At 73.1% G+C, this 52,269-nt stretch carries 43 protein-coding genes and 1 pseudogene; 26 read left to right on the top strand and 18 right to left on the bottom strand.

Translation table 11 applies throughout. The annotated features are described in order from the left end of the window. Positions 1 to 467: pseudogene (locus AB0B63_RS17475) on the top strand (sulfate adenylyltransferase); the annotation flags it as partial. Between the two features lie 308 nt (positions 468 to 775). Here AB0B63_RS17475 and galK read toward each other — a convergent pair. Both galK and galE read right to left on the bottom strand, forming a co-directional pair. Beyond that, the gene (gene galK / locus AB0B63_RS17480) at positions 776 to 1,942 is read right to left on the bottom strand and encodes a galactokinase (protein ID WP_208568655.1); all 1,167 of its coding nucleotides are present in this window, start codon (positions 1,940 to 1,942) and stop codon (positions 776 to 778) included. Beyond that, a complete protein-coding gene (gene galE / locus AB0B63_RS17485) occupies positions 1,939 to 2,868 on the bottom strand; it encodes a UDP-glucose 4-epimerase GalE (protein ID WP_357019943.1) in 930 nt (309 codons plus the stop codon). Before galE ends, galK begins: the two co-directional genes overlap by 4 nt. A 228-nt stretch (positions 2,869 to 3,096) precedes the next feature. On the opposite strand from galE, the gene AB0B63_RS17490 reads away from it, so the two are divergent. The 6 genes from AB0B63_RS17490 (at position 3,097) to AB0B63_RS17515 (ending at position 7,782) form a co-directional block, all read left to right on the top strand. Continuing rightward, positions 3,097 to 4,161, top strand: coding sequence for a hemolysin family protein (locus AB0B63_RS17490; protein ID WP_208568653.1), 1,065 nt, complete (start codon positions 3,097 to 3,099; stop codon positions 4,159 to 4,161). Between the two features lie 33 nt (positions 4,162 to 4,194). After that, entirely contained in the window at positions 4,195 to 5,220 is a 1,026-nt protein-coding gene (gene trpS / locus AB0B63_RS17495) for a tryptophan--tRNA ligase (RefSeq protein WP_208568652.1), read from the top strand. 32 nt (positions 5,221 to 5,252) lie between these two features. Next, a complete protein-coding gene (locus tag AB0B63_RS17500) occupies positions 5,253 to 5,822 on the top strand; it encodes a 2'-5' RNA ligase family protein (RefSeq protein WP_244252842.1) in 570 nt (189 codons plus the stop codon). Positions 5,823 to 5,977: 155 nt separating this feature from the next. Further along, entirely contained in the window at positions 5,978 to 6,889 is a 912-nt protein-coding gene (locus AB0B63_RS17505) for a YhjD/YihY/BrkB family envelope integrity protein (RefSeq protein WP_357019947.1), read from the top strand. Further along, positions 6,889 to 7,248: a GntR family transcriptional regulator gene (locus tag AB0B63_RS17510; RefSeq protein ID WP_208568650.1), complete on the top strand. Its 360-nt coding sequence runs from the start codon at positions 6,889 to 6,891 to the stop codon at positions 7,246 to 7,248. Before AB0B63_RS17505 ends, AB0B63_RS17510 begins: the two co-directional genes overlap by 1 nt. A gap of 96 nt (positions 7,249 to 7,344) precedes the next feature. Then, a complete protein-coding gene (locus AB0B63_RS17515; protein ID WP_208568649.1) occupies positions 7,345 to 7,782 on the top strand; it encodes a hypothetical protein in 438 nt (145 codons plus the stop codon). Between the two features lie 261 nt (positions 7,783 to 8,043). Here the strand turns inward: AB0B63_RS17515 and AB0B63_RS17520 are convergent, their stop codons facing one another. Together AB0B63_RS17520 and AB0B63_RS17525 are read right to left on the bottom strand one after the other, a co-directional pair. Further along, positions 8,044 to 9,678: a glycoside hydrolase family 13 protein gene (locus tag AB0B63_RS17520; RefSeq protein WP_357019623.1), complete on the bottom strand. Its 1,635-nt coding sequence runs from the start codon at positions 9,676 to 9,678 to the stop codon at positions 8,044 to 8,046. Positions 9,679 to 10,054: 376 nt separating this feature from the next. Further along, on the bottom strand, positions 10,055 to 11,119 hold the full coding sequence (locus tag AB0B63_RS17525) for a LacI family DNA-binding transcriptional regulator (RefSeq protein WP_208568647.1): 1,065 nt from the start codon (positions 11,117 to 11,119) through the stop codon (positions 10,055 to 10,057). 205 nt (positions 11,120 to 11,324) lie between these two features. Here AB0B63_RS17525 and AB0B63_RS17530 point away from each other — a divergent pair, with 205 nt between their 5' ends. From AB0B63_RS17530 to AB0B63_RS17585, 12 genes are all read left to right on the top strand, one after another. Next, a complete protein-coding gene (locus AB0B63_RS17530) occupies positions 11,325 to 12,578 on the top strand; it encodes a maltose ABC transporter substrate-binding protein (protein WP_219466940.1) in 1,254 nt (417 codons plus the stop codon). Further along, positions 12,578 to 14,215, top strand: coding sequence for an ABC transporter permease subunit (locus AB0B63_RS17535; RefSeq protein ID WP_357019628.1), 1,638 nt, complete (start codon positions 12,578 to 12,580; stop codon positions 14,213 to 14,215). Before AB0B63_RS17530 ends, AB0B63_RS17535 begins: the two co-directional genes overlap by 1 nt. A 149-nt stretch (positions 14,216 to 14,364) precedes the next feature. After that, a complete protein-coding gene (locus AB0B63_RS17540) occupies positions 14,365 to 15,174 on the top strand; it encodes a sugar ABC transporter permease (RefSeq protein WP_208568673.1) in 810 nt (269 codons plus the stop codon). A 16-nt stretch (positions 15,175 to 15,190) separates the two neighbouring features. Continuing rightward, complete coding sequence (locus AB0B63_RS17545) at positions 15,191 to 17,128, top strand: glycoside hydrolase family 13 protein (protein WP_357019631.1); 1,938 nt, start codon at positions 15,191 to 15,193, stop codon at positions 17,126 to 17,128. A 399-nt stretch (positions 17,129 to 17,527) separates the two neighbouring features. Further along, positions 17,528 to 17,869: a hypothetical protein gene (locus tag AB0B63_RS17550; RefSeq protein ID WP_091252785.1), complete on the top strand. Its 342-nt coding sequence runs from the start codon at positions 17,528 to 17,530 to the stop codon at positions 17,867 to 17,869. A 272-nt stretch (positions 17,870 to 18,141) separates the two neighbouring features. Further along, positions 18,142 to 19,212: a BMP family ABC transporter substrate-binding protein gene (locus tag AB0B63_RS17555; RefSeq protein ID WP_208568672.1), complete on the top strand. Its 1,071-nt coding sequence runs from the start codon at positions 18,142 to 18,144 to the stop codon at positions 19,210 to 19,212. 257 nt (positions 19,213 to 19,469) lie between these two features. After that, complete coding sequence (locus tag AB0B63_RS17560) at positions 19,470 to 21,020, top strand: ABC transporter ATP-binding protein (protein WP_357019952.1); 1,551 nt, start codon at positions 19,470 to 19,472, stop codon at positions 21,018 to 21,020. 76 nt (positions 21,021 to 21,096) lie between these two features. Beyond that, the gene (locus tag AB0B63_RS17565; RefSeq protein ID WP_357019635.1) at positions 21,097 to 22,422 is read left to right on the top strand and encodes an ABC transporter permease; all 1,326 of its coding nucleotides are present in this window, start codon (positions 21,097 to 21,099) and stop codon (positions 22,420 to 22,422) included. A 3-nt stretch (positions 22,423 to 22,425) separates the two neighbouring features. Further along, a complete protein-coding gene (locus AB0B63_RS17570; protein ID WP_357019638.1) occupies positions 22,426 to 23,706 on the top strand; it encodes an ABC transporter permease in 1,281 nt (426 codons plus the stop codon). Between the two features lie 149 nt (positions 23,707 to 23,855). After that, positions 23,856 to 24,566 (top strand): cytidine deaminase, encoded by a 711-nt coding sequence (locus AB0B63_RS17575; RefSeq protein WP_357019641.1) that lies wholly within the window; start codon positions 23,856 to 23,858, stop codon positions 24,564 to 24,566. A gap of 52 nt (positions 24,567 to 24,618) precedes the next feature. Then, the gene (locus tag AB0B63_RS17580; RefSeq protein WP_357019644.1) at positions 24,619 to 25,899 is read left to right on the top strand and encodes a thymidine phosphorylase; all 1,281 of its coding nucleotides are present in this window, start codon (positions 24,619 to 24,621) and stop codon (positions 25,897 to 25,899) included. 136 nt (positions 25,900 to 26,035) lie between these two features. Next, on the top strand, positions 26,036 to 26,716 hold the full coding sequence (locus AB0B63_RS17585) for a DUF4272 domain-containing protein (protein WP_208568640.1): 681 nt from the start codon (positions 26,036 to 26,038) through the stop codon (positions 26,714 to 26,716). A 128-nt stretch (positions 26,717 to 26,844) separates the two neighbouring features. Here AB0B63_RS17585 and AB0B63_RS17590 read toward each other — a convergent pair whose 3' ends face one another. Beyond that, positions 26,845 to 27,906 (bottom strand): putative RNA methyltransferase, encoded by a 1,062-nt coding sequence (locus AB0B63_RS17590; RefSeq protein ID WP_357019955.1) that lies wholly within the window; start codon positions 27,904 to 27,906, stop codon positions 26,845 to 26,847. 212 nt (positions 27,907 to 28,118) lie between these two features. Here AB0B63_RS17590 and AB0B63_RS17595 point away from each other — a divergent pair, with 212 nt between their 5' ends. Beyond that, entirely contained in the window at positions 28,119 to 29,195 is a 1,077-nt protein-coding gene (locus AB0B63_RS17595) for an adenosine deaminase (RefSeq protein WP_208568638.1), read from the top strand. A gap of 1 nt (position 29,196) precedes the next feature. On the opposite strand, the gene AB0B63_RS17600 is transcribed toward AB0B63_RS17595, so the two are convergent. Further along, complete coding sequence (locus tag AB0B63_RS17600) at positions 29,197 to 29,607, bottom strand: uridine kinase (RefSeq protein WP_244252785.1); 411 nt, start codon at positions 29,605 to 29,607, stop codon at positions 29,197 to 29,199. A 385-nt stretch (positions 29,608 to 29,992) separates the two neighbouring features. Between AB0B63_RS17600 and AB0B63_RS17605 the strand changes: the two genes are divergently transcribed. The 4 genes from AB0B63_RS17605 (at position 29,993) to AB0B63_RS17620 (ending at position 35,149) form a co-directional block, all read left to right on the top strand. Further along, the gene (locus AB0B63_RS17605) at positions 29,993 to 33,679 is read left to right on the top strand and encodes a nitrate- and nitrite sensing domain-containing protein (RefSeq protein WP_357019649.1); all 3,687 of its coding nucleotides are present in this window, start codon (positions 29,993 to 29,995) and stop codon (positions 33,677 to 33,679) included. Further along, the gene (locus tag AB0B63_RS17610; RefSeq protein ID WP_067304724.1) at positions 33,676 to 34,080 is read left to right on the top strand and encodes a roadblock/LC7 domain-containing protein; all 405 of its coding nucleotides are present in this window, start codon (positions 33,676 to 33,678) and stop codon (positions 34,078 to 34,080) included. Before AB0B63_RS17605 ends, AB0B63_RS17610 begins: the two co-directional genes overlap by 4 nt. A 96-nt stretch (positions 34,081 to 34,176) precedes the next feature. After that, the gene (locus AB0B63_RS17615) at positions 34,177 to 34,554 is read left to right on the top strand and encodes a DUF742 domain-containing protein (protein ID WP_088643989.1); all 378 of its coding nucleotides are present in this window, start codon (positions 34,177 to 34,179) and stop codon (positions 34,552 to 34,554) included. A 1-nt stretch (position 34,555) separates the two neighbouring features. Next, positions 34,556 to 35,149 (top strand): ATP/GTP-binding protein, encoded by a 594-nt coding sequence (locus AB0B63_RS17620; protein WP_088643912.1) that lies wholly within the window; start codon positions 34,556 to 34,558, stop codon positions 35,147 to 35,149. A 221-nt stretch (positions 35,150 to 35,370) separates the two neighbouring features. Here AB0B63_RS17620 and AB0B63_RS17625 read toward each other — a convergent pair whose 3' ends face one another. Together AB0B63_RS17625 and AB0B63_RS17630 are read right to left on the bottom strand one after the other, a co-directional pair. After that, the gene (locus tag AB0B63_RS17625; RefSeq protein ID WP_357019958.1) at positions 35,371 to 38,028 is read right to left on the bottom strand and encodes a transposase; all 2,658 of its coding nucleotides are present in this window, start codon (positions 38,026 to 38,028) and stop codon (positions 35,371 to 35,373) included. A 65-nt stretch (positions 38,029 to 38,093) separates the two neighbouring features. Further along, positions 38,094 to 39,092 carry a DNA primase gene (locus AB0B63_RS17630; protein ID WP_357019654.1) on the bottom strand — a complete coding sequence of 333 codons (999 nt, stop codon included), beginning with the start codon at positions 39,090 to 39,092 and terminating at the stop codon, positions 38,094 to 38,096. Between the two features lie 139 nt (positions 39,093 to 39,231). Between AB0B63_RS17630 and AB0B63_RS17635 the strand changes: the two genes are divergently transcribed. Further along, the gene (locus AB0B63_RS17635; RefSeq protein ID WP_357019657.1) at positions 39,232 to 39,573 is read left to right on the top strand and encodes a helix-turn-helix transcriptional regulator; all 342 of its coding nucleotides are present in this window, start codon (positions 39,232 to 39,234) and stop codon (positions 39,571 to 39,573) included. A 10-nt stretch (positions 39,574 to 39,583) separates the two neighbouring features. Here AB0B63_RS17635 and AB0B63_RS17640 read toward each other — a convergent pair whose 3' ends face one another. The 10 genes from AB0B63_RS17640 to deoC all read right to left on the bottom strand — a co-directional run bounded on the left by AB0B63_RS17640 (position 39,584) and on the right by deoC (position 51,368). After that, positions 39,584 to 40,252: a permease prefix domain 1-containing protein gene (locus AB0B63_RS17640; RefSeq protein ID WP_357019660.1), complete on the bottom strand. Its 669-nt coding sequence runs from the start codon at positions 40,250 to 40,252 to the stop codon at positions 39,584 to 39,586. A gap of 102 nt (positions 40,253 to 40,354) precedes the next feature. Then, complete coding sequence (gene cydC / locus AB0B63_RS17645) at positions 40,355 to 42,217, bottom strand: thiol reductant ABC exporter subunit CydC (RefSeq protein WP_357019663.1); 1,863 nt, start codon at positions 42,215 to 42,217, stop codon at positions 40,355 to 40,357. A gap of 64 nt (positions 42,218 to 42,281) precedes the next feature. Further along, a complete protein-coding gene (gene cydD / locus AB0B63_RS17650) occupies positions 42,282 to 44,003 on the bottom strand; it encodes a thiol reductant ABC exporter subunit CydD (protein ID WP_357019667.1) in 1,722 nt (573 codons plus the stop codon). Next, on the bottom strand, positions 44,000 to 45,007 hold the full coding sequence (locus AB0B63_RS17655; protein WP_357019670.1) for a cytochrome d ubiquinol oxidase subunit II: 1,008 nt from the start codon (positions 45,005 to 45,007) through the stop codon (positions 44,000 to 44,002). Before AB0B63_RS17655 ends, cydD begins: the two co-directional genes overlap by 4 nt. 10 nt (positions 45,008 to 45,017) lie before the next feature. Next, a complete protein-coding gene (locus AB0B63_RS17660; protein ID WP_357019673.1) occupies positions 45,018 to 46,271 on the bottom strand; it encodes a cytochrome ubiquinol oxidase subunit I in 1,254 nt (417 codons plus the stop codon). A 290-nt stretch (positions 46,272 to 46,561) separates the two neighbouring features. Continuing rightward, complete coding sequence (locus tag AB0B63_RS17665) at positions 46,562 to 47,467, bottom strand: M56 family metallopeptidase (RefSeq protein ID WP_208568627.1); 906 nt, start codon at positions 47,465 to 47,467, stop codon at positions 46,562 to 46,564. Between the two features lie 10 nt (positions 47,468 to 47,477). Next, positions 47,478 to 48,002 carry a BlaI/MecI/CopY family transcriptional regulator gene (locus AB0B63_RS17670; protein ID WP_357019676.1) on the bottom strand — a complete coding sequence of 175 codons (525 nt, stop codon included), beginning with the start codon at positions 48,000 to 48,002 and terminating at the stop codon, positions 47,478 to 47,480. 159 nt (positions 48,003 to 48,161) lie between these two features. Beyond that, positions 48,162 to 48,986 carry an aldehyde dehydrogenase family protein gene (locus AB0B63_RS17675; protein WP_357019679.1) on the bottom strand — a complete coding sequence of 275 codons (825 nt, stop codon included), beginning with the start codon at positions 48,984 to 48,986 and terminating at the stop codon, positions 48,162 to 48,164. Continuing rightward, positions 48,979 to 50,403: an aldehyde dehydrogenase family protein gene (locus AB0B63_RS17680; RefSeq protein WP_357019961.1), complete on the bottom strand. Its 1,425-nt coding sequence runs from the start codon at positions 50,401 to 50,403 to the stop codon at positions 48,979 to 48,981. The genes AB0B63_RS17675 and AB0B63_RS17680 overlap by 8 nt, the downstream gene beginning before the upstream one ends. 5 nt (positions 50,404 to 50,408) lie before the next feature. After that, complete coding sequence (gene deoC / locus AB0B63_RS17685; protein WP_208568624.1) at positions 50,409 to 51,368, bottom strand: deoxyribose-phosphate aldolase; 960 nt, start codon at positions 51,366 to 51,368, stop codon at positions 50,409 to 50,411. A 218-nt stretch (positions 51,369 to 51,586) separates the two neighbouring features. Here deoC and upp point away from each other — a divergent pair, with 218 nt between their 5' ends. Continuing rightward, positions 51,587 to 52,219, top strand: a complete 633-nt coding sequence (gene upp, locus AB0B63_RS17690; RefSeq protein WP_208568623.1) for a uracil phosphoribosyltransferase — start codon at positions 51,587 to 51,589, stop codon at positions 52,217 to 52,219. The last annotated feature ends 50 nt before the right edge of the window (positions 52,220 to 52,269 follow it).

Below are 52,269 nucleotides of genomic sequence, written 5' to 3' on the forward strand. Positions count from 1 at the left end.
CCAGCCGGATCGCCTCGATCGACACCGCCGACGGCCCGGTCGACGAGGCGTTCCCCCCGATGTCGGTCACCGTCCGCCTCGACGACGAGATCGACATCTCGCGCGGGGACATGATCTGCCGGCCGAACAACGCCCCGACCGTCTCGCAGGACATCGAGGCGATGGTCTGCTGGATGGACGAGACCCGCCCGCTCCAGGTCGGCGGGAAGTACACGATCAAGCACACCACCCGGACGGCGCGGACGATCGTGCGTGGCCTGTACTACCGCCTCGACGTCAACACCCTGCACCGCGACGAGACCGCCAGTGAGCTGCGACTCAACGAGATCGGCCGGGTCCGGTTGCGCACCACCGTCCCGCTGCTGGCCGACGAGTACCGCCGCAACCGCACCACCGGCGGCTTCATCATCATCGACGAGGCCACCAACCGCACCGTAGCCTCCGGCATGATCGTCGACACCGCCTGACCCACCCCCAGCGCCCCGCCCCGTCCCACCTCACCGGCTCTCGGTGATCAAGAGCTTTGCGTCAGTTTCCGCCCAGCAGACGACGCAAACCTCTTGATCACCGAGCCCCACCGCGCCCCACCGCGCCTTTCCGCGCCTTTCCGCGCCCTGCCCCGCCCTCATGTCCGGCTGCCCGTCTCGCCCCGGTGATCAAGAGCTTTGCGTCAGATTTTGCTGGTGGGTTGACGTAAACCTCTTGATCAACGGGGCGAAGGCAGGCGCGGGCGGGGGCGGAGGAGGGCGGGGCGAGGGCGGGGGTGGGGGTGGGGTTAGGGGAGGGGGGTGGTGCCGGGGGCGGGGTGGGCGGTGAGGGTGGTGGGGGTGGAGAAGCCGCGTTCGGCGTAGGCGGTACGGACGGCCGCCGCCACCGGTTCCGCAGCCGCCGCTTCGACCAGGGCGAGGACGCAGCCGCCGAAGCCGCCGCCGGTCATCCGGGCACCCAGCGCGCCGGCCGCGAGTGCCGCCTCGACGGCGGTGTCGACCTCGGGGACGGTGATCTCGAAGTCGTCCCGCATGGAGGCGTGCGAGGCGGTCAGCAGCGGCCCGATCTCGGGCACCCGGCCGGCGCGCAGCAGGGCGACGGTGTCGAGCACCCGCTGGTTCTCGGTGACCACGTGCCGGACCCGGCGTCGGGTCTCGTCGTCGGGCAGCCGGGCCAGGGCGTCGTCGAGGCCGGCGGCCGGCACGTCGCGCAGCGCGGGCACCCCGAGCAGGGCGGCGGCCCGTTCGCAGGCGGCGCGGCGGGAGGCGTACTCGCCGTCGGCGTGCCGGTGCGGGGCGCGGCTGTCTATCACCAGGATGGCCAGGTCGGCGGCGTCCAGGTCGAACGGGATGTGTTCGACTGACTCGTCCCGGCAGTCGAGGAAGAGGGCGTGGCCGGCGCGGCAGCGGAGCACCGCCGACTGGTCCATGATGCCGGTCGGCGCACCGACGTAGCCGTTCTCGGCGCGCTGGGCCAGCCGGGGGCGGTGCTCGTCGGGCAGGTCCAACCCGCCCAGGTCGACCAGGGCGGTGAGTACCGCCGCTTCCAGGGCCGCCGAGGAGGAGAGCCCGGAGCCGAGCGGTACGTCCGAGGCGATGGCCAGCCGGGCACCGGGGACGGCGTACCCGGCTTCGCGCAGGGCCCAGACCACGCCGGCGACGTACCCACCCCAGCCGGTGACCCGTCCCGGGGTGTCGGCCTCGGTGGCGCCGAAGTCGACCGGCCGGTCGGCGATCTCCGACCGGACCGTCCAGCGTTCGCCGGGCTGCGGGCCGGCGGCGACCACGGTACGCAGCGGAAGGGCGAAGGGCAGCACGAATCCGTCGTTGTAGTCGGTGTGCTCGCCGATCAGGTTGACCCGTCCGGGTGCCGCCCAGCGTCCGGCGGGCGTCGCGTCGTACCCGGAGGAGAAGCCGGCGGTGGCGCGGTCGGCGACGTCGGGTCGGCCCGTCACGACTGCTCCAGCACGTGCGAGCGGTAGAACGCCCAGGCGTCGCCCACCATGTCGGTCAGGGTCGGTTTCTCGGGCACCCAGCCCAACTCCTGGCGGGCCAGTGCCGAGGAGGCGACGAGTTCGGCCGGGTCGCCCTCGCGGCGGGGAGCGGTCTCGACGGGCACCGGATGGCCGGTGACCTCACGGACCACGTCGACTACCTGCCGGTTGGTGAAGCCGTTGCCGTTGCCGAGGTTGTAGATGCGGTGCCGGCCGGGCACGGCGGCGGTGAGCGCCAGCAGGTGGGCGCGGGCCAGGTCCTCGACGTGGATGTAGTCGCGCACGCAGGTGCCGTCGACGGTGGGGTAGTCGTCGCCGAAGAGTTGGAGTTTCTCCCGGCGGCCGGCGGCGACGTCGAGGGCGATGGGGATGAGGTGGGTCTCCGGGTCGTGCCGTTCGCCGATGGCGAGGCCGTCGCGCAGGTAGGCGCCGGCGACGTTGAAGTAGCGCAGCGACACGGCGGCGAGGTCGTGTGCGGTCGCCTCGGAGGTGAGCACCAGGTCGACGGCGAGTTTGGTGGCTCCGTAGGTGTTGGTGGGGGCCTTGACGGCGGTCTCCGGGATGGGCAGTTCGACCGGGTTGCCGTAGACGGCGGCGGTGGAGGAGAAGACCAGGCGCGGCACCCGGGCGGCCCGGACGGCGTCGACCAACGCGATGGAGCTGACCGTGTTGGCGTGCCAGTACCGCTCGGGGTGGACCATCGACTCGCCGGCGGCGATCAGCGCGGCGAAGTGCAGCACCCCGTCGTAGCCGGCGTCGGGGGTGAGGACCCGGGCGGCCTCGTGCACGGGCAGGTCGACGTGGGTGGCGTCGGGGGCCAGTGCGGCCCGGTGGCCGGTGCGCAGGTCGTCCAGGACGGTCACCTGGTGGCCGGCGTCGAGCAGCATCCGGGTCACCACGCTGCCGATGAACCCGGCGCCGCCGGTGACGAGCAGTTTCACGTCGGTCCTCCTGCCTGGCCGCGCCCGCTGCGGCCGTTCGTGATCACCCTACGGGCGGGTGCTGTCGTCGCGCTGTGCGTCGCGGGGTCGGCGCTATTCCATCACGAACCTTCATAGTTGAACAGATCCGCACATCGTCCACCGTTCGTGGTTGGCGGCCCTACCATCACTTCCATGCGGGAAGCGGGCGGTCCCGGGCCCCGCAGACGCGCGCCGGGGCGGACCAGACGCGCACCCGGGCCGGTGGCCCGCGGTGTCGCCCGGCTGGTCGTCCGGGCCGCCGACGGCGCCACCCGGCTCGTCACCGACCTGCTCGGCGCCAGCCCCGCCGCCGGTCGGGAACGGATCAGTGAGCACGAACTGCGTGACCTGGTCGCCGCGAACACCGTGCTCGACCCCGACGAACGGCGGATCATCGACGAGGTGCTGGTCGCCGGGGCCAGCCTGGTCCGCGAGGTGATGATGCCCCGCACCGAGGTGGTCTTCCTCGCCGCCGGGCTGACCCTCGCCGAGGCCGAACGTCTGGTCCGGGCCGAGCCGCACACCCGCTACCCGGTGGTCGACGGCACCCACGACGACGTGGTCGGCTTCGTCCACCTTCGCGACGTGCTGCTGCGCCCCGACCTGGACCGGGCGACCACGGTGGGCCGGGTGAGCCGGGAGGTGAAGCGGTTGCCCGGCAGCAAGCGGGTGCTCGCCGCGCTGACCGAGATGCGCCGGGAGGGCCACCACCTCGCCGTGGTGGTCGACGAGTACGGCGGCACCGCCGGCATCGTCACCTGCGAGGACCTGATCGAGGAGTTGGTCGGGGAGATCCACGACGAGCACGCAGGCCCACCCGAACCGGTGTCGGCCGGTCTGCCGGCGGTGGTGGACGGCCGGCTCAACCTGGCCGACTTCGCCGAACGGACCGGGGTGCCGCTGCCCACCGGCCCCTACGAGACGGTCGGTGGGTACGTGATGGCGGCGCTCGGCCGGCTCCCGGTGGCCGGGGACGAGGTCCCGGTCACCGCGTCGGACGATCCGTCGGCGACGGACCCGGCCGACGGGTGGCTGCTGCGGGTGCTCACCCTCGACGGGCGTCGGGTGTCCCGGGTCGCGGTCTCCGCCGCCCGCCTGCCCGAGCCGCGCCGGGAGGCCGCCGCTGCCGCGGCACCGGCCGACGTCGCGCGGGCGTCGGTACGGGAGGTCACCGCCGCGGCGGAACCGGCGGCGAGTCGACCCGCCGGCCCGTCATGACGTACGCCGGAGGTTGCTGACAGAATTGCCGGCATGTCCGACGTTCCCGCCCGCCCCCGCGTCTTCTCCGGCATCCAGCCGACGGCCGACTCGTTCCACCTCGGCAACTACCTGGGCGCGGTGCGGCACTGGGTGGCGTTGCAGGACACCCACGAGGCGTTCTACTGCGTGGTCGACCTGCACGCGATCACCGCCGGGCACGATCCGGCGGTGCTGCGCCAGCGCACCCGGGTGGCCGCCGCGCAGCTCTTCGCGGTCGGTATCGATCCGGAGCGCAGCGCCCTGTTCGTCCAGTCGCAGGTGCCCGAGCACGCGCAGTTGGCCTGGGTGCTGGGCTGCATCACCGGTTTCGGTGAGGCGAGCCGGATGACCCAGTTCAAGGACAAGTCGCAGAAGCAGGGCAGCGACCGGTCCAGCGTCGGCCTGTTCACGTACCCGATCCTCCAGGCCGCCGACATCCTGCTCTACCAGGCCGACGCGGTGCCGGTCGGCGAGGACCAGCGGCAGCACCTGGAGCTGTCCCGGGATCTGGCCCAGCGGTTCAACTCGCTGTTCGGGCCGACCTTCACGGTGCCCGCCCCGCACATCGTCAAGGACACTGCCAAGATCACCGATCTGCAGGAGCCGACGGCGAAGATGTCGAAGTCGTCGTCCTCACCGACCGGCATCATCGACCTGTTGGAGGATCCGGCCCGCTCGGCCAAGAAGATCCGCTCGGCGGTGACCGACACCGGCCGGGAGATCGTCTTCGACACCGAGACCAAGCCCGGGGTGTCCAACCTGCTCACCATCCACTCCGCGCTCTCCGGCCGGAGCATCGACGACCTGGTGGCCGCGTACGCGGGCCGGGGGTACGGCGATCTCAAGAAGGAGCTGGGCGAGGTGGTCCGCGAGTTCGTCACCCCGATCCAGGAACGCACCCGGGGGTACCTCGACGATCCCGCCCAGCTCGACAAGCTGCTCGCCGCCGGTGCGGAGAAGGCCCGCGAGGTCACCGTGCCGACGCTGCGCACAGCGTACGAGCGGGTCGGGTTCCTGGCGCCGGTCCGCTTCGAGTAGTCATGGGCGGGGCGGCGGTACGGGTCGAGACGATGGCCGGAGGGGTGGCGCGGAGCGTGGATCGCAGGGACGAGGTTCCGGTGGCCGGCGACACCATCCAGATCGGGATCGCGGTGGACATCCCGGAGCCGTGGGGTGAGCTGCTCACCCGACGGCGGGTGCAGACGGGTGACCCGCAGGTCGTCCCGGCGCACGTGACACTGCTCGGTCCGACCGAGATCCCGGTGGCCGCGTTGGGGGCGGTCGAGGCGCATCTGGCCGAGGTGGCCGCCACCCATCTGCCGTTCACCCTGCATCTGCGGGGCACCGGCACGTTCCGGCCGGTGACCCAGGTGGTCTTCGTCGCGGTGGCGGCCGGGATCAGCGAGTGCGAGTTGCTCGCCGCCGCCATCAACGCCGCGCCCCAGCTGCACCGGGAGCTGCGCTTCCCGTACCACCCGCACGTCACCGTGGCGCAGGACGTCGCCCCCGAGGCGCTGGACCGGGCCTACGAGGACCTGGCGGACTTCTCGGCGATGTTCGAGGTGGAGGCGTTCACCCTGTTCTCGCACAGCGGTCAGACCCGGTGGCAGCCGCGCCGGGACTTCCGGCTCGGCGGCTGACCCGCCCGCCGGTGTCCGGTCGCAGCGCCAGCACGGGCGGCACCCCCGTCCACCGGTGGCCGGCACCCCTTCCGCCGGCAGCCGGTTGGCGGGCCCGGTGACGACAGATCGGCGAGGATGACGTGGTGGATGCGTGGGGCCGGTGGACGGCCGGCATGGACCGCCGGTTCGCCGTGGCCCGGGGCCGGTGGCCGCGGCTCGACCATGTCTGGCGGGCGGTGGACCTCTACGGGGAGGTGCTGGGCGGACGGTTGGCCGCCGCCATCGCCTACTACGGCTTCTTCGCGGTCTTCGCCCTCGCCCTGGTGGCGTACTCGGTCTTCGGGGCGATCCTGGAGGACAACGACGAGGTCTCCGACGCGGTGGCGGCGTTCCTGCGGGACAACCTGCCCTTCCTCGACCCGCAGCAGATCGCCGAGAGTAGCAACGCGGTCGGGGTGGTGGGCCTGGTCATCCTGGTCTTCACCGGGATCGGCTGGGTGGAGGCGATCCGGTCGTCGCAGCGGCTGATGTACGGCTTCAACCAGCAGCCGGGCAACCTGTTGGTCCGCCCGCTGGTGGACCTGGGCGTGCTGCTGCTGGTCTTCGTCATGCTCGGCGTCTCGGTGGCGGCCGTGGACGCGTTGGAGTCGGTACTGCGGTTCCTGCTGCGGGCCACCGGCTCGGTGGGGCTGACCACCATCAGCGCGGTGCTCAGCGTGCTGGTCAACGCGGTGCTCGCGACGGCGCTGCTGGTGGTGGTGCCCCGGCTGCGGATGAGCCGGCGACGGCTGCGGCCGGTGGTGCTGCTGGTGGCGGTCGGGATCACCCTGCTCAACACGGTCGGCCGGTTCTACATCGTGCGGACCGAGCGGAACCCGGCGTACGCGGTGGTGGCCGGTGCGGTGGCCGTGCTGCTCTACCTCTACCTGCTCAACCAGCTGGTGCTCTTCGGTGCCGCGCTCGCCGCCACCAGCCGGCACGGCCGGGTCGTCGACCTCTCCGAGGGCGCGGTGATGCGGCAGGTCAACGTCGAGGCCGACGTCGAGACCGAGACCGATCCGGGTACGCCGGGAGGGGCGGGCTGATGCTGATCGAGATCGACCCGGGCTCGGCGGTGCCCCCGTACGAGCAGGTGCGGGCGCAGCTCGCCGCGATGATCGGCGACGGCCGGTTGGCGGTGGGCACCCGGCTGGCTCCGGTGCGGCAGTTCGCGGCCGAGCTGGGGCTGGCGGTGAACACGGTGGCCCGCGCCTACCGGGAGCTGGAGTCGGCCGGGCTGGTGCAGACCCGGGGCCGGCACGGCAGCTTCGTCGCCCCGGGCCGGGACGACGCGGTCGACCGGTTGCAGCGGGCGGCCACCCGGTACGCCGAGGAGGCGGCCCGGCTGGGGGTGTCGTCCGACCGGGCGCTGGCCCTGGTCCGCGCCGCCCTGGACAGCGCCTGACGACGGTTCCCGGTAGCGGGAGCCCGACAGTCGTCGAAAAAGATGAAAGGGGCAAATGCCGCGCTGAGTGCCGCCCGGACCGGCCATGATGAGCCGGTGGGCGCACTTGTGACGCTGGACCTGCCGGACGACTCGCCGATGCTCGGCCTGCCGTGGATCATCACGGTCGGCCCGCTCGGCGACCCGGCGGAGTGGGAGCCTGTTGTCTGCGGCCCGTACGAGCGCCCGCACGCGTTGGCCCTGGCCGAGGCGGTGGTGGCCGACGAGCAGTTGCTGGCGGTGGTCGAGCCGCTGTTGCCGGCGCTGTCGGCCGAGGAGATCCGGGGCGAGATCACCGCATCGCAGCTCGCCGCCGAGGACGAGGAGGCCCGGATCGAGGCCGCCGACCTCTACGGCGACTTCGACGACGTGCTCGACGAGCAGGAGGAGCCGGCGGTCGACGGGGCGGACCGGCCGGAGCCGCCGCCCGTACCGACCGTGGCGCAGGTGCGGGCGGGCTTCGGTCGGATCGCCGGGCTGCTGCGCGGGCGGTGACGCCTACACCCGCCGAGAGCCTGCCAGCCCTCGTCGACCGGGCCGGACACCCGCACCACCCTGCAACTGTCGGACGCCGGCCGGCAGCGCCGGCGCAGACCCAGGGGGCGTGCCCGGTACGGGATGGAGCTCCGGCCTCCCGGGGAGCGGACTCCCCGGGAGGCCGGTGCCACCTCACCCCCCACCACAAGGGGTCGGCAGCCCAGTCGCCCGTCGGCGCGGGGCACAACGGACGACCAGGTCAAAGGCGGGTTACCCGGCTCAGCGCCGTTCGAACCACGCAGCTGCGTCCACCGGCAGGACGTGTCCGGTGTCCTGCTCGGTGAGGTCGGCGCTGGCCACCAGGGGACGGCCGTACCCGTCGATCCGGACCGGGGCGCCGCTGAGGTTGACCACGCAGGTCAGCCGGGCGTCGTCGGCGGCCCGGTGGAACGCCAGCACGCCGGGCCCGGTCTCCAACCAGACCACCGGGCCGGCGGTGGCGGCCAACGCCGGGTGCTCGTGCCGCGCCCGCAGCGCCGCCCGGTACAGCTCCAGCGTCGAGCCGGGCGTCCCGGTCTGGGCGGCCACCGAGAGGGCCCGCCAGGTCGCCGGGGCCGGCAGCCAGCTCAGCGCGCTGCCCTGCGGACCGAAGCCGTACGGGGCCAGCTCGCCACTCCACGGGATGGGCACCCGGCAGCCGTCGCGGCTCTCCCCGGTACGCAGGAACGCCGGGTCCTGGCGGAGCGCGTCGGGCAGGTCCAGCACCTCGGGAAGGCCGAGTTCCTCACCCTGGTAGAGGTAGGTGGAGCCGGGCAGGGCCAGCATCAGCAGGGCGGCGGCGCGGGCCCGGCGCAGGCCGATCTCGCCGTCGCCGTACCGGGTGACGTGCCGCTGCCGGTCGTGGTTGGACAGTACCCAGGTGGTCGGCGCACCGACGATCGTCGACTCGGCCAGCGCGGTGTCGATCACCTTGCGGAACGAGTCCGCCGACCAGGTGGCGTCGAGGAAGTCGAAGCTGAACGCCTGGTGCAGCTCGTCCGGGCCGATGTAGCGGGCCAGTCGCTGCGGGGTCTCCGCCCACGCCTCGGCCACCGCCATCCGGCCACCGGGGTAGCTGTCCAGGATCGGCCGCCAGGCCCGGTAGATGTCGTGCACCTCGTCCTGGTCGAAGTAGGGCAGCCGGCCCTTGCCGAGCAGTTCCGACTGGCGGCGGCCGGTGGTCATCGAGTTGAAGCCGACGTCCGGTAGCCCCTCCGCCTTGATCATGCCGTGGGCGACGTCGATGCGGAACCCGTCGACGCCCCGGTCGAGCCAGAACCGCAACACGTCTTCGAACTCGGCGCGCACCTGCGGGTGCCGCCAGTTCAAATCGGGCTGGGCGGGGTCGAACAGGTGCAGGTACCACTGGCCGTCGGGCAGCCGGGTCCAGGCGGGGCCGCCGAAGATGCTCTCCCAGTCGTTCGGCGGCAGCTCACCGTGCGCGCCCTGACCGTCGGCGAACAGATAACGCTCCCGCTCCGGGGAGCCGGGGCCGGCGGCGAGGGCGGCGGTGAACCACGGGTGCGCGCTGGAGGTGTGGTTGGGCACCAGGTCCACGATGATCCGCAGGCCCAGCGCGTGCGCGTCGGCGATCATGGCGTCGAAGTCGGCGAGACTGCCGAAGAGCGGGTCGACGTCGCGGTAGTCGGCCACGTCGTAGCCGGCGTCGATCTGCGGCGAGGTGTAGAACGGGGTGAGCCAGAGCGCGTCCACGCCGAGGTCACGCAGGTAGGGCAGCCGCTGCCGGATGCCACCGAGGTCGCCGACGCCGTCGCCGTCGGAGTCGGCGAAGCTGCGGACGTACACCTGGTAGACGACCGCGGCACGCCACCAGTCGTCGGAGGTCTGCGGCGTGGGGTCGGTGGCGGCGGTCATCGGCGGAGCTCCCCGTTCTGTGGCGGGACGGCGGCACCCGCGCGGTGGTGGGTGACGGACGCGGGTGTGGAGAGAATGCCGGCCGGATGCTGCAAGAGTCAAGCAGGGCTTGCGCAAGAAATGACGCCCGTCACCCGCGGCCAGGGTGGGGCCGGCCCGCCCCCGTCCCAGCAGCCGGGAGGTGGGCCCGGCGACGGAGCGCCGCATCCGCCCGGTCCGGCGTCGGCTCGCCGCCGGACCGGGCGGGCTGGCGGATCAGGTGGAATGGCGGATCAGGTGGGGCGGGCTGGCAGGTCGGGCGGGCTCACGGCCTGGGTGCAGACGCGGGCTCCGCAGCTCAGGCGGAGGCGGAGCGGCAGTGGAACTGGAGCGTGGCTCAGGCGGGGACGGCGAGGGCGGTGGGTGCCGGGCGGGGTCGGCCCGGGCCGGCCTGGCCGGCCACCGCGGTCGATCCGCGTACCACCAGCTCCGGGCGGAACAGGTATTCCGAGTGCGGGGCGGCGTGCCCGTTGATCTCGTCGACCAGGGCCCGGACCGCCGCCACCGCCATCGCGGCCACCGGCTGCCGCATGGTGGTCAGCGGCGGGTCGGTGAAGGCCATCAGCGGTGAGTCGTCGTAGCCGACCACCGACAGCTCGCCGGGGACGGACAGGCCGCGCTGCCGGCCGGCCCGGACCGCGCCCAACGCCATCAGGTCGGAGCCGCAGACGATCCCGGTGACCCCGCGTTCGATCAGTCGCCCGGCGGCGGCCTCGCCACCCTCGACGCCGAACAGCGACAGCTCGGCGAGCGCGTCCAGCTCGCTGCCGGTGGAGCCGAGCCGGGTCATCGCGGCCCGGAAGCCGGCCACCCGGCGCTGCACCGGCACGAACCGGTCCGGCCCGGTGATCAGGCCGATCCGCCGGTGCCCGAGCGCGACCAGGTGCGCCACGGCCAGCTCGGTGGCCTCCCGGTCGTCGCAGGAGACGAAGGGTGCGGCGATGCCGGGGGCGTACCCGTTGATCATGACGACCGGCAGCGGCCGGGCGATCAGCGCGCGGTACCGGTCGTGGTTGGCCGCCGTGTCGGCGTGCAGGCCGGAGACGAAGACGATGCCGGAGACCTGCCGGTCGAGCAGCATCTCCACGTACTCGTCCTCGGTGACCCCGCCCGGGGTCTGGGTGCACAGCACCGGGGTGAACCCGCTCTGCGCCAGGGTCGACTCGATCACCTGGGCGAACGCCGGGAAGATCGGATTCTCCAGCTCCGGCACCACCAGCCCGACCAGCCCGGCGCTGCGCTTGCGCAGCCGGGCCGGGCGCTCGTAGCCGAGCACGTCGAGGGCGGTCAGGACGGCCTGCCGGGTCTCCGGGGCCACGCCGGGGCGGTCGTTGAGCACCCGCGACACCGTGGCCTCGCTGACTTCGGCCTGTTGGGCGATGTCGGACAGTCGAGCGCGCATGGCGGAACTTTAACCCAAGGGCAAGTTCTTGCGTACGTCTCTGCAAGCCCTTCCATAATATGCAACCTCTTGCTAACGTCCCGGCAACACGCGACAGCAGCGGCGCGGCCTGCCCGGCGCCGGTCAGCAAGAACTTTCAGTGTTTCCCACGACGAGGCCGCCCTTCCCCCCGGTGGTCGGCTTCGCCATGACGACAGGAGTACCGATGCGCATCCGTACCGCGGGTGTGGTCACCGTTCTCGGCCTGGCGCTCGCCGCGTCGGGCTGCGGCGGCGACAACAGCAACGACGAACCGGCCACCAAGGCCACCTCCCAGGCGGCGGGCGGCAAGCTCGTCATCTGGGCGGACGACAAGCGCACCGCGGCCCTCAAGCCGTTCGCCGAGAAGTTCGGCCAGGACAACGGCGTCACCGTCGAGGTGCAGGCCGTCTCCAAGGACCTCCAGACGAACTTCGTCACCGCCTCCCAGCAGGGCAGCGGCCCGGACGTGGTGGTCGGCGCGCACGACTGGATCGGCAACCTGGTGCAGAACGGGGCCATCGACCCGGTGCAGCTCGCCGCCGAGCAGAAGTCCGGCTTCAACGAGACCGCGATCAAGGCGGTGACGTTCAACGGTCAGCTCTACGGCGTCCCCTACGCCACCGAGAACGTCGCGCTGATCCGCAACACCGCGCTGGCCCCCGAGGCGCCCAAGACGATCGAGGACCTCGTCGCCACCGGCAAGAAGCTCAAGGCCGACAAGAAGGCCAGCGAGATCCTCTGTCTCCAGTCCGGACAGAACGGCGACGCCTACCACATCTACCCGCTGTACACCTCGGCCGGCGGGTACCTCTTCGGCACCGCCGCCAACGGCGACTACGACCCCAAGGACCTCGGCGTGGGCAAGCCGGAGTCGATCGCGGCCTTCCAGAAGATCGCGAAGCTCGGTGAGAAGGGCGACGGCGCGCTCAAACGCTCCATCACCGGCGAGAACTCGATCGCCACCTTCACCGGCAAGAAGTGCGCCTTCCTGGTCTCCGGCCCGTGGGCGATCGCCGACGCCAAGAAGGCAGGCATCTCCTACGACATCTCCCCGGTCCCCGGCTTCGCCGGTGGCAAGCAGGCCCAGCCGTTCGTCGGCGTCCAGGCGTTCTACGTCGCCGCCAAGGGCAAGAACAAGGCGCTGGCCCAGGAGTTCGTCACCAACTATGTGACCACGCCCGAGCTGGCCGTGGCGCTCTACCAGGCCGAGCCGCGCCCGCCGGCGTTGACCGCCGCGTTCGACCAGGTCAAGGGTGCCGACCCGGACCTGGCCAAGTTCTCCGAGGCGGGCAAGGGCGGGCAGGTGCTGCCGGCGATCCCGGCCATGGCCGCGATCTGGGACCCGTTCGGCAAGGCGGAAGCGGCAGTCATCGGTGGGGCCGACCCGGCGAAGACCGTCACCGCCGCCGGCAAGACGATCTCGGGTCAGATCAAGTAATGAGCACGCTGTCCGGCCCGGGACCTGCCCCGCAGGCCCCGGGCCGGGGGCCTGCGCGTTCCGGGCCCCCGGAAACCTCCCGTACCGCGCGCTCCCACGCGCCGATCACCGCGACCGGTCTCGTCGTCAAGGTGGTCCTGCTCGGCCTGGTGGCCGGGATCGCGATCTGGGCGGCCTTCCCGCTCATCGCCGCCCGGCTCTGGGTCGGTCTCGCCATCCTGGTGGCCACCACCGCCGGCCTGGGCTACCTCTACCTCACCCGCCGGCACATCCCGGCCAAGTACCTGGTGCCAGGAACGATCTTCCTGATCGCCTTCCAGGTCTTCCCGGTGCTCTACACCGCGAGCACCGCGTTCACCAACTTCGGCGACGGCCACCGGGGCTCCAAGGACGACGCGATCGTCGCCATCGAGACCTCCTCGGTCAAGCAGGTCCCCGGCTCCGCCGAGTACGCCCTCGCCATCGCCACCACCGGCGACCCGGCCACCGGACCGCTGATCTTCCTGCTCACCGACCCGGCGACCGGCCGGGTCTCCGCCGGGAACGCCGACGGGCTGCGCCCGCTGGACGCCGCCGACGTGACCGTCGCCGGCAGCGGCAGGGTCACCGCCGCCAAGGGCTACACCGTGCTCAACGTCGGCCAGGCAAGCGTCCGCAGCGAGGAGATCACCGCCCTGGTGGTGCCGACCTCCGGGGGCGCGGTGCGCTCCAACGGCCTGTCCCGCGCCTACGAGGGCAGGGCCGTCCGGGCGTACGACCGGGGCTGCGACTGCGTCACCGACGGCGAGACCGGCAGGACCTGGACGGCCGACCCGGACACCGGTGCCTTCGTCGCCGCCGACGGCGAGCGGCTCGCCCAGGGCTGGCAGGTCGGGGTGGGGTTCAAGAACTTCGCCCGGGTGCTCACCGACCCGGACATCTCCGGCCCGTTCTTCGGCACCCTGCTGTGGAACTTCGCCTTCGCGGTCGGCTCCACCGGGTTCACCTTCGGACTCGGCATGGCGATCGCGCTGGCCCTGCACTCGCCCCGGATGCGGGGCACCAACCTCTACCGGGTCTTCCTGATCCTGCCGTACGCGATGCCGTCGTTCGCGATGCTGCTGGTCTGGCGGGACATGTTCAACACCGACTTCGGCCTGGTCAACAACCTGTTCGGGCTCGGTGTCGACTGGTTCGGCGAGGCCTGGTCGGCCCGGCTGGCGGTGTTGCTGGTGCAGCTCTGGCTCGGGTACCCGTACATGTTCCTGGTGACCACGGGCGCGCTCCAGGCGATCCCCAAGGAGTTGACCGAGGCCACCTCGGTCGACGGCGCGTCGCCCTGGCAGTCGTTCCGGGCGGTCACCCTGCCGCTGCTGCTGGTCGCGCTCTCGCCGCTGCTGATCGCGTCGTTCGCCTACAACTTCAACAACATCAACGCGATCTGGTTGACCACCGAGGGTGGCCCGTTCGCGCCGGACAACCCGACCAACGGGGCCACCGACCTGCTGATCACGTACACCTACCGGCTGGCCTTCGGCGCGCAGGGCGCCGAGTTCGGCCTGGCCGCCGCGGTGTCGATCTTCATCTTCGCGATCGTGGCCACGGTCTCGGCGGTCAGCTTCCGGCGCACCCGCCAGCAGGAGGAGGTCTACTCGTGACGACCCGTCCCCACACCGCCGGGCCGGCGACCCCCGCCGCACCCGTCGTCGGATCGGATGCCGCCGGCCCGCGTGCCGGTCGGCCGGGTGCCGCGGTACGCGGTGGCCGACGGCCGGGCCGGTGGTTCACCCAGGTCGGCTGGCGGCACGTGGTCGGCGTGCTGGCGGTGGCGTTCAGCCTCTTCCCGATCCTGTTCGTGCTCTCCGCCGCGCTCAACCCGCTCGGCACCCTCTCGTCGACCGAGCTGCTGCCCACCGGGGCGTCGCTGGCGAACTTCGGCGACCTGTTCGAGCGGACGGAGTTCGGCCGCTGGTTCCTCAACTCGCTGCTCATCGCGGGCGGGGCGAGCTTCGCGTCGATCTTCCTGTCCGCGCTGGCGGCGTACGCGTTCTCCCGGATGCGCTTCGCCGGGCGGCGGGTCGGGCTGCTGACCCTGCTGCTGATCCAGATGTTCCCGCAGTTCCTGGCGATCGTGGCGATCTTCCTGATCTTCACCCGGGTCACCGACCTGTGGCCGTCGATCGGCTTCAACACCCCGTGGGGACTGTTCCTGCTCTACATGGGCGGCGCGCTGGGCATGAACACCTGGCTGATGAAGGGGTTCTTCGACACCCTGCCCCGCGAGCTGGACGAGTCGGCCACGATGGACGGCGCCAGCCACGCGCAGGTCTTCTTCCGGATCATGCTGCCGCTGGTGGCGCCGATCCTGGCGGTGACCGCGCTGCTGTCGTTCATCGGCACGATCAACGAATTCATGATCGCCAACGTGTTCCTCACCGACACCGGCTCCAAGACCCTCGCGGTCGGCATGTTCGGCCTGGTGGCGGGGGAGCGGAACAACAACTTCGGGATCTTCGCGGCGGGCACCCTGCTCACCGCGATCCCCACCGTGCTGGTCTTCCAGCTCCTCCAGCGCTACATCGTCTCCGGCCTCACCGCCGGGGCCGTCAAGGGCTGAACCGAAAGGCCACGCCATGTCCCTGTCGCCGCACCACGACGGCTCGGCGCTGTACGTGCCCGAGCAGGAACCCACCCTCGGGCAGACCGTGCCGGTCTTCGTCCGGGTATCCGACGGCACCGACGTCCGGCAGGTGCACGTCCGCACCACCGGCGACGGTGAGCCGCGTTTCGTCGAGGCCACCGTCGACCGCCGCGACGGCCACGACGTGTGGTGGCGGGCCGACGTCGAGGTCCGCAACCCGGTCAGCAACTACCGGTTCATGCTCACCGGAACCACCGGCTACCGCTGGCTCAACGCCGCCGGCACGGTCGACCACGACGTGCCCGACCACGGCGACTTCAAGCTGGTCAGCCACGCCCCGCCGCCGGCCTGGGCCCGGGACGCGGTGATCTACCAGATCTTCCCCGACCGGTTCGCCCGGTCCGCCGCCGCCGACGGCCGCACCCCGCCGGACTGGGCGATCCCCTGCGACTGGGACACCCCGGTCATCGGGTACGGCCCGCAGACCCCCCGCCAGTTCTACGGCGGCGACCTCGACGGCATCACCGAACGCCTCGACCACCTGGACCGGCTCGGCGTCAACACCGTCTACCTGACGCCGATCTTCCCGGCCCGCTCCAACCACCGCTACGACGCCGCCGGCTTCGACACCGTCGATCCACTGCTCGGCGGGGAGGCGGCGCTGATCCGGCTGGCCGACGCCGTCCGGGCCCGGGGCTGGCGGCTGCTCGGTGACATCACCAGCAACCACACCGGCGACGCGCACGAGTGGTTCACCCGCGCCCTGGCCGACGCCGACGCCCCCGAACGGGAGCTGTACTACTTCGACCCGGCCACCGGCTACGAGTCGTGGAACGGGGTGCGATCGCTGCCCAAGCTCAACTGGGGCAGCGCCGAACTGCGCCGCCGCTTCGCCACCGATCCGGACTCGCCGCTACGCCGCTGGCTGCGCCCGCCGTACGGGCTGGACGGGTGGCGGGTCGACGTGGCCAACATGACCGGGCGGCGGGGCGCGGACGCGTACACCCACGAGGTGGCGCGGTTGCTGCGGGAGGTGGTCGTGCAGACCCGCCCCGACGGGCTGCTGCTCGCCGAGCACGGTCACGACCACACCGGTGACCTGGACCGCGACGGCTGGCACGGCACGATGAACTACGTCGGCTTCACCGACCCGGTCTGGTCCTGGCTGCGCCGCGAGGACGCCGCCGGCCGACCGGCCGGCGCACCGGATCCTGCTGGTGCGGGTCCTGCGGGTCCTGGGGCTGGGCGGGGGTCGGGGCCGGGGGGCTTGTCGGGGCAGGGCGGTGAGCCGGTGCCGAACTTCCTCGGGACGCCGGGCGGGGTGCGGCGGCGGGACGCCCGTGCCGTGCTCGCCACCATGGACAGCTTCCGGTCGCTGATCTCCTGGCGGTCGTACACCCATTCGTGGCAGTTGCTCGGCTCGCACGACTCGGCCCGGATCCGCACGGTGGTGGGCGACGCGGCCCGGCAGGAGGTGGCCGCCGGGCTGCTCGCCACCATGCCCGGCACCCCGGTGGTTTTCGCCGGTGACGAGCTGGGCCTGACCGGCGGCAACGGCGAGGGCTCGCGTACCCCGATGCCGTGGCACCGGCCGCAGAGCTGGGATGCCGGGACGTTCGCCGCGTACCGGGCGCTGCTGGCGCTGCGGCGGAACACCCCGGCGCTGCGGCACGGCGGGTTGCGCTGGGTGTACGCCGACGCCGACACGATGGTCTTCCTGCGCGAGGCGACGGCCGGCACGGTGCTGGTGCTGGCCCGTCGGGCCGCCGGCCCACCGGTGCGGCTGACCGGCCTGCCGTACGGGGGCAGCGCCGCATCCCGTCCGGCCGGTGAGAACGTCTACGGGGGCGCCCCGGCCCTGCGCCCGACCGCCGACGGCAGCACCACCCTTCCCGGCGACGGCCCCACCTTCCAACTCTGGCACCTCTGACCCCCACCCCACCCCGCACCCCGACACCACCCCGCGCCCCGCAGCTCCACACCACCGCGCACCCGCGCCCCGCATCTCCACCCCGAACCCCGCCCTCACCCGCTCCCGCCCGCCCTCACCCTCACCCTCACCCACGCCCGCCCGCGCCCACCCCCCACCCACGCCCCGCTCCCACCCGCGCCCGTCTTGCCCTTCCGTGGGGGGTCTCCTGGAAGATCGTGCTCGAACCTGGTTGTAGTGGCTTTCGTGCGCGAGCAGGCCACTACACCATGGTTCGAGCACGATCTTGAGCTGCGGAGCGTGGGCGGGCGGCCTGCCGTGGCCGGGGGAGATCACGGATTGAGCTCAGCCGGCGGGGCACCTACTACAAAGTGTCGTTGATGGGGGAGGATGGCTCGCGTGGAAGCTCTCCGACTGATCCTTCTCTACGTCCATCTGATCGGCTTCGCGTTGCTCCTCGGCGGTGCGGTCGCCCAGTACGTCAGCGGCCGGCTGCGGATCAACGCGGCCATGCTCTGGGGCTCGGTGATCCAGTTGCTGACCGGCGTGGGCCTGTCCGCGCCGCTGCGTGACGGCGACGAGCCGGCCCCCGCGAAGCTTGTTACCAAGTTGGTGCTGGCCCTGCTCATCTTCGTCATGGTCTTCTTCTCCCGGAAGCGGGAGCAGGTGGCCCGTGGTCACTTCCTGGCGATCGTCGGGTTGACCCTGGTCACGGCTGCCGTGGCGGTGTTCTGGCGGTAGCCGGCGACGGTCGGCGGGGCCGCCGGGAAACGGGCGTTCGCGACACCGGGCCGGTCGGCACTGGCACGCTGAGTGATGTGCCCCACGCCCGGGTTACGCCGGGATAACGAGCGTTCAACAGTCGTGCACGATTGGCGGCCGGTGGGTGGACGGCGGGCTACGCTCCCGTCCGTAACGTGGGATGCCGGCGGCACAACGCTCGTCGGTTCAAGGGCTGCCACCGCACGAGGCGGTGTGCAATGGAAGGAGACGTCTTGCGCTCTGTGCGTGGGATGCGGATCGCCTCTGCCATCGCGGCGGGTGGGCTCGTGCTGGGTGCTGCCGCGTGTGGTGAGGCGCCGGACGACGACAACAACGCCGGTGGCAGCGGTGACAAGAAGTACAGCGCCTGCATGGTGACCGACGTCGGCGGCATCGACGACAAGTCGTTCAACACCTCCGCCTGGAAGGGCCTGGAGGAGGCCAAGAAGGCCAACGACAACATCGACATCAAGTACGTCGCGTCGAAGGCCGAGGCCGACTACGAGGTCAACCTGACCGGGTACGTCAACCAGAAGTGCGACTTCATCCTGGCCGTCGGTGGCCTGATGTCGGACGCCACCAAGAAGATCGCCGCCGCGAACCCGAACCAGCAGTTCGGCATCGTGGACGCGAACCCGGGCACGGCGAACGTCTACCCGATGCAGTTCGACACCGCCCAGGCCGCCTTCCAGGCCGGTTACCTGGCCGCCGGGATGAGCAAGAGCGGCAAGGTCGGCACCTACGGTGGCCTGCCGATCCCGCCGGTGACCATCTTCATGGACGGTTTCGCCGACGGCGTGGCGCACTACAACAAGACCAAGAGCAAGAACGTCCAGGTGCTCGGCTGGGACAAGGCGACCCAGAAGGGTTCCTTCACCAACGACTTCGCCAAGCAGGACGAGGGCAAGAAGGTCTCTGACGCGCTGGTCGCCCAGGGCGCGGACATCGTCATGCCGGTCGCCGGCGGCGCGGGCCTCGGCACCACCTCCGCGGCGAAGGCGTCGGGTGGCAAGTACTCGGTCGTCTGGGTCGACGTCGACGGCTGCGAGAGCACCCCGGACTGCGCGGCGCTGCTGACCACCGTGGTCAAGAACATCCCGGACGCCGTCAAGGACGCCGTGCTCAAGGCCGCCGGTGGCGAGAAGCTCGCCGCCACCCCGGGCTTCGTCGGCAACCTCGCCAACAACGGTGTCTCGATCGCCCCGTACCACGACTTCGACAGCAAGGTCCCGGCGGAGCTCAAGGCCGAGGTCGAGAAGCTGAAGGCGGACATCGCCGCCGGCACCATCACGGTCACCTCGAAGGCCCAGCCGACCAAGTGACCGCCGCGTCGGCCGCCGCGATGGGATCATCGGCAGCGGCGGCCGGCGGGCACCAGGCATGACGACCGGCCGTCCCGGCGTACGTGGGCAATCCACGGACGTCGGGGCGGCCGGTCCGCGCACCGGCCGGCCGGCACACCGGTGGCCGGTCGACCGGCAGCTAGGCTGCACCATCGCTCGCACTCCAGGAGGTTGCGCTGAGACTCGAACTGCGCGGCATCACCAAGCGGTTCGGTGATCTGGTCGCCAACGATCACATCGACCTGACGGTGGAGCCTGGAGAGATCCACGCCCTGCTCGGCGAGAACGGCGCCGGCAAGTCGACCCTGATGAACGTGCTCTACGGGCTCTACCAGCCCGACGGGGGCGAGATCCTGGTCGACGGCCAGCCGCTGCGGCTCAAGGGCCCCTCGGACGCGATCCGGGCCGGGATCGGCATGGTGCACCAGCACTTCATGCTGGTGCCGGTCTTCACCGTGACCGAGAACATCATGCTCGGCGCGGAGCAGGTCCGGGGCGGCATCGTCGGCTTCCTCGACCGGCGGCGGGCCCGCCGCGAGGTGGCCGAGGTCTCCGCCCGGTACAACCTGCGGGTCGACCCGGACGCGGTGATCGAGGACCTGCCGGTCGGCATCCAGCAGCGGGTCGAGATCGTCAAGGCGCTCACCCGCGACGTCGACCTGCTGATCCTGGACGAGCCGACCGCCGTGCTCACCCCGCAGGAGACCGAGGAGCTGCTCACCGTCATGCGGTCGCTCAAGGCGGCCGGCAAGTCGATCGTCTTCATCACCCACAAGCTCGGCGAGGTCAAGGCCATCGCCGACCGGATCACCGTGATCCGGCGGGGCCGGACCGTCGGCACCGCCTCCCCCGAGGCGAGCCGGGACGAGTTGGCCGCGCTGATGGTCGGCCGCAACGTCCGGCTCACCGTCGACAAGCAGCCCGCCACCCCCGGGCGGCCGATGCTGGAGGTCGCCGGCCTGGTCGTCGACGACGACCGGCAGATCCGCGCGGTGGACGGCATCGACCTGACCGTACGCGCCGGTGAGGTGCTCGGCGTGGCGGGCGTGCAGGGCAACGGGCAGACCGAGCTGATCGAGGCGATCATGGGGCTGCGCCCGACGCTCGCCGGCACGGTGACCCTCGACGGCGAGCCGATCCACGGCTGGTCCACCAAGAAGGTGCTCCGCGCCGGGGTCGGCTACGTCCCTGAGGACCGCAGCGTCGACGGACTGGTCAAGGAGTTCAGCGTCGCCGAGAACCTGGTCCTCGACATCTACGACCGGCCGCCGTTCGGCAAGGGCCTGGCGCTGCGGCCGGACGCGATCGCGGCCTCGGCCAAGGAGCGGATCGCCCAGTTCGACGTGCGTACCCCGTCGGCGGACGCGGCGGTGGGCACCCTGTCCGGCGGCAACCAGCAGAAGGTGATCGTGGCCCGGGAGCTGTCCCGGCCGCTGAAGCTCTTCATCGCCGCCCAGCCCACCCGGGGCGTGGACGTCGGCTCGATCGAGTTCATCCACAGCCGGGTCATCCGCGAGCGCGACGTCGGCACCGCCGTCATGGTCGTCTCCAGCGAGTTGGACGAGGTGATCGGCCTCGCCGACCGGATCGCGGTGATGTACCGGGGCCGGATCATCGGCATCGTCGGCCCGGACACCCCGCGCGAGGAGATCGGCCTGCTGATGGCCGGCATCACCCCCGACGCCGCCGGGTCGGCCCCGGCGGGCGACCCGACCGGGGTGGCCGACGGTACGACCGGCGACGCGGCACCGACCCCCGAGAGCCCTGGCAACGAGGACGAGGCATGAGCGAGCGGCAGCGAGTGAATCATCGACACCGCGCCCCGGTGCCTCCCGCCGGCACCGCGTGCAGCGAGGTGACGGCATGAGCGACCCCAACCCGGTGTCCGGCTCCCCGGACAAGGAACCGGCGACCGAGGCGGAGCTGACCGCGACCGGCAAGGCCGACCGGGGCGCCACGATGACCTCACCGAAGCAGCCCGCGCCGGGGCCCCGGCCCACGCTCGGCCGGCTCTTCCTGGACAACCTGTGGGCCGCCAACACGGTGACCGTGACGGTCCTCGCCCTGGTGCTGGCGATGCTGGTCGGCGCGGTCCTGATCATCGTGTCGGATCCGGAGGTGCTGGCCACCTACGGCTACATCACCGCCCGCCCGGCCGACGCGCTCAATGCCAGCTGGACGGTGGTCAGCGAGGCGTACGCCAACCTGTTCAAGGGGGCGGTCTTCGACCCGGAGGCGTCCGGCTTCACCGCCGCGCTGAGCCCGATCTCGGAGACCCTCACCTACACCGCGCCACTGGTGTTCACCGGCCTGTCGGTCGCGCTCGCCTTCCGGGGCGGGCTGTTCAACATCGGCGCGCAGGGCCAGGCGACGATGGGCGTGATCCTGGCCGCCGTGGCCGGGTTCGCGTTGCCGCTGCCGCCGGTGGTGCACCTGGTCGTCGCGTTGATCGCCGGTGCGGTCGGCGGCGCGGTCTGGGGTTTCGTCCCCGGCATCCTCAAGGCCCGGACCGGCGCGCACGAGGTGATCAACACGATCATGCTCAACTACGTCGCGGTCTACTTCCTGTCCTGGATCATCGTGCAGAACGGTGTGCAGAACCCGGACCGGGCGGACGCGATCAGCCGCCCGGTCGACTCCTCCGCCGCGCTGCCCCGGCTGCTCGGCGACAACCTGCGGGTGCACGCCGGAATCCTGCTCGCGGTGCTGGCCACCTGGGCCATCGCCTGGCTGCTCAACCGGTCGACGCTCGGCTTCGAGCTGCGGGCCGTCGGGGCCAACCCGGATGCGGCGCGGACCGCCGGCATCAGCGTCACCAAGACGTACGTGCTGGTGATGGTGATCGCCGGGATGCTCGCCGGCCTCGGCGGCAGCCAGATGGTGCTGGGTTCCACCGCGAACGCGCTCACCCCGCTGGTGATCGCGCAGATCGGCTTCGACGGCATCCTGGTGGCGCTGCTCGGCCGGGTGAAGCCGTGGGGGGTGCTGCTGGCGGCGCTGCTGTTCGGCGCGCTCCAGGCCGGTGGCAACCGGATGCAGTCGTACTCCGGGATCTCGCTGGAGCTGGTCACCGTGCTCCAGGCGCTGATCGTCATCTTCATCGCCGCGCCGGCCCTGGTGAAGGCGATCTTCCAGCTCCGGGCCGCCCGTGCCGCCCGGTTGCAGACGAGCCTCGCGAAGGGCTGGTGAGGCATGTCCACCACCGCTGTTCCCGACGTCGCCGTGGCTGCGGTCGACGAGGGTTTCTGGACCCGCCCCCGTAAGGTCGGCCTGGTCCTGCTGGCGTTGGGCGTGCTCGCCGCCGTGCTGTTCGGGGCGCTGGCCACCGGGCAGCAGGCCCGGTTCACCCTCAGCGAGACCGAGGGCGGCGCGGCGTTGGAGATCCAGGGCACCCTCGGCGCGATCCTGTTCGGCGTCGTCGCCGCCGCAGCCGGCGGCGCGCTGCTGGCCGGGGTGCCGAAGCGCTGGTTCACGCTGGTCCTCGGGGTGGGGCTGGTCGGCTTCGTGCTGAGCTTCCTGTGCTGGCAGGTCTCCGCCGCCCCCGAGGGCCGCAACTTCATGCCGATGGTCAACATCGTGCGGGGCACCTTCATCCTGGCCCTGCCGCTGGTCTTCGGCGCGCTCGCCGGGGTGCTCTGCGAGCGGTCGGGCGTGGTCAACGTCGCCATCGAGGGGCAGTTGCTGATGGGCGCGTTCAGCGGCGCGCTGTTCGGCAGCCTCAGCGGCAACGTATGGGTGGGCCTGGTGGCGGCGGCGGTCGGTGGTGCGTTCATCTCGCTGCTGCTGGCCGTCTTCGCCATCCGCTACCTGGTCGACCAGGTCGTCATGGGGGTGGTGCTCAACCTGCTGGCGGTCGGCGTCACCGGCTTCCTCTACGAGCGGCTGATGCAGACCAACGCGGACAAGTACAACAGCGCGCCGCGCTTCGGCAACTGGGAGATCCCGCTGCTGAAGGACATCCCGCTGCTCGGCCCGGCGCTGTTCCGGGGCAACATCTTCCTCTACCTGGGCCTGCTGCTGGTGCTCGTCATCCACCTCGCGCTGTTCCGGACCCGGTGGGGTCTGCGGACCAGGTCGGTGGGCGAGCACCCGACCGCCGCCGACACCCTCGGGGTCAAGGTGCTGGGCCTGCGCTACCGCAACGTGCTGCTGGCCGGGGTGGTCGCCGGCATCGGTGGCGCGTCGTACACCCTGGCGCTCTACAGCTTCACCAAGAACATGATCGGCGGTAAGGGCTTCATCGCCCTGGCCGCGTTGATCTTCGGCCGGTGGAGCCCGACGGGGGCGCTGCTCGCCGCGCTGTTCTTCGGCTTCGCCGACCAGCTCGCCACCTACCTCGGCGCGATCGGCAGCAGCATCCCCAGCCAGTTCCTGGCGATGCTGCCCTACCTGGCGACCATCCTGGCGGTGGCCGGGCTGGTCGGTCGGGTCCGGGCGCCCGCCGCCGACGGCAAGCCGTACGTCAAGGGCTGAGAGACCGGCCCGGTGCGGGCCCGGCGGGGACCTCCCTGCCGGGCCCGCACCGTTCCCGACGACGCCCTCCGGGTACGGCCCACAGCCGGCGGCCGGCTGACCGGCACCCTTCCCGCACCCGGGCGGGGTGACCTGGGCAGAATGAGGGGATGAGCGAGATCGACTGGGAGCGTCTGCGGGCCGCCGCCACCGAGGTGATGCGGCACGCCTACGTGCCGTACTCGAAGTTCCCGGTCGGCGCGGCGGCCCTGGTCGACGACGGCCGGGTGGTCGTCGGCTGCAACGTGGAGAACGCCGGCTACGGGGTGACCCTCTGCGCCGAGTGCGGGGTGGTGTCGGCGCTGCATGCCACCGGCGGCGGGCGGCTGGTCGCGATGTCCTGCGTCGACGCGAACGGTGAGCCGCTGATGCCGTGCGGCCGGTGCCGGCAACTGCTCTGGGAGAACGGCGGCCCGGAGTGCCTGGTCGAGTCGAGGACCGGCCCGCTGCGGATGGCGGAGCTGCTGCCGCACGCCTTCGACGTGGCCGACATCGAGGCGGTCGTCGGCGGGACCCCGGTGCCGGTGGTGCCGGACCGGTTGGCCGCCTGGCGGGGCCGGGGCACCGTCTTCGTGCACCCGGACCTCTCCGCCGGGCAGCAGATCTGGACGGCGTACTGGGAGCGGTCGGCGGGGGACACCGACGAGGCGGGGCCCGGGGTGCTGGAGGAGGGGCCGAGCTGGGGCGACCCGGCGGAGGCGATCACCTGGGGACTGGCCCGTACGCCGAGGGTCGTGGTGGTGGACGCGGAGGGCACCATCTTCTGGGCCGGCGAGGGCGAGCCGCCGCTGGAGATCCCGGCCCGCTGGGCCGCCTCCTGACCCGTCCGGCCCGCACGCCGGTTACTGCAACGACTTCAGAAGGAACTCAACGGTGAGTGCTTTTACCGCGGTCGACGTCATCCGGGCCAAGCGGGACGGGGGTGTGCTCAGCGACGGTCAGATCGACTGGGTGGTCGACGCGTACACCCGGGGGCTGGTGGCCGACGAGCAGATGTCGGCGCTGGCCATGGCGATCCTGCTGCGCGGGATGACGGCGGCGGAGATCGCCAGGTGGACCGCCGCGATGATCGCCAGCGGGGAGCGGCTGGACCTGTCGGCGGTGGCCCGGCCGACGGTCGACAAGCACTCCACCGGCGGCGTCGGCGACAAGATCACCCTGCCGCTCACCCCACTCGTCGCGGCCTGCGGCGGCGCGGTGCCGCAGCTCTCCGGCCGGGGGCTCGGGCACACCGGCGGCACGCTGGACAAGCTGGAGTCGATCCCCGGCTGGCGGGCGGCGCTGGGCAACGACGAGTTCATCGCCCAGCTCCGCGACGTCGGCGCGGTGATCTGCGCGGCCGGCGCCGCACTCGCCCCGGCCGACCGCAAGCTGTACGCGTTGCGCGACGTCACCGGCACCGTGGAGGCGATCCCGCTGATCGCCAGCTCGATCATGAGCAAGAAGATCGCCGAGGGCACCGGGGCGCTGGTCCTCGACGTCAAGGTCGGCTCCGGCGCGTTCATGAAGAACGTGGCCGACGCCCGCGAGCTGGCCCGGACCATGGTGGCCCTCGGGGACGCCCATGGGGTGCGCACGGTCGCCCTGCTCACCGACATGTCCACCCCGCTCGGCCTGACCGTCGGCAACGCGATCGAGGTGACCGAGTCGGTGCAGGTGCTCGCCGGTGGTGGCCCGGCCGACGTGGTGGAGCTGACCCTGGCGTTGGCCCGGGAGATGCTCGACGCGGCCGGTCTGCCCGACGCCGACCCGGCTGCCGCGTTGCGCAACGGGCGGGCGATGGACGCCTGGCGCAGCATGATCCGCGCCCAGGGCGGTGACCCGGACGCCCCGTTGCCGACGGCCCACGAGACCGAGGTGGTCCGGGCCGACACCGACGGCTACGTCGAGTCGGTCGACGCGTACGCCATCGGGGTGGCCGCGTGGCGGCTCGGTGCCGGTCGGGCCCGCAAGGAGGACCCGGTCAGCGCCGCCGCCGGGGTGGTGCTGCACAAGCGGCCCGGCGACCCGGTGCGGGTCGGCGAACCGCTGTACGAGCTGCGCGCCGACGATGCGACCCGGCTGCCGGCGGCGGCTGCGGAGGCCGCCCGCGCGGTGCGGGTGTCGACCGTCGCGCCGACGACGTCGCCGCTGGTCATCGAGCGGATCGGCTGACAGGTCGCCGTCACCGGCGGCGGGGTCGACCGACAGGGGTCGGCCGGCATGGTGCCGGTCGCGACGGAACGCTATCCTCCCTGGTCAGGGGGACCGAACGGCGGTGACGCCGCGTGAGCAGACAGGGAATCCGATCGTGCTGGTAGCCGCGCCCGATCCCCGCGAGGTCCGCGAGGCGAGCCTCGACGAGTTGTCCCGGCTGCGCCTGCCCCTGCCACCGACCCAGTTTCCCCTGGTCTGGGAGCCGGGCGACGAGATCGAACTGCGTCCCACCGTGGAGATCGAGGCCCGCATCGCGGTGCTGCACCTGATCCTGGCCCGCTGCTTCGGGATGCCGGCGCAGACGGCGATGAGCTGGTTGCTCGACTCCCACCTGGTCGACATGGTCACCCCGCCCGAGTGGCAGTTCGTGGTGGGCGGTAAGGGCGACCACCGCTCGTTCGTCCTGCACCACGACGCGCTCTTCTCGCTGTCCTGGGTGCTGGGCCTGAGCAAGCAGCTCGACCCGACCATCCCGGTGGACGAACGGCTGGTGGAGCGGATGCCGTACCTGGCCGGGGGGGAGACCTTCGGCCAGTGGCGGGCCCGTATCCTGGCCGCCCCGCAGCACCCGGCGGACGCCGCCGCCCTGCTCGACCTGCACTACTGCCTGGACTGGGCGTACCTGGAGGTGGAGAAGTCGGGGCACCGGCTGCCCGGTCTGGTGGACGCGAACGCGATCGGCCAGCGCCGGTGGGCGTTGGAGTGGGCGGTGATGCTGCGCGGCCCGTACCACGACGAGCCGCCGGGCTGGGAAGAGGTCGACCTGTCCACCTGAGCTGCAGCGTCGCTGGCCACGGCGGTGATGTTGCCGCCCCGGCGGAGGGCCCTCGTGGCCCGGCGGCCGGCCGGCCCCCCTGTCACGTCGCGGTCGACCGGGTCGTCCGGTGCCCGGTGACGCCGTGGTCAGCGGGGTCGCCAGGCGGTGAGGCGTACCGAGGCGGTCACGGTGACCGGGGTGGGCAGTGCCTCGATCGCGGCGGCGAGCCGCGCCGGGTCGGTGTGCCAGGCGCTCGGCCCCATCCCGACCAGGGTGGCCACCTCGGCCCGGTCGAGGGTGAGCCGGGCGGTGTGCACGGCGGTGTGCTCCGGGGTGAACCGCCCGGCGAGGCTGTCCGCCACCCGGTCGGCCTTGGCCGGGTCGACCCGCAGCAGCCCGAGCACGTCGACCAGTTCGGCGAGGTGGGCGGCGGTGGGGGTGACCACCAGCAGCACCCCGGCGGGGTGCAGCACCCGGTGGAACTCGTCGCCGTTGCGCGGGGCGAAGACGTCGAGCAGCACGGCCACCGACCGGTCGGCCAGTGGCAACCGCTGCCAGGTGTCGGCGAGCGCGGCGGCGGCCCGGGGGTGGGCGCGGGCGGCGCGGCGCAGCGCCGGCTTGGCGACGTCCAGGGCCAGACCCACGGCGTCGGGCAGCGCCGCCAGCACCGCCGCGAGGTGCCGCCCGGTGCCCGCCCCGGCCTCCACCACCAGCGGGTACGCCCCGAAACCCACCCGCTCCGACCCGCCCGCCGCCCGGTCCACCTCCCCGCTCGCCTCGGCCGGTCCGCCCGGCTCGGCCGGTCCGCTCGCGGCTGCCGGCCCGACCTGGGCTGCCGGTCCGCTGACCTGGGCCGGCCCAATTCCCGCTGTCGGGGTCGATGCTGGCAGCCTGTTCGCGGCTGCCGGTCCGGTCGGGTCGGCCGGTTCGCTGGCTTCGGCGGGGCCGGCGGGCGTTGACAGGGCGGATGCCGCCGCCTCGGCCAGGGTGGACGAGATCATGTCGTAGTGCCCGGCGGCCAGGAAGTCGGCGCGGGCGGCGACCATCTCGGCGGTGTCCCCGACGTGCGGGGCCCGGCCGGCGAGCAGGGTGACGTACCCCTGGCGGGCCAGGTCGAAGCTGTGCCGACGGGGGCAGCGCAACGCGCGGGTGTCGGTGGCGGCGGCCAGCGGCTGGGTGCAGACCGGGCAGCGCAGCCGGGCGACGATCTGCGGGTGCGTCGCGTCGACGGGCTGCTCGAACGGGTGCGGCGCGGTCACCCGCAGCAGCCTACGGCGCACGGCCGGCCGGGCCGCCGGCATGTCTGCCCGACGCCCGGGTCCGACGCCCGGGTCCGACGCCCGGGTCGGCGGGTCGGCGGGTCGGCGGGTCGGCGTGAGCCTGATCGCGGTCCGTTGGGGGGCGTGACTAGGGTCGGGGGATGGTCGCAATCCGATACGAGGACATCGTCAAGGTCCCGAAGGCGCTGCTGCACGATCATCTCGACGGCGGCCTGCGGCCGGCGACGGTCGTCGAGCTGGCCGCCGAGGTGGGGCACGAGCTGCCGAGCACCGATCCGGAGGCGCTCGGCCGGTGGTTCGCGGAGGCGGCGCACTCCGGTTCGCTGGAGCGCTACCTGGAGACGTTCGCGCACACCGTCGCGGTCATGCAGACCGCTGCGGCGCTGCGCCGGGTGGCCCGTGAGTGCGCGCTCGACCTGGCCGCCGACGGTGTGGTGTACGCCGAGGTCCGGTTCGCCCCCGAGCAGCACCTGGAGCAGAACCTCACCCTGGACGAGGTGGTCGAGGCGGTCGTCGCCGGGTTCGTGGAGGGCAGCGCGGAGGCCGCTGCGGCGGGCACCCCGATCCGGGTCGGCACCCTGCTCACCGCGATGCGGCACGCCGCCCGGTCGCAGGAGATCGCCGAGCTGGCCGTCCGGCACCGCGACGCCGGGGTGGTGGGCTTCGACATCGCGGGTGCCGAGGCCGGTTTCCCGCCCACCCGCCACCTGGACGCCTTCGAGTATCTCCAGCGGGAGAACTTCCACTTCACCATCCACGCCGGTGAGGCGTTCGGCCTGCCGTCTATCTGGCAGGCGATCCAGTGGTGCGGGGCGGACCGGCTCGGCCACGGGGTGCGGATCGTCGACGACATCACCCCGGGTCCGGTGCCGACGCTCGGCCGGCTGGCCGCGTACGTGCGGGACAAGCGGATCCCGCTGGAGCTGTGCCCGTCGTCGAACGTGCAGACCGGCGCGGTGGCGTCGATCGCCGAACACCCGATCGGGCTGCTGCGCGAGCTGCGGTTCCGGGTGACGGTGAACACCGACAACCGGCTGATGAGCGGCACGTCGATGTCGCGTGAGATGGCGCTGCTGGTGGAGAACTTCGGCTACGGCTGGAAGGAACTCCAGTGGTTCACGGTCAACGCGATGAAGAGCGCCTTCATCCCGTTCGACGAGCGGTTGGCGATCATCGACGAGGTGATCAAGCCGGCGTACGCGAAGCTGATCGGCTGACTCAGCGGTGCGGGTGGCCGGCGACCAGGTCGGCCACCCGGCGCAGGATCTCCCGCGCGTGGGCCGCCTCGGCGCCGAGGCCGGTCTGCCGGCGCAGCACCGCCGGTTCGGCGCGCAGCAGTGACACCCCGCGCCGGATCAGCACCTTCGGTGCCTTGCGCTGCTCGGACAGGTCGCGGGCCAGCCGGCGGACGAAGGTCGCCCCGCGCGGTCGACGCAGCGCGTACGCCCCGGCGAGCAGCCCTCGTCGGCGGCACTCCTCGACGATGTCGGCGGCGAAAATCCCTTCGGCGATGAAAAGTGGCGATCCGGTCACGTCAAATGGCCGGGTGGCCACCCGACGATCCGCACCGATCGCATAGACGGGCACTTCGGCCCGGCCCTGCTGGGCCAGTCGGTCAATTGTCTCCACGGCCGTTCCCGCGTCCCACGACTCGGGCGCGTCCCAGTCGACCAGTCCGTTTCGTCGCGGCAACGTAGGGTCATCACCGTTCTTGTAGAAGTCGTCCAGGCAGAGCACGGGAAGACCGGTTCGTTGCGCTATGTACGACTTTCCGGACCCGGAGGGGCCGGCGAGGAGCACGACGCGGTGGCGATAATCCATTACTTTGGGTAACTCCGGAAAGACGGATTGCGATCAAATTGCATCAACATCTCATCACACCTCCGGCGACCGACAACCTGGGCTTTCTCTTTCAGGGGAGGCGTGATGGAATCTCGGAGGTCCGACCCGCCGGGTCGGCTGCTGGGCGTTGCCCGTGGCAACGCGGAGACGCTGTAATCGCGAGGGCGGTGACGTGAGCAAACGGCCAACGACGGCGAACTCCTTCCTGTCGCGTCTGCGTCGGCCGGCCGGTCGGCTCCGCGACATGCCGATCTGGTCCAAGCTCGGGCTGATCATGATCGTGCCGACCATCGCCACGGTCGTCGTGGGCACCAGCGGGCTGGTGGACCACCTGCAGACGCTCAACAACGCCAACCGGGCCGGCGACCTGGCCAACCTGGTGGGTTACTCCGGTGACCTCGTCAACACCCTCCAGGACGAGCGCACCAACGCCGTCCTCCTGCTCGGGTCGCCGAAGGGGCAGGCCCGCGCGCAATACCAGGAGGCGTACAACCGGGTCAACCAGCGGGTCGACCAGTCGAAGTCGCCCTACTCGCAACAGCGCGCCGAGATCGAGGGCCTGCCGGCGACCCTGGAGGCGCAGCTCGACCGGATCGACAGCGACCTGACGGAGATGCCCGGCATCCGCAGCCAGGTCTACAACGGCAAGCTCCGGCTCAGCGAGGCGGTCAGCCGGTACACCGGCCTGATCAACAATCTGATCACCATCCGTGACTCGGCCACCCAGCTCGCCGGTGACAACGACCTGAGCGACCAGATGCGCGCCGCCGCCGCGATGGCCCGCGCCAAGGAGTACGCCTCCGTCCGCCGGATCGCGGTGCACCAGGTGCTGCTCCAGAAGGCGTACACGCCCGCCCTGCGGGAGCTGTACATCTCCAGCAACACCGGTGAGCAGCAGGCCCTGCAGAGCTTCCAGGCGGTGGCCAGTCGCGCCGAGCGTGAGTTCCAGGACCAGACCATCTCCGGCTCCGACCGGCGTCAGGCGGACATCTACGCCGGCCAGGTCAGCGCGCTCAACAGCGACAAGCTCGACGGCCTCACCTTCAGCACCGACCAGTGGGACGCGGCCATGGTCGCGTACGCCCAGCTCAACCGGTCCGTGGAGGTACGCCTCGACAGCGACGTCGTCGCCAAGGCCGACGAGTTGCGCTCCGACGTCCAGCGTCAGGTCTTCCTGGAGACCGGCCTGCTGCTCAGCATGCTGCTGCTGGCGATCCTGTTCGCCTACCTGGTCGCCCGCTCGATGGCCCGCTCCCTGCGCGAGCTGCGTCAGGGTGCCCTGTCGATCGCCCAGTTCGGGCTGCCGCAGGCGGTGGCCCGGCTGCGGGACCCGCAGTTCACCGGGCAACAGTCCCCGGCCCAGTTGGCCAACCAGATCGCCGAGCCGCTGCCGGTGCGCAGCCGCGACGAGTTCGGCCAGGTGACCGAGGCGTTCAACGCCGTCCACCTGGAGGCCGTCCGGACCGCCGCCGAGCAGGCCGCACTCCGCTCCTCGGTCGCGACGATGTTCGTCAACCTCGCCCGCCGCTCGCAGATCCTGGTCGACCGGCTGATCGGTCACCTGGACCGGCTGGAGCGCGGCGAGGAGGACCCGGACCGCCTGGCCGAGTTGTTCCAGCTTGACCACCTGGCCACCCGGATGCGCCGTAACGACGAGAACCTGCTGGTCCTCGCCGGTGCCGACTCCACCCGGGTGCAGCGCGAGCCGGCCGCCCTCATCGACGTGCTGCGTGCCGCCCAGTCCGAGGTCGAGCACTACACCCGGATCGAGTTCGGGGTCATCGACCGCGACATCGAGGTCTCCGCGCACGCGGTCAACGACCTGGTCCACCTGGTCGCCGAGCTGTTCGACAACGCCACGGCGTTCTCCCCGCCGGACTCCCAGGTGATGGTCGAGGCCCGCCGGGTCGGCGACCGCGCGTCGCTCTACGTCGAGGACCGGGGCATCGGCATCAGCGCCGAGCAGTTGTCCGACCTCAACGAGCGGCTGGCCACCCCACCCCAGGTGGACGTGGCCGTCTCCCGGATGATGGGCCTGGTCGTGGTGGCCCGGCTGGCCTCCCGGCACGGCGTCAAGGTCGAGCTGCGGCCCGGCACCGACCGGGGCACCGTGGCCGAGGTCGTCCTGCCCACCTCGGTGCTGGTGCCGCGTGCCCTCACCGGCCGGGCCCCGGGCACCCCAGGACTGCCGGGCCCCGGCCCCCAGTTCGGCGGTGCCGCGCCGGCCTTCGGTGGTTCCGCCCCGACCCCGGCGTTCGGCGGCAACGGCACCTCGCCGGCCTTCGGTGGCAACGGCACGTCGCCGGCCTTCGGTGGCGCCGGCACGGCCCCGGCCTTCGGCGGTGCCGGTGCCCCGCCGGCCTTCGGTGCGCTGCCCGCGCTCGGCAACGGCCAACCGCCCGCCCCCCGACAGGGCGATTCCGGCAACCAGGTCACCCTCGGCGGCCGGCCCTTCGACCCGGCTCCGCGCAACGGCTCCGCCGGCCCGGCCAACGGCGGGCGCGGTCTGCCCGCCTGGTCGGACCTCACCGGTGCCAGCGGGATCAACGGCAGCGACGGGTTCACCCCGCGACCCACCAACGGGCAGTCGATCGATCCGCTGCCCCAACGACGCAGCACCGACGACCCGGACAACACCGCCCAGCAGCCGGTCATCCCGCGTCAGCTGCCGAGCAGCCCGGAGGCCCGGCCGTACAGCTCTCCGCCGGTCCCGCCGGTGTCGGCACCGCCGCTGCCGCCGGCGTACCCGGTCGCACCGGTCTCCGCCCAGCCCGTGTCGGGTCACCCGGTGTCGGGCCAGCCCGTGTCGGGTCACCCCGTGTCGGGCCAGCCGGTCTCCGGCTACCCGGTTTCCGGTCAGCCGATGTCCGGCTACCCGGTGTCGGCGTCCCCGTACGCCGGTCACCCCGGCCCGGCTGCGCCGGTGTCCGGTTCGCCCGGTGTCCCGCTGCCCTCCCGGCCCACCTCCGGCGGTGCTGCCCCGGGTGCCGGTGCCCCGCCGGCCTGGCCGCCGGTGGCCAATCCCGACCGGGACACGGCCACCCCGCCGGTCCCCGAACGGCTCTCCGCCGCCCTGGACATGACCACCGAGCTGCCCCGGGTGCCGCGCGCCGAGCCGACGCCGGCCCCCCGCCAGCCGACGCCGCCGCCGGTGCGGGCCGCGCAGCCGGCAGCCAACCGGCCGTCAGCGCCGCAGCAGGTCCCCCAGCAGCGGTACGCGGACGAGACGATGGAACTGCCGATCTTCCGGGAGCTGGAGTCGGCCTGGTTCCGCACCCGCAAGCCGGGTCCGGAGGAGTCAACCGGTGCCCGACAGTCGTTGACCAACGGCGCGGGGGCCTCGCAGTCCGCCGTCGACACCGCCATCCACCCGGCCCAGTACACCGCACCAGGGACGACAGGTAGCGCACCGATGGCAGACACCGCGCCGGCCGGGGGCGTGCCGCGTGACAACGGGTCGACAGCGAACGGGGGATTCGCCGGTCGCGGCGACGGCCCGCCGGCCCGCCGCCCCGCCCCTCAACCCCACTCCTGGCAGACCGCCGCCGACGACGGTTGGCGGGCGGCGGTGGCCGCGACCGAGGCACCGGTGGCCGGGACCACCCAGACCGGCCTGCCGAAGCGGACGCCGATGGCGCAGCTGGTGCCAGGGGCGATCGAGAAGCCGGCCGCGTCGGTGCAGCGACGTACGCCGGAGGCAGTCAGGGGTCTGCTCTCGGCCTACCATCGAGGTGTGCAACGCGGCCGGACCACCTCGGACAACCCCACCAACCCGGACGCGACTCCGGGCGGGCAGCAATCCTCGCCGTCTGGCTTCGGCCCGGCGGGCGGGAGCGGGCAGAAGGAGCAAGAAGGATGACAACTACGCAGGATCTTGGTTGGCTGCTGGCCAACTTCGCCGACCGGGTGCCGGGTGTCGCGCACGCGGTCGCGGTATCCGCCGACGGCCTGCTCCTCGCTTCGTCGCGCGACCTGCCCCGGGACCGGGCCGACCAGTTGGCCGCGATCGCGTCCGGCCTGGTCAGCCTGACCCAGGGGGCGGCCCGCTGCTTCGAGGGCGGCGCGGTGTTGCAGACCGTCGTCGAGATGGACAACGGCTTCCTGTTCCTGATGTCCATCTCGGACGGCTCGTCGTTCGCCGTGCTGGCCGCCCGCAGCTGTGACGTCGGTCAGGTCGGTTACGAGATGGCGTTGCTGGTCGACCGGGTGGGCGACGCGCTCACCCCGCAGGCCCGTACGGCTGTCGGGATGATGGGCTGACCGGGCTGACCAGTTGGTCGGCACGGAACGACGACAACAACGACGGGTTCCACCGGGCGAGAGCCGGTGCCGGGGGCGAAGGAGGTGAGTGGCGAGATGGTCGATCGTGACGAACCGACAGGTGCGTTGGTCCGGCCGTACGCCGTGACCCGTGGTCGCACCCGTCCCCGGCTCGACATCGCCCTGGAGGCGCTCGTCGAGACGACGGTGCGCGGTCGCGCTGCTGCCGGTGGCAACGGCGGTCAGGGCCGGGAGCACCAGTACATCGCCGCGCTGTGTGACGGACGTGTGCAGTCGCTGGCCGAGATCGCGGCGCGGATGCAACTCCCGCTCGGTGTGGCCCGGGTGCTCATCGCCGACATGGCGACGGACGGCCTGGTCGCGGTCCACGAGCCGACCATTCTGGACGACTCGGACGACGCGGTGGGCACTGAACTGCTGGAGAGGGTGCTGAGTGGACTTCGCAGGCTCTGACATGTCGCAGCGGCCGCCTGCCCCGAACGGGCGCGTGACGTCGGCGAAGATCGTTATCGCCGGTGGGTTCGGCGTCGGCAAGACGACGCTGGTCGGCTCGGTCTCGGAGATCACGCCGCTGACCACCGAGGCCATCATGACCTCCGCCGGTGTGGGCGTCGACGACACCCGGCAGGTGCCGGGCAAGACGACGACCACGGTGGCGATGGACTTCGGCCGTATCTCGATCGACCGGGATCTGATCCTGTACCTGTTCGGTACGCCCGGTCAGACGCGGTTCTGGTTCATGTGGGACGAACTGGTCCGGGGCGCCATCGGTGCCGTGGTGCTGGTCGACACCCGCCGGTTGGCCGACTGCTTCGCGGCGATCGACTTCTTCGAGCACCGGCGGCTGCCGTACCTGGTGGCCATCAACTGCTTCGACGGGATGCAGTACCACGACCCGCAGGACGTCCGGGACGCGTTGGCGATCTCGACCGATGTCCCGGTGGTGGCCTGTGACGCCCGTAACCGGGAGTCGACCAAGCACGTGCTGATCTCGCTGGTCGAGTACGTCCTCACCATGCGGCGGTCGCGCGCGGTCGCGCCGGCCTGACCGGCTCCGACGCGCCCGGTGGCGGCCCCTGGCCGTTACCGGGCGCGTTCGCGTTCCCCGGCGGTGATCGCGGGCGGGTCGTGCGACGGCTGTGGGGCCACCTGGGCGACCTCGATGCCCCTGGGGTCACCGGGATGCGGACGCGGTGCCGCACGCTCGGTACGACGACGCTGGCCCGGCCGGAAGAACCGGGCCGGGCCAGGGTGGAACCAATCAGACTGTCAGGACCGGTATCCGGCGGAGCGGAACTCGTACTCCCGATCGTCTTCCCGCTCGGTCGGGTCGCGGCTGAAGTCCCAGCCGCCGGCCGCCTCACGGCCGGGCCGGCCGCCGACGGCGAAACCGCCGATCTCCTGCCCACGACGCCAACCCCGGAAGTAGCCGGTGGTGTTCTCGGCGAGGCTCGCGGCGTCCCGGACGATCCGCAGCGGACGCTCCTCGCGCAGCGGCGAGCCGGGAACGAGGTTGGCCTGGGGGACCCGTTTGGGCAGCCCGGCCGAGGTTTCCGCACCCACCGCCGGCTGGGCGACCTTTTCGGCGGCCTGCCAGCCGGTGTCCGCGGTGGACGACCACTCCAGGTCGCTCTCGTCGCCGTGCCCGACGAACCACGCCGACTTCGCCTGGGCGAAGATCAACAGGTCGCCGTCGCCCTCGTCGGAGACCGGTGGCGGGCGGTGCTCCATCGGCGCGGGACGGCGTTCGACCGGCTCCGGTCGCCGCTCCAGGCCCGGCCGCTCGCTGCGTGCCGGCCGCTCGGGCCGGTCGAGAAGTTCCGGCCGCTCGGACCGCTCGGGCCGGTCCAACCGCTCCGGCCGGTCGAGACGCTCCGGCCGCTCGGGTCGGTCCAACCGCTCCGGCCGGTCGAGACGCTCCGGCCGGTCCAGGCGCTCGGCCCGCTCGGGTCGGTCCAGGCGGGCCGGACGGTCGACCCGGGTGGGGCGGTCCAGATGCTCCGGCCGGTCGAGGCGCTCGGCGCGGTCGACCCGGCTGGGCCGACCGGGACGGCCGGCCTCCTCCCGGTCGACCAACCGCAGCGGGGGAGTGTCCAGGTGCGGATCGGCGGGGGCGTCCAAGCCGTCCCGCAACGCCCGGTCGGCCAGCGGTGGCGGCTCCACCAGCCGCAACATCGGCGGCTCCGGGGGCAGGTCGTCGGCCAGCCAGGGCGGGGTGATCCGGCGTCCGGCACCCGGGTCGGCGGGGGCGTCGCCCGCCCGGCCGGCCCGCTCACCATAGGCCGGCACCACCGGGTTGTTGGCCGAGCTGTCGCCCGGATTCTCCGGGTTGTTGACCAGGGGCCAGTTCGCCCGCGAACCCGGCGCAGCGGTGGGCTCCGGCTCGGGGCGGGTGATCGGCACCGGGACGTTCAGGTCGGTCGCGCTGAACCCACCAGTGGGCGTCGAGAGGGCGCCGGTGGTCTTGGGCCGGGGTGGGATCACGGTGCGTTGCCGCTCGGCCCGTGCGTTGTTGATCGCGGCGGTGGTCAGCGTCGGCCGGAACGGCTCACCGGCCTCGGCGGGCGGCACGTTGCCGCGCTGTGCCGGGGCGATCGGGGTGATCCCCGGAGGAGGCGGTGGCGGAGCCGAGACGGGCCGGTTCGCCGGGGCGTCCATCCCGCGCCGGATCGGCGGAATCATGGTGGTCGGCGCGTCCGAACCCCCACGCCGGCCCGGCGGCATGCCCTGGTCCGTACGCGCGGGTGGTGCCGAGGTCGGCAGGTTGGCGGCGGCAGCCGGGGTCACCGGTTGGGGGGCCACCGGCGGTGGGGCGATCGGGGCGGGGGCCACCGGCGGCGGCCCGAGCGGTCGGGGCGCCGCCGGCATCGCCCCGCCGGGGACCGGCTCGGGACGGCTCCGCCGGCCGGTCGGGACCGGCGGAGCCGGCTCTGCGGTTCGGACCGGCCGCAGGCCGGGACCGGTGCCACTGATGCCGGTCAGCTCGCCGACCTGCTCGCCCCGGCGGGCGGCAGCCCGGCGGCCGGGCATGGGACTCGAGGCGCTGACCCGGGTGCTGAGCGCGCCCACCAGGGCCTCGCAGCCGGCGTCACAGGCGCGCACCGCAGCGACCGACTGCCGGACGGTCTCGGCGACGGCGGACGTGAGCGCCCGGTTGACGGTGGCCCGGCGCGGGGTCTCGGAGATGGCGACCCGCAGCGCGGTGACCGCCGCCTCGATCTCCCCGGCCTCGGCCACCCCGTCGGCGGTGAGGTGTGCGGTGACCGCCTCGGCGGCGACCGACATGTCGCGGCCCCGGGCCGCCGTGCCGGTGAGCATGTTCGGCTCGGGCAGCGCGTCGAGGACGGCCAACGCCACCGGATCAGCCGGGTCCGGGTACGCCCGCAGGGCGGCCGGATACAACTCGCGGAGCACCTCGCGCAGGGCCACGGCGGCGGAGTGCCGGCCGCTGGACAGGGCGGCGTGCGCGGCGAGGACCTGCTTGAAGCCGGCCAGGTCCCGGGGAGCGGGCAGGGTGACCGCGGAGAGCGCGCCGGCCTGGAGGGCGCGGGCCAGGCCCACCGCCCGCCGCTCGGCCGGCGCGGACTGCATCTCCTCCAGGGAGTCGTCGTCGGCGAACCGCTCGGCGAAGTCGTCGACCGAGTCGTCGTCGGCGATCGCCAGTGGACGGCCCGCCGCGCTCAGCAGTGAGGTGACCGTGTGGTCGTCGCTGTCGGCCGCGATCGCCACGCCGCTCGGCCCGCCCGACCGTTCCACGAGCAGCGTGACGAGCTGGGCGTAACCCGCCGCGTCGTCGCTGATCTCGTAGACGTGCAGCAGACGGCCTGCGTCGTCGACCACGGCGGACGTCAGCGTCGATCCGGCCGAGGCCGGTCGGTCGGCCGGATCTGCCGAGGCCAGACCGCAGTACACGCGCACGAGCGCCACGGCGTCGTCCTCCTCCCGGGACACAGGTCTATTCTCTGCCAGCCACTGATGCTCCCCGTTCGGGGTCAGTCGCGCCAGTCCACGACGGCAGAGATCTTGCCGACAATGGTGCGCCACCCCAAGCTTGCGGTCTGGGCACCGATTTTCTTCAGCCGCCTACGGCCGAGAAATCCACCGACTCCGCCGTTGACAGAAGCGCGCAGCGCCTCGTCGAGATCGTCCAGGCTGGAGCCGGCCGAGAGCATGTCCAGCACGGCGGGTAGCCGCAGCGCGTACGACAGGTCACGGGCGACCTCGCCGGCCTCGATCAGCAGGGTCGGGTCCCACGTGTCGTGCCCACCGCGCAGGTTCTCCACGACCAGGTCGAGTTCGTAGGTGTCCTCGTCGCGCGGGGCGATGTCGGCCGGCTCCACCCGTTCGGACAGTTCATTCCAACCGTCCAGTTGAGACAGGTCGTTGGGTGCCCCGGAGCGGATGAAACTGACGAGCGACTCGGGCGTCTTGAACAGCAGCAGCCGGCCCTTGTGGCTCAGGAAGACCGGCACCTCCTCGTCGCCGTCGGTGTCGTCGTCGGCATCCGCGTCCTCGTCGGCGTCCGAGGCGTCGGTGTCGTCGTCGGCGTCCGAGGCGTCGGCGTCGAGGGTGTCGGTGCCCTTGCCACCGGCGCGCTTGCCGTCGCTCACGCCCTTGCGGTCCTCGTCGTCCTCGTCCTCGGCGGAGAGTGCGGCGAACTCCTCGTCGAGGATCACCACCTCGTCGTCGTCCTCGGCCTCGACGACCTGGCGGCGGGCCAGGAAGGGGTCGTCCTCGTCGCGCTCGGCGACGTCCGTCGGGGTCAGCTCGCGTGCCGCCCGGTACGCCCGGAGGGTGAAACCGGTGCCGGCGGGCAGGGCGATCTCGACCGGATCGATGCTCAGCTCGTCCCAGAGCGAGCGGTCGGCCGGGCCGGACTCCACGTCGGGCGCGGTCGGCCCATCGGTGTCGCCGAGCTCGGGTTCGTCGGCGTCGGGCCGTTGGGGCGACTGGCGGGCCACGCTGACCTCCGTGTGCGTCGGGTTACCCACTCGGCGGCATGCGGTCGCCGAGTGACTCTGGGCACATACCCTAATGGGCGGCCGGCCGTGGGCCGACCCCGCACCCCGGCGAGGCCCGGAACCCGTGCCTGCTGGCGGTCCGGGCGGCCGACAAGTAGCGTTGCTACGCATGAAGGCTCAGGCGTTGCACGGCCACCTCGACGCCCTGTTGCTGGCCGTGCTGGAGCAGGGCGAACTGCACGGCTACGCGGTCATCGAGGCGCTGCGCGCCCGCAGCGCGGGCCAGCTCGATCTGCCGACCGGCACCATCTATCCGGCGTTGCGTCGGTTGGAGCGGGCCGGCCACGTGGTCAGTTCCTGGAGCACGGTCAACGGGCGGGAGCGGCGGACGTACCGGCTCACCGACTCCGGTCGGGCGTCGCTGGCCGGCGAACGGGCCGGGTGGCGCGAGTTCAGTGCCACCGTCGGCCGGTTCCTCGACCCTGCCGGCCCGCCCGCCACGCCGGCCTGACCCCGCAGCGTCAGCGGGTGGCGACCAGCCAGAAGCGGGTGGCCCGGAAGAGCGCGAAGTGGGCGGCACCGGCCAGCACCGCGCCGACGATCATCGGAGGCCAGGTCAGGGCGGCCTCCCACAGCGCGATCGACCAGCCGAAGAGGGCCACCCCGGCGACCGCGCCGAGAGCCAGGGTGCCGGTCAGTCCCCAGCCGAGCAGCCGGTTCACGGATGTGCCGGCCCGACCGCGACGGGCCGCCCAACGCCCGGACACCAGGGCGGCCAGCGCGACCGCGGCCACGGTCAGCCAGATGCCGTGCATCGAGCCGGCGAGCACCTGGTAGCCGGCGGGCGGGGGCGGCCCACCGCTCCAGCTCGACCCCTGCCAGGTCAGGTCACCGCAGGCCGCCAGCAGCACGGCGATCACCAGCGCCCGCCGGGCCAACCCGCGCAGCGTCCCGGCGGCCAACTCCGCCTGGTAGGCCGGAGCAAGTTCGGCAGGCGAGCCGAAGTCGACCACGGCCCGTCGTTCGGCCTCCCGCGCCGGCAGGCCACCGTCCCGGTACGCCTCGGCGGCGTCGTCCAGCGCGTCCCGTACCTCGCGGATGAGTTCGGTCCGTAGCCGCGTCGGACCGTGCAGCCGGGACTCCAGATCCCGCAGCCGCTCGTCGATTCCTACCTCGTCGCAGGCGCGCATGGCATCACCCTGCCACGACCGGGCGGGCCGCGCGTCGGGGAGATTCCCGGACCCGGGCTCCGGTGTGGGGCGGCTCCGGGACGCGGGCCGGGGTCGGCTCGTTCAGGGCGTCAGCGTCAGGTATCCGCGCTCGGCGGCCTCCTGGAGCACCCACTGGTCCCGGTACCAGCCGGCGGTGGTGACCAGATCGGCGTGCCGCCCCCGCTGGACGATCCGGCCGGCGTCCAGGACCACGACCTCGTCCATCCCGGACAGGCCGCTGAGCCGGTGGCTGATCAGCAGCACGGAGTGCCCGGCGGGGGTGGCTGCCAGCACTCCGGCGAGTACCGCGTCGGCGGCGACCGGGTCGAGACCCTCGGTCGGTTCGTCCAGCACCAGGACGCCGGGCGCGGCGAGCAGTGCCCGGGCCAGCGCGAGCCGCTGCCGCTGCCCGCCGGAGAGCTGACCGCCCTCCTCGCCGACCATGGTGTCCCAACCGTCGGGCTGGTCCGTCACCCAGTCCAGCAGGCCGGCGGCGCGGGTCGCCGCGGCCAGCTCGGCCTCGTCCGCGTCGGGCCGGCCGAGCAGCAGGTTCTCCCGCACCGACGCGTGGAAGACGTACGCCTCGGCGAACAGGCCGCCGATCGCCCGGGGCAGCTCCTCGGGCGGGTACGCCGACACGTCCCGACCGGCCAGGGTGACCCGGCCGGTGTCGGGTCGTACCGCCCCGGTCAGCACCGCGGCCAGGGTGCTCTTGCCGGCGCCGCTCGGCCCGACGACCGCGATCCGGCGGCCGGCGGGCAGGTCGAGGTCGAATCCGGCGAGGGCGGGCGCGGCCCCCTCCCGGTACCGCACGACGACCCCGTCGAACCGCACGTCGCGCGCCGCCGCCCCCACGCCCCCCGGGCCATCGGCGTCCCCCGGAGCACCGGCGTCCCCCGGGCCACCGCCGTCCCCCGGGCCACCGGCGGCTCCCGGGCCACCGGCGGCTCCCGGACCACCGGCGGCTCCCGGGCCGGCCGCGCCGGTGGGGTCGTCGAGCAGGGCGGCGACCCGGGACAGGCCCGCGCGGAGCTGGGTCCACTGCCGCGCCGCGCCGACCAGCGCCAACGTGATCTCCACCGCGGCGAGGGTGCCGACGGCGAGCACCCCCACCAGCACCCCGGCCACGTCGGCGCGGAGGGCGGCGAGCACCACCCCGGCGGCGGTCAGTCCGGCCACCAGCACCCCGGCCGCGTCCACCGCGAATCCGGTCGCGGCGAGCCGGCGCTCCAATCGGGCCAGCCGGTCGGCGCGGCGGGTCGCGGCCCGCAGCGCCTGGCCGGTGGCCCCGAAGGCGGCCAGGTCGGCGGCACCGTGGGTGAGGTCGACGGCGTCGGTGGCGAGCGCCCCGCGCAGCGGTGCCACCTCGTCGGCGGCCCGGCGGGTCAGCGCGGTGGCCAGCACCGGCAGTGCCACCCCGGTGACCAGCAGCCCGACCGCGAGCACCCCGGCCGAGGGCAGCGAGATCAGGGCGGCCCCACCGACGGCGAGCACCCCGACCAGGGCGGCTGCCGCCCCGGGCACGAGCACCCGGAGCAGCAGGTCCTGCACCGCCTCGACGTCGGAGACCAGCCGGCTCAGGGCGTCCCCGGTGCGCTGGCCGGCCGGGGTGGGCCGGGCGGCGAGGGTGGCGAAGACCCGGGCCCGGACGTCGGTGACCAGGCGGAGCACGGCGTCGTGCCCGGCGAGCCGTTCGGTGTAGCGCAGCACGCCCCGGCTGACCGCCAGCGCCCGGACGGCCACGATGGCGACCGTCAGCCGGTCCAGCGGTGGCTGGCCGGCGGCGCTCATCAGCAGCCAGGTGGCGGTGGCCATCAGGGCCAGTCCGGCGAGTTCGGTGGCCGAGGCGAGCAGTCCGGCCCCGAGCAGTCGGCCCAGGTACGGCCGGGCCAACCGCAGCACCACCCGCTCGGGCCGCGCGGCAGGGACGGGTCCGGGGTTCATCGGCGGGCCTCCCGCGCCAGGGAAGGGGCGGCTCGGGTCGGCGTGACGGAGGCGGGTCGGGCGCTCATCGGCCGGCCTCTGCGGCCGGGGTCAGCTCGGTCACCCGCCCGGCGGCGACGTGCAGGACCCGGTCGGCGTCCGCCAGGAGGGCCGGCCGGTGCGCCACCAGCAGGGCGGTGCGACCGGCCACCAGCCGCCGGGTGGCCGCCAGGACGATGGTCTCGCTGGCGGTGTCCAGCCGGGCGGTCGGCTCGTCGAGCAGCACGAGCGGGGCGTCCCGGAGGAAGGCGCGGGCCAGGGCGACCCGCTGCCGTTGACCGCTGGACAGCCCGTGGCCGCGCTCGCCGAGCAGGGTGCCCAGCCCGTCGGGCAGGGCCGTCACCACGTCGTCCAGTGCGGCGTCGGTGACCGCGCGGGCCAGGGTGGCGTCCGGGGTGTCGGGCGCGCCCAGCCGGATGTTGTCGGCAAGCGTGGCGGCGAAGAGGTGGGCCCGCTGCGGCACCCAGGCGATCTGCCGACGCCAGTCGTCGGGGTCGACGTCGGCCAGGTCGACCCCGGCGACGGTGATCCGGCCGGCGGTGGGCGTGACGAAGCCGAGCAGCAGGCCGAGCAGGGTGCTCTTGCCGGCGCCGCTCGGCCCGACGACGGCGATCCGTTCGCCCGGTCGGATGGTGAGCGTGACGTCCCGCAAGGCGGTGGTCCGCTCGTAGGCGACGGTGACGTCGGTGAACACGATCTCGCCCGCCCCGGACGGCGTACCGACGCGTGCCCCGACCCCCGCCGGGCCGGCGGGCACCCCGGCGGCGGGGCCCCCGGCCGCCGCTGCGGTCGGGTCGGCGGGTACGGCGGAGACGGTCAGCGCCTCGTCCAGCGCGGTGAGCCCCTCCATGCTGGCGTGGAACCGGCTGCCGGCGGCCCGCAACGGCAGGTACGCCTCCGGGGTGAGCAGCAGCACCAGCAGCGCGGTGGCCAGGGTGATGCCGCCGTCGAGCAGCCGGATGCCGACCGGCACCGCGACCAGCGCCACCGACAGGGTGGCGACCAGTTCCAACACCAGCGCGGAGAGGAAGGCGATCCGCAGGGTCTTCATGGTGGCGACCCGGTGCCCGTCGGCCATCCGGCGGACCACCTCGGTCTGCGTCCGGGCCCGGCCGAACGCGCGCAGGGTGGGCAGCCCGGCCACCATGTCGAGGAAGTGCCCGCCGAGCATCGACAGCCGCCGCCACTGCCGTTCGGTGGCGGCCTGGGCCTGCCAGCCGAGCAGCGCGCCGAAGACCGGGATCAGCGGGATGGTGAGCACGATGATCAGGGCCGAGCTCCAGTCGGCGAAGACCAGCCGGGCCAGCACGGCGGCCGGCACGGTGACGCTGAGCACGAGCTGGGGGAGGTAGCCGGTGAAGTAGGCGTCCAACGCGTCGAGGCCGCGCCCGGTGAGGGTGGCGAGCTGGCCGGCCCGCTGGCCGGCGACCCAGCCGGGCCCGTGCCGGCCGACGGCGGCCAGCAGGTCGGCGCGGAGGGTGGCCTTCACGGTGGCGGCGGCCCGTGCGGCGGCGGTGCCCTGCCCCCAGGTGACCAGGGCCCGACCGCCGACGGCGGCGACGAAACCGGCCAGCGCGGTGGTGTCCAGCCGGCCGTCGATGGCGGTCGCGAGCACCGTGGCCAGGGCGGTGGCCTGCGCGACGACCAGTAGCGCGGTGAGCCCGCCGAGGGCGGCGAGCACGGCGAGGTCGCGCCGGGCCGCGGGGACCCGGCGCAGCAGACGCGGGTCGAAGGGACGGCGGTTCACCAGTACACCGGTGCCCTGCCGTCGGTCCGTCCCCGGAACACCCACCAGCACATTGCCTGGAAGCCTAGTAGGGCCGGCAGGAGGGGCAGCAGCAGCCAGCCCAGCAGCTGCAAGGTCGGCCCGCTGGCCGCCGCGTCGGTGACGCCGACGGTGGCCGCCGGGTCGACCGTGGAGACCAGCACGGCCGGCCAACGGGCCACCCCGACCAGCGCCACCGGCAGCGCCAGGGTAGTGCCGGTGGCGGCCAGGGCCACCCCGGGTCGGCCCCGGTGCAGCGCCGCGCGGGCCGCAACCAGCGCCCCGACCAGCGCCACCAGCAGCAGTACGGCGGGAAGCGGCTGGCTGGTCGCTGCGCGTACCCGGTCGGAGAGCAGGCCCAGCGCGGCGGCCGTGGTGACGGCGGCGAGCGACCCGGCGAGCAGCCGGCGGGCCAGCCGGGCGGTCACCGGGGCGTCGGCGGTCGGCAGCCGCAGGGTGAGGAAGGTCGCACCGTGCGCGGCGACGAGGACGAGCAGGGCGAGCCCGGTGGCGGCGACGAACGGGGTGGCCAGGTGGCTCTGCCCGGCGACGTGACCGTAGGTGTCGATCGGCAGGCCCTGGAGCAGCCCGGCGAGCAGGGCACCCCAGCCGAACACGGCGAGTGCGCTGCCGACCACGACCACCCGGTCCCAGCCCCGGCGGGCGGCCGGCCCGGTCGGCCGACTGCGCTGCTGCACCCCGGCGGTGACCAGGATCACCCCGGCCAGCGCTCCGGCCACGGCGGGGTAGTAGCCGGAGAGGAGTTCGCCCTCCAGGGTGGGGAAGACGCCGAAGAGGATGCCGACGGCGGCCACCAGCCACACCTCGTTGCCGAGGAAGAAGGGGCCGAGGGCGGTGAGCCCGGCGCGGTGGGCGGTCGGGGTGTCCCGCCGGGCGAGCAGCAGCCCGACGCCGTAGTCGTAGCCGGCGAGGACGAGGTAGCCGGCGAAGAGGAGGCCGAGCAGGGCGTACCAGAGGAGGGGCATCGGGGTCCTCTCAGGCGAAGGCGCGGGCCGGCCGGGGTTCGTCGTCGTCGAGGACGCCGGGCGGGCGGCCGAGCGCCGGGTCGGTGGCGCCCCGGGCGGCGTGCCGGGCGAGCAGCGTCCAGTTGGTGACGGCGAGGGTGCCGAGCAGCAGGCTGAAACCGATCAGCGAGGCGAGCATCAGGCCGGGGTCGACGTCGGAGACGGCCCGGTCGGTGGGGAGCAACCCGTACGCGGCCCAGGGCTGCCGGCCGACCTCCCGGGCGAGCCAGCCGAGGATGACCGCGACGAAGGGCAGTGGCAGGGCGCACAGGGTCAGCCAGAGCGGGAACCGCAGCCGGATCACCAGGTCCCGCCAGAGCAGCGGCAGCAGCAGCCAGACGCAGCCCAGGGTGAACCCGATGAGGATCATGAAGCCGAGCCCGACGTTGGACAGCGCCGGCGGGGTGTAGTCACCGGGGCCGAACCGGGTGGTCCACTCGGCGATGCGGGCGTCGGCGGTCGGGCCGGCGTCGAACTTGGTGGGTTGCAGGTCGCCGACCGGGCCGAACTGGGCGAAGCCGAACCCCTGCACCAGGCTGACCGACAGGGCGGCGGTGACCAGCCCGATCCGCAGCGAGGTGCGGTGCAGGGCGAAGTCGGCGGTCCGTCGGATCAGGTGCCAGGCGCTGACCGAGGCCATCAGCATGCCGCCGGTGAGCAGGCTGGCGGCGATCACGTGGCCCAGCGCCATGCCGAGGGTGGGGTTGGTGAGCAACGCTCCGAAGTCGGTCAGGTGGGCGACCCCGTCACGCACCCGGAAGCCGACCGGGTGCTGGAGCCAGGCGTTCGCCACCATGATCCAGAAGGCCGAGGCGTACGCGGTGAGTGCGACCCCCCAGAGCAGCGCCAGGTGTACGCCGCGCCGCAGCCGGTGCCAGCCGAAGATCCACATGCCGAGGAACGTCGACTCCAGGAAGAACGCCACGAGCGTCTCGATCGCCAGCGGGGCCCCGAAGACGTTGCCGACGTAGCGCGACAGCCCGCTCCAGTTCAGCCCGAACTGGAACTCCAGCAGGATGCCGCTGGCGATGCCGAGCACGTAGTTGATCACGTAGAGCTGGCCCCAGAACCGGGTCAGCCGTTCCCACTGCGGGTTGCCGGTGACGAACCAGGCGGTCTGCATGCCGACCAGCAGGGTGACCAGCCCGAGGGTGACCGCCACGAAGAGGAAGTGGATCGAGGTGGTGGTGGCGAACTGGAGGCGCGCGAGGAGCAGGGTGTCCATGACCGCTCTCTAACGTAGTCCCGCTTTTCGTAGGCAGCCTACACGTAGGCTCGCTACCTATCCATCCGCACGGCATCGCCGCCAACTCCGGCGGACGGGACGGATCAGGCAGGCAGGGCGCGATCGGCGGGACAGGGCGCGATCGGCGGGGCAGGGCGCAGCCGATCCAGCCGGGTGGCCGCCGGCTGCGCGGTCTGCTGACCGACCAGCGCGACCGGGCCGCCGCCCTGGTCCGTGGTCCGGCGGCGTGCGGCGGTCCGGCGGCGCGCGGTCGGGCCGGCCGGCTGCGGTCAGCTCAGGAAGAGGGAGATCGGGAGGGCGGCCAGGGTGGTGGTCACCGCCAGCGCGGCGGCCCCGAGCAGCCGGGGCGGCCGGTCGGCGACCAGCAGCCGCTGCATCCGGACGTCGAGGTCGCGGTCGCCCATGCCGAGCGCGCCGGCCGGGGTGACCCGGTGCCCGGCGGCGGCGAACCGGCGCAGCGCACCCGCCAGCGGGGCGTCGGCGTGCAGCTCACGGGCCTTGTCGTCGGCCCGCATCTCGACCAGCAGGGCCACCCGCTCGTGGGCGGCGCGGACCCACCGGAACCACGGCAGCGCCCGGCACAGCGCGGTGAACGGCAACAGCACCAGGTCGTGGCGCTCCTGGGCGTGCGCCCGCTCGTGGGCGAGCACCGCCGCCAGCTCGGCCCGGTCCAGCAGGCTGAGCGTGCCGGCGCTGACCACCACCCGGGGGCGCACCCCGGGCAGGCAGTACGCGGCGGCGCCGGGGTGGTCGAGGACCAGCGCGCCGGGAATCGTCGGGTCCCGGCGGGCGACCAGGGTGAGCAGGTCCCGGTGCCGACGCTGGGCGCTCACGGCGGCGTGCACGCTGCGGACGGTGGTGCCGAGCAGCACCGCGCCGATGCCGAAGCCGACCCCGACCAGGCCGAGGTGGACGGCGGTCACCCCGGCCGGCAGGGTGCCGTGGGCCAGGTCGTCGGCGAGGGCCAGCAACGCCCCGCCGGTCGGCCGGTCGTACGCGGTCAGCCCGAGCGCCATCGGCAGGCCCATCGCGGACAGGCCGAGGGCCAACCCGACCGCCTGCCAGCAGACGATCGCGACCCGGGGGGCCCGCCACGTCCAGGTGGACCCGGCCAACACCTGCGCGGTCAGCCAGCAGGCCAGGATCGCCCCGGCGAAGTGCACGGCGTACGCCATGGTGGCCGCCCTACCGGTCCGTCGCCTCGTCGGCGGTCCGGGCCCGGCCGGTGCGGGGGTCCCCGACCCGGTCGGTCAGCCCGGCCTCGTGCCGCCCGGTCCCGGAGTCCGGCCGGGCGTCCTGCCGGGCCGGCGTGCCGGCGTCGGGTCCGGCCGGTGCGGGGCCGGTCAGCCCCGCCTCCGCGCCGAGCGCCGCCCGCAGCACCTCGGCCTCGGTGCCGGTCACCGAACGGGCGAAGCGCACCAGCGCGGCGTCCCGGCTGCCGCCGAGGTCGAGGGCGTCGAGCATGAGTCGGGCGATGTGCGCCTCCCGGCTGGCGGCGGCCCGGTAGCGCCAGGCCCGCCCCTCGCGTTCCCGCTGCACCATGCCCTTGCCGGCGAGCCGGTCCAGCACGGTCATCACCGTCGTGTACGCCAACTCGCGCCCGTCCAGGGCCTCGGCGACCTCCCGCACGGTCACCCCGTCCGACGTGCCCGGGACCACGTCCCACAGCACGTCCATCACCGCCCGCTCAAGATCACCCAACCGCGTCACCCGGCAATCCTACCCCCGGTAGTACGACCGGCTGTCGGACCATCGGGCGGGCCGACACCCCGACCGACCCGTGCCGCCCCGACCGACCCGTGCCGCCCCGACCGACCCGTGCCGCCCCGACCGACCCGTGCCGCCCCGGCCCACCGGCGACCCGGCCGGTCAGACCCCCTTGGGATGCCAGACCGTCTTGGTCTCCAACAGCGCGGTCATCCGGCCCAGGCCCGGGTCACCCGCCCAGTCGTGGTCGGCCGGCAGCGGCCGGAGCACCCGCTTGAGGTTCTCCGCCGCCCCGGCCTCCAGCTCGGTCGCCAACTCCCGGTCGGTCACCCCGGCCAGGTCGATCGCGTTGACGTCCAGGTGCGCGGCGAGCGTCGGCGCGGTCTCGGTGATCCGGCCGGTGAGCAGGTTGACCACCCCACCCGGCAGGTCCGAGGTGGCCAGCACCTCGGCCAGGGTCACCGCCGCCAACGGGGCCGACGGGGAGGCCGCCACCACCACCGTGTTGCCGGTGACGATGGCCGGGGCGATCACGCCGACCAGGCCGAGCAGCGCCGGGGATTCGGGGGCCACCACCGCCACGACCCCGGTCGGCTCGGGCGCGGACAGGTTGAAGTAGGGCCCGGCGACCGGGTTCGCGCCGCCGTACACCTGGGGGAGCTTGTCGGCCCAGCCGGCGTACCAGACCCAGCGGTCGACCGCCGCGTCCACCTCGCCGCCGGGGACGCCGAGCGCCACGAACTGCTCGCGGCGGCCCTCCAGCATCTCGGCCACCCGGTAGAGGATCTGACCCCGGTTGTACGCGGTCGCCCCGGACCACCCCTTGACGGCGGCGCGGGCGGCGACCACGGCGTCCCGCGCGTCCTTGCGGGAGGCCAGTGACACGTTCGAGTCCTGCACGAGATACGACCGTCCCGACTCGCTGCGCGGGAACTTCCCGCCGATGAAGAGCTTGTACGTCTTGCGTACCGCGACCCGCTCAGACATTGAGGTACCCCTCCAGCCCGTGCCGGCCACCCTCGCGGCCGTAGCCCGACTCCTTGTAGCCGCCGAACGGCGAGGTCGGGTCGAACTTGTTGAACGTGTTGGCCCAGACCACCCCGGCGCGCAGCCGGTCGGCGGTCCACAGGATGCGCGAGCCCTTGTCGGTCCAGATCCCGGCCGACAGCCCGTACGGCGTGTTGTTGGCCTTCTCCACGGCCTCGGCCGGGGTGCGGAAGGTCAGCACCGACAGCACCGGGCCGAAGATCTCCTCGCGGGCCACCCGGTGCGCCTGGGTGACCCCGGTGAAGATCGTCGGCGCGAACCAGAACCCCCGCTCGGGCAGCTCACACGGCGGCGACCAGCGCTGCGCCCCCTCGGCGGCCCCGGCGTCGGACAGCTCCCGGATGCGGGCCAGCTGGGCGGCCGAGTTGATCGCCCCGACGTCGGTGTTCTTGTCCAGCGGGTCGCCGACGCGCAGCAGCGCCATCCGCCGCTTGAGGGCGTCGAGCACCTGCTCGGCGACGTTCTCCTGGACCAGCAGCCGGGAACCGGCGCAGCAGACGTGGCCCTGATTGAAGAAGATGCCGTTGACGATCCCCTCGACGGCCTGGTCGACCGGCGCGTCGTCGTAGACGATGTTGGCGGCCTTGCCGCCCAGCTCCAGGGTGACCTTCTTGCCGGTGCCGGCCACCGACCGGGCGATGGCCTTGCCCACCTCGGTGGAGCCGGTGAAGGCGACCTTGTCCACGCCCGGGTGCTCCACCAGCGCCCGGCCGGTATCGCCCGCGCCGGTGACGATGTTGACCACGCCGGCCGGTAGGTCGGCCTGCTGGCAGATCTCGGCGAACAGCAGCGCGGTCAGCGGGGTGGTCTCGGCCGGCTTGAGCACCACCGTGTTGCCGGCGGCGAGCGCCGGGGCGACCTTCCAGGCGAGCATGAGCAGCGGGAAGTTCCACGGGATGACCTGCGCGGCCACCCCGAGCGGCCGCGGGTCCGCGCCGAACCCGGCGTACGGCAGCTTGTCGGCCCAGCCGGCGTAGTAGAAGAAGTGGGCGGCGACCAGCGGCAGGTCGACGTCCCGGGACTCGCGGATCGGCTTGCCGTTGTCCAGCGACTCCAGCACCGCCAGCTCACGGGAGCGTTCCTGGATGAGCCGGGCGATCCGGTACAGGTACTTGGCCCGGTCCCGGCCGGGCATCGGACCCCACACCTTCTCGTACGCCTTGCGGGCGGCCCGGACCGCGCGGTCGACGTCCTGGGCGCCGGCCCAGGTGACCTCGGCGAGCACCTCCTCGGTGGCCGGGTTGACCGTCTTGTCGAGGTTCTCGCCGTCGACGAACCTGCCGTCGATGAACAGACCGTAGGACGACCTGATGTCGACGATCGCGCGCGACTCGGGCGCAGGGGCGTATTCGAACATCATGCTCAGTCCAGGGTGAAGTAGTCGGGACCGGAGTAAATGCCGGTCGTCAGCTTGGTGCGCTGCATGAGCAGGTCGTTGAGCAGGCTGGACGCGCCGAACCGGAACCAGTCCGGGCTCAGCCAGTCGCCGCCGACGGTCTCGTTGACCATCACCAGGTACTTGATCGCGTCCTTGGTGTTCTTGATCCCGCCGGCCGGCTTGACGCCTACCTGCCGCCCGGTGGCGGCCCGGAAGTCGCGGACCGCCTCCAGCATCACCAGGGTCACCGGCAGGGTCGCGGCGACCGGGACCTTGCCGGTGGAGGTCTTGATGAAGTCGCCGCCGGCCAGCATCCCCAGCCAGGAGGCCCGTCGGACGTTGTCGTAGGTGGCCAGTTCGCCGGTCTCCAGGATCACCTTGAGGTGGGCGTCCCCGCAGGCCTCCTTGGTGGCGACGATCTCGTCGTAGACCTCGGCGTAACGACCGGCCAGGAACGCGCCCCGGTTGATCACCATGTCGATCTCGTCCGCCCCGGCGGCGACGGCCGCCCGGGTGTCGGCGAGCTTGACGTCCAGCGGCGCCTGCCCCGACGGGAACGCGGTCGCCACGCTGGCCAGGTGCACGGCGCTGCCGCGCAGCACCTCGGCCACGTGCGGCACCATCGCCGGGTAGACGCAGACCGCGCCGACGTGCGGGCAGGTCGGGTCGGCCGGGTCCGGGCGCAGCGCCTTGGCGGCCAGGGCGCGCACCTTGCCCGGCGTGTCGGCCCCCTCCAGGGTGGTCAGGTCGACCATCCGGATGGCCAGGTCGATCGCCTGCGCCTTGGCGGTGGTCTTGATCGAGCGGGTGCCGAGCTGTGCCGCCCGCTGCTCCGCCCCGACCTGGTCCACCCCGGGCAGGCCGTGCAGGAAGGTCCGCAACGCGGTCTCGGATCGCCCCAGCTCGGACAGGTCCGACCGGGCCGACGTCGTTGTCGCCGTCATGCCCCGAATACTACGCAGCCACGAGTCCGGTGATCCTGGTCACAGCAGCCCGGGTCGGGGGCGGTCGGGTTGCCCGGCGTCGCCGCAGGGCCCGGCGGGCCGGGTGCCCCGGTCGGCCGCGGGTGGGACGCCCCGGCCCGCCGGCCCCGGGTGAGCCGCGTCGCCGCCCGCCACGCATCCGTACTGCCGACCGACCGGGACCGGTAGGTTGAGCGATCGTGGACGTACACGTCATTGACCACCCGCTCGCCCAGTCCCGGCTGACCGCCATGCGGGACGCCCGGACCGACTCGTCGTCGTTCCGGGCCGCGCTGCACGAACTCACCACCATGCTGGTGTACGAGGCCGCGCGCACCTTCCCCGTCGAGAAGTACCCGGTGCAGACCCCGGTCACCGGGGCCGAGGGCACCCGGTTGGCGAACCCGCCGCTGCTGGTGCCGGTGCTGCGGGCCGGCCTCGGGATGGCCGACGCGGCGCTCGGGCTGCTGCCGGAGTCGTCGATGGGCTTCGTCGGCCTGGCCCGCGACGAGGAGACGTACGAGCCGCGCGCCTACATGGAGTCGCTGCCCCGGGACCTGGCCGGCCTGCCGGTGCTGGTGCTCGACCCGATGCTGGCCACCGGCGGTTCGCTGGAGCACTGCTGCCGGCTGCTCGCCGACCGGGGTTGCACCGACATCACCGTGCTCTGCGTGCTCGCCGCGCCGGTCGGCATCGCCCGGCTGGAGCGGTCGGGGCTGCCGTTGCGCCTGGTCACCGCGTCGATCGACGAGGGGCTGAACGACAACATGTTCATCGTGCCGGGCCTCGGCGACGCCGGTGACCGCCAGTTCGGCGGCATGCCCCGGTTCTGACCGGCCCATCTCGCCGGGGCATGCCCCGCTCCCGGCTCGCCCGGCTTGCG

It is taken from the genome of Micromonospora sp. NPDC049081, assembly GCF_040648835.1.
Lineage (GTDB): Bacteria > Actinomycetota > Actinomycetes > Mycobacteriales > Micromonosporaceae > Micromonospora > Micromonospora antibiotica.

Bases quoted from the DNA above. Each gene is read 5' to 3' on its own strand.
- AB0B63_RS17675 (WP_357019679.1), bottom strand. From the start codon at position 48,986: ATGTCTGAGCGGGTCGCGGTACGCAAGACGTACAAGCTCTTCATCGGC.
- AB0B63_RS17525 (WP_208568647.1), bottom strand. From the start codon at position 11,119: ATGCGCGCTCGACTGTCCGACATCGCCCAACAGGCCGAAGTCAGCGAG.
- AB0B63_RS17655 (WP_357019670.1), bottom strand. From the start codon at position 45,007: ATGCCCCTCCTCTGGTACGCCCTGCTCGGCCTCCTCTTCGCCGGCTAC.
- AB0B63_RS17660 (WP_357019673.1), bottom strand. From the start codon at position 46,271: ATGGACACCCTGCTCCTCGCGCGCCTCCAGTTCGCCACCACCACCTCG.
- AB0B63_RS17635 (WP_357019657.1), top strand. From the start codon at position 39,232: ATGAAGGCTCAGGCGTTGCACGGCCACCTCGACGCCCTGTTGCTGGCC.
- cydC (WP_357019663.1), bottom strand. From the start codon at position 42,217: ATGAACCCCGGACCCGTCCCTGCCGCGCGGCCCGAGCGGGTGGTGCTG.
- AB0B63_RS17565 (WP_357019635.1), top strand. From the start codon at position 21,097: ATGAGCGACCCCAACCCGGTGTCCGGCTCCCCGGACAAGGAACCGGCG.
- trpS (WP_208568652.1), top strand. From the start codon at position 4,195: ATGTCCGACGTTCCCGCCCGCCCCCGCGTCTTCTCCGGCATCCAGCCG.
- AB0B63_RS17665 (WP_208568627.1), bottom strand. From the start codon at position 47,467: ATGGCGTACGCCGTGCACTTCGCCGGGGCGATCCTGGCCTGCTGGCTG.
- AB0B63_RS17615 (WP_088643989.1), top strand. From the start codon at position 34,177: ATGGTCGATCGTGACGAACCGACAGGTGCGTTGGTCCGGCCGTACGCC.
- AB0B63_RS17500 (WP_244252842.1), top strand. From the start codon at position 5,253: ATGGCCGGAGGGGTGGCGCGGAGCGTGGATCGCAGGGACGAGGTTCCG.
- AB0B63_RS17575 (WP_357019641.1), top strand. From the start codon at position 23,856: ATGAGCGAGATCGACTGGGAGCGTCTGCGGGCCGCCGCCACCGAGGTG.
- AB0B63_RS17610 (WP_067304724.1), top strand. From the start codon at position 33,676: ATGACAACTACGCAGGATCTTGGTTGGCTGCTGGCCAACTTCGCCGAC.
- AB0B63_RS17680 (WP_357019961.1), bottom strand. From the start codon at position 50,403: ATGTTCGAATACGCCCCTGCGCCCGAGTCGCGCGCGATCGTCGACATC.
- AB0B63_RS17640 (WP_357019660.1), bottom strand. From the start codon at position 40,252: ATGCGCGCCTGCGACGAGGTAGGAATCGACGAGCGGCTGCGGGATCTG.
- AB0B63_RS17595 (WP_208568638.1), top strand. From the start codon at position 28,119: ATGGTCGCAATCCGATACGAGGACATCGTCAAGGTCCCGAAGGCGCTG.
- AB0B63_RS17545 (WP_357019631.1), top strand. From the start codon at position 15,191: ATGTCCCTGTCGCCGCACCACGACGGCTCGGCGCTGTACGTGCCCGAG.
- AB0B63_RS17490 (WP_208568653.1), top strand. From the start codon at position 3,097: ATGCGGGAAGCGGGCGGTCCCGGGCCCCGCAGACGCGCGCCGGGGCGG.
- AB0B63_RS17555 (WP_208568672.1), top strand. From the start codon at position 18,142: ATGCGGATCGCCTCTGCCATCGCGGCGGGTGGGCTCGTGCTGGGTGCT.
- AB0B63_RS17520 (WP_357019623.1), bottom strand. From the start codon at position 9,678: ATGACCGCCGCCACCGACCCCACGCCGCAGACCTCCGACGACTGGTGG.
- AB0B63_RS17535 (WP_357019628.1), top strand. From the start codon at position 12,578: ATGAGCACGCTGTCCGGCCCGGGACCTGCCCCGCAGGCCCCGGGCCGG.
- AB0B63_RS17510 (WP_208568650.1), top strand. From the start codon at position 6,889: ATGCTGATCGAGATCGACCCGGGCTCGGCGGTGCCCCCGTACGAGCAG.
- AB0B63_RS17570 (WP_357019638.1), top strand. From the start codon at position 22,426: ATGTCCACCACCGCTGTTCCCGACGTCGCCGTGGCTGCGGTCGACGAG.
- galE (WP_357019943.1), bottom strand. From the start codon at position 2,868: ATGCTGCTCGACGCCGGCCACCAGGTGACCGTCCTGGACGACCTGCGC.
- AB0B63_RS17620 (WP_088643912.1), top strand. From the start codon at position 34,556: ATGTCGCAGCGGCCGCCTGCCCCGAACGGGCGCGTGACGTCGGCGAAG.
- AB0B63_RS17530 (WP_219466940.1), top strand. From the start codon at position 11,325: ATGCGCATCCGTACCGCGGGTGTGGTCACCGTTCTCGGCCTGGCGCTC.
- AB0B63_RS17505 (WP_357019947.1), top strand. From the start codon at position 5,978: ATGGACCGCCGGTTCGCCGTGGCCCGGGGCCGGTGGCCGCGGCTCGAC.
- deoC (WP_208568624.1), bottom strand. From the start codon at position 51,368: ATGACGGCGACAACGACGTCGGCCCGGTCGGACCTGTCCGAGCTGGGG.